The following is a 55,427-nucleotide window of genomic DNA, read 5'->3' on the forward strand; positions in this document are numbered from 1 at the left end:
ACGGGCTACTGGCGCCCACCAGGCTGCAGACCAAGGTCGGCAGCCCGGCTTGTATCGTGTTCTCGCGCTAGCGCGAGCCGAGGGTCAGCCTTCCTCCTGGAAGGCTTCCTCGCGGGCTTTCTTGATACTCGGCAGAGCCATCAGGATCAGCAACAGGCCAGTCGTGATGAGCAGGCCAAGGCTGATCGGCCGTTCCAGGAAGACCATGGCGTCGCCGCGCGAGAGCAGCATGGCGCGCCGGAAGTATTCCTCCATCTGCGGTCCCAGCACGAGGCCCAGAAGGAACGGTGCTCCTTCGCAGCCCAGCTTGACGAAGACGTAGCCGAGCACGCCGAACATCGCGACCTGCATGACGTGGAACGTACTGTTCTGAAGGCTGTACGCGCCGATGCAGCAGAAGAGCAGGATGGCCGGTGCCAGGAAGCGGTACGGCACTGTCAGGAGCTTCACCCACATGCCGATCATCGGCAGGTTGATGATGACCAGCATGGCGTTGCCGATCCACATCGACACGATCATGCCCCAGAACAGGTCCGGCTTCTTGGTCATGACCTCAGGACCCGGCTGGATGCCCTGGATGATCATCGCGCCGACCATCAGCGCCATGACGGCGTTGGACGGGATGCCAAGCGTGAGCATCGGGATGAACGAGGTCTGGGCGGCGGCATTGTTGGCCGCTTCGGGCGCCGCGACGCCTTCGACCGCACCCTTGCCGAACTCACCGGGAGTCTTGGAGAGCTTCTTCTCCAGCGTATAGGCCGAGAAGGCGCCGAGGGTCGGACCACCGCCCGGGAGCACGCCGAGCAGCGAGCCCAGCAGCGTTCCGCGCAGGATGGCCGGGATCGAGCGCCGGATCTCTTCGCGGGTTGGCCATAGCGATCCGACTTTGATCGCTCCCCCGCGTTCTAAGTGTTTCTCCAGGTTCACGACGATTTCGGCGATGCCGAATAGGCCCATCGCGATCGGCGCGAAGTCGATGCCGTCGCTCAGTTCCGGAACGTCGAAGGTAAAGCGCTGGGCGCCGGTGTTCACGTCGGTGCCGATCAGGCCGAACAGCAGGCCGAGGAACACCATCGCGATCGCCTTGGTGATCGAGCCGCTGGCCAGCACGACCGCCGCCACAAGGCCCAGGGCCATCAGCGAGCAGTAGTCGGCGGGGCCGAACTTCTGCGCCATGCGCGTCAGCGGTTCGGCGAAGATGACGATAATGATCGTACCGACCGTGCCGGCGAAGAACGAACCGACCGCCGAGATGGATAGCGCGGCACCCGCGCGTCCCCTCCTTGCCATCTGGTAGCCGTCCAGACAGGTCACGACCGAGGACGCTTCACCCGGCAGGTTCACCAGGATCGACGTCGTCGAGCCGCCGTACTGTGCGCCGTAATAGATGCCGGCCAGCATGATCAGCGAGGCCGTGGGCGGCAGGTGGAAGGTGATGGGCAGCAGCATGGCGATGGTCGCCACGGGGCCGATGCCCGGAAGAACGCCGATCAACGTGCCGACCATGCAGCCCAGCAGGGCGTAGGTCAGGTTCTGGAACGTGAAGGCGACGCTCAGGCCTAATGCAAGGTTGCCAAGGAGATCCATGTTACCAAATCCCCTGCACGACAGAGATGTTCATTCCGAGTCCGACTTTGAAGACGACCGTGCAGAGGATGGACAGCACGATGATGTTGCCGATCACTTCCAGGAGCTTGAATTCCTCGCCGGCCAGCGACGAGATCATGACCAGCACGATCAGGGCGGGGATCAGGCCCGCGCGCTCGAACAGCAACGCGAAGCAGACGATACCGAGGGTCACCAGCGTGATGGGCTTCCACTTCGGCCGCTCGACCGGCTCGCTGCCGCTCACCAGCGCCACGATGCAAACCAGCACACCGAGCGCCAGCAGGATCAGGGAGAGCATCCGCGGCACGTAGCCCGGTCCCATGCGGACAGGAGTACCCACGGCGAGATGCTGGCCGAAATAGAGAGCCGCCAGACCAAAGGCGACAAACATCAACCCGGACAAGAAGTCCTTGGTTAGAAACCGTTGCACGGTGTTTCGCTCCCTAAACATTTACGCTGTGCTGCGACGGCAGTAATCGCGAAACACAGCAAATGACCGTATCGCCCGATGCTTACGCCAAGCTGACATCGCATCGGCCACCCCCGCTCTCCGGAATGCGACATAGGCTCTGCAAAGTCTGTGCGGTAGTTCACACAAGGCGCGCCGCGATGTGCGCCGATATTGGGGTTTGTTGTCTGGATTCGCCTGTAAACTGGGGCAAACGTGCGCATTTGCGTAGCGTCTGAATAAAATCAGCAAATGTGGACAGAGTGAAAGTTCGAGCAGGCCAGCCCCTTCCTCTCCACCTTGGGGACACCTTTCGGTCGCACCTGCGTTGCGCGACGCGAAACTTCCGCCGCGCTGTAAATCATCGTTCGTCGTTTGACGTAATTGTCCGTTGATGGGCGGAATGAAGCTGTAAACGTCTGTTCAGCCAGAAGAACAGGCGCTGTGTATTCGTTCGAGGGAGAGCTTCGTGAGCGACAAGACATACGGTTTCGAAACACTGTCGCTGCATGCCGGCGCTGCGCCCGATCCCACGACCGGCGCACGCGCCCTGCCGATCTACCAGACCACGGCCTATGTCTTCGACGATGCCGATCACGCCGCAGCGCTCTTCAACCTGCAGACCGTGGGCTTCATCTATTCGCGGCTGACCAATCCGACCAATGCCGCGCTCGAAACACGCCTCGCGACTCTCGAAGGCGGCCGCGGCTGCACCGTCGCTTCATCGGGCCACGCCGCGCAGGTCCTCGCCCTCTTCTCATTGATGGGCCCCGGCGCCGAGATCGTTGCCGCATCGCGCCTCTACGGCGGTTCGCTGCAGCAGATGAAGAACACCTATCCGAAGTTTGGCTGGACGGCGAACATCGTCGACGCCGACACGCCGGACAATTTCAAGCGCGCCGTCACCGACAAGACCAAGGCCTTCTTCATCGAGAGCCTCGCCAATCCGGGCGGCGTGATCAGCGACATCGAAGCGATCGCGCGGATCGCCGAGGATGCCGGCGTCCCGCTGCTGGTCGACAACACGCTGGCGACGCCGTGGCTTTGCAAGCCGATCGAGTACGGCGCGACGCTGGTCGTGCATTCGACGACCAAGTTCCTGAGCGGCACCGGCACCTCGATGGGCGGCGCGGTCGTCGACTCCGGCAAGTTCGACTGGTCCAAGGGCGGCAAATTCCCGAGTCTTGCCGGCCCGGAGCCTGCCTATCACGGCCTCAATTTCTACGAGACGTTCGGCGACATGGCCTACACGTTCCATAGTCACGCGGTCGGCCTGCGCGACCTCGGTCCGACGCAGGCGCCGTTCAACGCCTGGCTCACCATGCTCGGCATGGAGACGCTCGGCCTGCGCATGGAGCGTCACTGCGCCAATGCGCTGGCGGTCGCGCAGCATCTCGAGAAGCATCCGGCGGTGGCCTGGGTGAATTACGCCGGCCTGCCGTCGAACAAGTACCATGCACTTGCGAAGAAATACCTGCCCAAGGGCGCGGGCTCGATCTTCACCTTCGGTGTGAAGGGCGGCTACGACGTCGGCATGAAGATGGTCGACAGCGTCGAACTTTTCTCACACCTCGCCAACATCGGCGACGCCAAGAGCCTGATCATCCACCCCGCCTCGACCACGCATCGCCAGCTCTCCGAAGAGCAGCGCGTCGCGGCCGGCGCCGGCCCGGACGTGCTGCGTCTCTCCATCGGCATCGAAACGGTTGCAGACATCATCGCCGATCTGGATCAGGCTCTGGAGAAAGCGACGCGCCCCTAGCCCGTCGCCCCTACGCCGGGAACACGGCGAGGCAGGAGGATGGAATGCTCAGCAAGGCGGACAACGAGTTCCTGACCCGTGCCGGCAAGGGCACGCCGATGGGCGAGATGCTGCGGCGGTTCTGGATGCCGGCGCTGCTCTCCGAGGAATTGCCCGAACGCGACGGGCCGCCGAAGAAAATTCGCCTGCTCGGCGAGGACCTTTTAGCCTTCCGCCAGACCGACGGGCGGGTCGGCATTGTCGAGCCGCACTGCCCGCATCGCGGCGCCAACCTCTATTACGGACGCAACGAGAATTGCGGACTGCGTTGCTCCTTCCACGGCTGGAAGTTCGACGCCGACGGCAACTGCGTCGACCTGCCGACCTCGCCGCCCGAGTCGGCCTACAAGGACACGATCAAGCTCGTCGCCTACCCAACGCGCGAATGGGCCGACATGATCTGGGTCTACATGGGCCCGCGCGAGACGATGCCCGAGCTGCCGCAGCTCGAACTGGGACTCGTCCCCGCCGCCTCGCGCTTCGTCACCAAGAAGTGGCAGGACTGCAACTGGGTGCAGAGCCTCGAAGGCGCCATCGACACGTCGCACTTCTCCTTCCTGCACAAGGTGCTGGCGACGGACGACGAGGCCGCACGCCGCGCCATGAGCCGCGCCGCGCTCAGCGACCAGGCCAAGCCCGACGATCGCGTGCGCTGGGTGCAGAACGATCCGCGGCCAAAGTTCAGCGTGCTGGGGCACGACACCGGTCTGGTGATCGCCGGCGGCCGCAAGACCGACGGTCCCGACCTCTACTGGCGCATCGCGCAGTTCCTGATGCCAAACCACGCTTACACACCGGCCGCCTTCCCCGGCGAGATCTACTACGGGCAATCGTGGGTCCCGGTCGATGACGTGAACTGCTGGATCTACACCTACTGTTGGCAGCCCGACCGGCCGCTGAGCAACTCCGAGCGCGCCAAGTATCGCGGCGGCTTCAACGTCCATTCCGAGGTCGATGCCGACTACAAGCCGCTGCGCAACAAGGACAACGATTACCTGCGCGACCGCAGCGTCCAGCTCACCGAGAACTTCACCGGCATCACCGGCGTTTCAGAACAGGACGCCGCCATCCAGGACAGCCAGGGTCCGATCCAGGATCGCACGAAGGAGCATCTCGGCCCGACCGACATCGGCATCGTCGAGTTCCGCAAGCTGGTGATGGGCACGGCCCGTCGTCTTGCCGGTGGCGAAGCGCCCATCATCCCACACAAGGCGCATCGCTATGCCGTGCGCTCCGGCGGTTGGATCGCCGCGCCGGACAAGGATCTCGCCACCGTGATGGCCGAGCGCTTCGGCCACGATCGCGGCTATATCGGCAACCAGTACGGATTGGGTGACTGATGCTCTCTCCCGCCGACAACGCCTTCCTGACACAGAGCAGCCCCGGCACGCCGATGGGCGACCTGCTGCGCCGCTTCTGGATGCCCGCCCTCCTCTCGGAGGAACTGCCCGAGCGCGACGGGCCGCCGAAGAAGATCCGCGTCATGGGCGAGGACCTTCTTGCCTTCCGGCAGAGCGACGGACGGGTCGGCATCGTAGAACCGCACTGCCCGCATCGCGGCGCCAATCTCTATTTCGGCCGCAACGAAGACTGTGGCCTGCGCTGCGCCTTCCACGGCTGGAAGTTCGACATCGACGGCAACTGCGTCGACCTGCCGACCTCGCCACCGGAGTCGACCTACAAGGACACGATCAAGCTCCTGTCCTATCCGGTGCGCGAATGGGCCGACATGGTCTGGGTCTATATGGGTCCGCGCGAGACGATGCCCGAGCTGCCGCAACTCGAGCTGGGGCTCGTGCCGGCAGGACATCGCTTCGTCTCGAAGAAGTGGCAGGACTGCAACTGGGTGCAGAGCCTCGAGGGTGCGATCGACACCGCGCACTTCTCCTTCCTGCACGCGATCCCGACCAAGGACGAAGGTGCCCGGCTCGACATCCTGCGCAAGACCTCGGCGATCGGACAGGAAGGCGGCCTCGCCGACCGCAGCCGCTGGGTGACCGACGATCCACGGCCGAAGTTCAGGATCCAGAGTCATGACGCGGGCCTGGTGATCGCCGCCGGCCGCAAGACCGACACGACCGATCTCTACTGGCGCATCGCGCAGTATCTCGCGCCCAACCATGCGCTGGTGCCGGTCGCCTTCCCCGGCGAGGTCTATCATGGCCAGACCTGGGTGCCGGTCGATGACACGAGCTGCTGGATCTACACCTACAGCTGGGTGCCTGATCGGCCGCTCACCAACGCCGAGCGTGCCAAATATGCGTCGGGCCTCAGCCTCCATGCCGAGATCGACGAGCACTACGTGCCGAAGCGCAACATGCGGAACGACTACATGATCGACCGCGAACTGCAGAAGACGCTGAGCTTCACCGGCATCAGCGGCGTGTCGGATCAGGACGCCGCGATCCAGGACAGCCAGGGCGCCGTGCAGGACCGCACCCGCGAGCATCTCGGCCCGACCGACGTCGGCATCGTCGAGTTCCGCAAGCTCGTGGTCGCCGCCGCGCGGGCGCTCCAGCAGGGCGAGCCGCCGCGCGCGGCCGCCTCGTCGCCACGCTATGCGGTCCGGGCCGGCGGCTGGATCGCCGCGCCGGAGAAGGATCTCGCAACGGTCATGATCGAGCGTTTCGGCCACCGCCACGGCTATGTCGGCGGCGAATACGGCCTCTCCGAATAGAGGTTAGACCGCCGCGATGCGCTGCATTATCGTCGCTGCCTGTATCGGGTTTGGGGAGAGACTGTAACGTGACCATCAAGATTTACGGGCCGACGGCCTCGCGCGCCGCGCGCGCCCTCTGGATCGCGCATGAACTCGGCATTCCGTACGAGCACATCGCCGTCGAGATGAAGGATCTCAAGAATCCTGACTATCTCAAGGTCAATCCGAACGGCAAGGTGCCGGCACTGGTCGACGGCGACTTCAAGCTGTTCGAGTCGATGTCGATCAACCTCTATCTCGCGGAAAAGCACGGCAAGGACGGCTTCATGCCGGCGAGCGCCGAAGATCGCGCGCTGTGCAACCAGTGGAGCTTCTGGGGCATGACCGAGCTCGAGAAGTCGCTGCTCACGATCCTGATCGACATGTTCATGACCGCACCGGACAAGCGCAAGCCGGAAGCCGTCGCCGAGGCGCAGAAGGCACTGCCCAAGCCGCTCGCGGTGCTGAACGGTGCCCTCGAGGGCCGTGACTATCTGCTGGGCTCGACCTTCACGGTGGCCGACCTCAACCTGGCCTCGATCATGAGCTGGGCCAAGCCGATCAAGGTCGACTTCACCCCGTTCCCGAACGTCAGCGCCTGGCTCGACCGCTGCCTGTCGCGTCCGACCTACAAGGCGGCACGCGGCGCCAAGTAGCCGCTACTCCGCGGGCGCGACCTGCGGCGCCGGCAACGAGACATCGCGTTCGTTGCCGGGCAGCAGCAGCGCCACCAGGGTGATCACGACCGAGACGGCGGCAAGGCCGAGGAACAGCAGTTCGAGGCTTCCCGTCGTCTCGCGCACCCAGGCGATCAGCAGGATCGCCAGCGGCCCCGCGCCGAACGCCACGACGAACTTCGCGCCGAAGCCCAGCCCGTGATAGCGGCTGGGCGTGTAGCGCGCGATCAGGATGTTCTCGATCGGGCCCGCAGCCGAGCTCAGCACTGCCGAGCCGATGGCGCCCAGCAGCGCGACGTAGCCGTTGCCCATGGCCAACGCCAGCATGGCGATCACCTGCAGCGCCGAGGCCGCGACATAGGTCGCCTTCAGCGGATAGCGGTCGATGATGCGCCGGCCCATCGCGTACTGCGCGACACCGGAGACGACGTAGATCATCGACGTGGCGAGACCGACCCACAGCACGATCTGGGTGGCGACGCCCCATGAGGCGAGCCCGTCGCGCAGCGCCGAAATCTCGGGCGCGAGCTTCACCTCGAACACCATCGCCGCGCCGAACATCACCGCCTGCCAGATGACGCCTTCCAGTGCCATGGTGACGGAGAGCACGGAGAAGACGCGCCAGAAGTCGCGGCGGCCGACTTGTGTGCCGGCGGTCTGCGGCATCGGCCGGTCGCCCACCTTGCCCTGACGGATCTGCACCCAGAGGACGACGCCGACGATGAGGCAGACGATGCCGGGCACGATGAACGCCGCGCGCCATGAGGCCAGAGAGATCAGCACGCCAGGTACAATGCCGTAGAGCGCGAGGCCGGCGCTGCCCCACAGCCCGTTCACACCCATCGCATGCCCCTGCTCCCTGGCCGTGCGGATCACCCAGCCGATGCCGACCGAATGATAGAAGGCGCCGAACGCACCGATGCCGCACAGGGTGAGCGACAGCGCCAGCGTATCACCGGTCGGCACGAGGCCGCAGGCGATCGACGACAGGCCGAGCCCGAGGAACATCACGACCATCATGGCCGGTGCGCCGAACTTGTCCGAGGCCCAGCCCGCGGGCAGCGACACGATGCCGAGCAGGATGGTGGCCGGCGCATAGAGACGCAGCAGATCCTCGGCCGGCAGGTTCCAGGAAACCGCCAGGGTGAGCACGATCACGGCGTAGAACGCCGTCATCATGTGCATCAGCGCGTGGCCGATGGAGGAAAAGAGCAGGACGCGGTTGCCGGAATCGATCATGGCGCCTGTATCCTTTGTCACCCGGAACAGCGCAAGCGCAGCTTGCGGCAACGCTGCCATTCGCGCTAAAGCCCCCGTGCCGCGGGCCGGACCGGCCGGCGGCACCGGTCGGGGCGTAGCGCAGCCTGGTAGCGCATCAGTCTGGGGGACTGGGGGTCGCAGGTTCAAATCCTGTCGCCCCGACCAATTAATCCTTTGAAATATCGGGCTTTTGAGCCCCACCCGTTTCCCCACGCGGGAAACGGCTTGCATGACCGACGATCTTGTCGTCGGCATTCAGCGGCAGGCGAGCGGGCCGGTGCCCTTCGTCCGCCACTCCTTCACGCAGTCGCTGTCGTCCTTCATCACGATCGGGATGAAGTAGAGCGGCACCAGGCCACCAATGAGCTGCTGCTGGTTGATCCAGGTGCCCGGCGCCGGCACGCGGGTCCGGTAGCGCACGGCATCCTCGCCCGCTTGAGCGGTGAGGGTCGGCGTCTCGACGATCGGTTCCGGCCCGTAGATCGCCGCCGCCGTCATGTCGCCGGCGCGACGTCCGCCGCTCACCACCCAGAGCTGGTTTTGCTTGGCCGACGCGTAGGGAAAATAATCTGCGCGGCCCGTGGGCGGATTGCTCACGGCGAACAGCTTGGCGTCGATCTGCACCTTGAGCGCTTCGGGGCGTCCCGCGGGTGCCGCCAGGATGTCGGCCCGCAGAACACCATAGAGACCGCCCAGTTCCGGCACGGGCAGTTCCTCGGCGAGAGCGAGGCCCACGCGGCCGAGCGGCGTGTCGATCACGACCGGCGTGTCACCGGCACTCGCCCAAGCCGCCGTCGCGGCCGAGAGATGCGTCGCGCGATAGCGGCCAAGCACGGTGCCCTCTGGGCCGGCCAGCACGACGGTATGATAGACCTTGTCGCCGTCGCGCTCGGGATAGCTGCCGACCACGTAGCCAGCGCCGGCCTTGGCGGCCGCGCCCAGCGCCTTCTCGAAATCGCCACCGCGCACTTCCGCGCGGTTCTTGATCTCGGCCGCCGCGATGCCCGAGGCGAGACCCGACAGTGCGGGCAATACCAGGAGTTCGCCCGCGCCGGGGCGCGCCTGCGAGAGCAGCGAGGGTCCTTCGGGCCACTGCGCCGCCGCGAGCGAGACCGAGCGCGGCGTCACGGTGGCGTTGCCATCGGTCGGGCTGCGATGCAGCGCGAGCAGCGGCGAGTAGAGATCGGGGCGGCGGCGCGCCAGCACCGAGTTGCGCTCGGTGTCAGCGTCGGCCGGCGTGATCGTGGTCGCGTAGACGCCAGCAAGGCCCGGCGGCAGGTTTTCCGGCGGCACCACCGGCGCCTGCACCAGCTTCTCGCCCTTGGGCGACCAGATGCTCGAGCCGCCATTGTAGTAGAGCTTGCCGCCGGTGATCGGATTGGTTTCGACGCCGGTGCGCGTGGCGCCAACGACCCAGACGCCGTTCTGCGCGCTCATGTACTGGACGCTGGAAACCGTGGAGTGGTTGCCGGTCGCCTCGGCCGGCGGCGTGCCGGGCATCACGCGATCGGACACCGAATGCCAGCCGATGATCTGCGCACCGCGCAGCGCCGCGAGGCGGGCATACTGCCAGTAGGTGTCGTCGTAGCAGATCAGCAGCGCGATGCGGCCGAGCGGCGTGTCGAACACCTCGACACCCGTGGTGCCCGGCGCGAACACCTTCTGGTCCTGCGGGTTCAGGCCGTTCTTGCGATACTTGCCGATGATGCCATTCGGTCCCATCAGCACGGCGGTGTTGTAGACGAGGCCGGTCGCCGCATCGCGCTCGGCAATGCCGACGCTCATGTGCATGCCGGTGCGCTGAAGGATCGGCAGCACGGCGGCCGTCGCCTTGCCCGGGATCGTGTCGACGAAAGGCGCGAGCTGCTGCGGGCCGGTGAACAGGTAACCGCTGACCGCCGTCTCCGGGAACACCGCATACTCGACGCCCTGCTTCGCCACCTCTTCCGCCGCCTTCGCGAGACGCGAGACATTGCCGTCGAGATCGCCCCAGGCGGGAACGAAGTCGACCGCCGCGACCTTCACCTGCTTCTTGGCGCCGGCGGTCTGCGCACCGGCCGGAACGACCGCCGCCATCAGCGCAAGCGCGCTGACGAGCCCGATCGACACCATGGACTTGAACGACATGAAGCTACTCCCCCGAAATACACTCGCAACATACTGCTTCGATGCTGCAATTTTAAATAACACACTGTCTTTGTGCATAGATGCATAGCCGGCGACACAGGCGCGTTCTTCCGTCTTCACTTTGATGTCGGTTCGTGACGGATGAACCGCTAAACCGAATCCAATGAACACACGCCGTGCCCTCGCCTTCATCTTCTGCACCGTGGCGCTCGACGTGCTGGCGCTCGGTGTCATGATCCCGGTCCTGCCGAAGATCGTGCTGGGCTTCATGGGCGGCGACACCGCCGGCGCCGCCGAGATGTTCGGCGTGTTCGCGACGGTCTGGGCCTTGATGCAGTTCCTGTGCTCGCCCCTGCTGGGCGCGCTGTCGGACCGTTATGGCCGCCGGCCGGTCATCCTGATCTCCTGCCTGGGTCTCGGTCTCGACTACATCTTCATGGCGCTGGCGCCGTCACTCCTTCTCTTGCTGATCGGCCGCGTGGTCTCCGGCGTCACCTCGGCGACGATCGGCACCTCCTTCGCCTACATCGCCGACGTGACGAAACCCGAGGAACGGGCCAAGGCCTTCGGCCTGGTCGGCATGGCCTTCGGGCTGGGCTTCGTCGTCGGTCCGGCGATCGGCGGGTTGCTGGGCGGCGTCGATCCGCGCCTGCCGTTCTGGGTGTCGGCGGCGGCCTGCCTCGCCAACGCGGCGTTCGGCTGGTTCGTGCTCCCCGAATCGCTCCCGCCGGAAAAGCGCATGGCCTTCGCCTGGAAGCGCGCCAACCCGGTCGGATCCCTGAAACTTCTATCCTCACACCGGCAGCTTCTTGGCCTCGCGGCGGTCGATTTCCTGGGCAACTTCGCCCACCAGGTGCTGCCGGCCGTGTTCGTCCTCTATGCCGGCTATCGCTACGGTTGGGGCGAGATGACGGTCGGCCTCACGCTCGCCTTCGTCGGCATCTGTACCGCCATCGTGCAGGGGCTGATGATCGGACCGATCGTGAAGCGACTGGGATCGCGACTCGCCGTGCTCCTCGGCCTGCTGGCCGGCGCCCTGGGCATGTCGATCTATGGCCTGGCCGAGACGGGTCCGTGGTTCTGGGCGGGCGTACCGGTGATGGCGTTCTGGGGCATGGCCGGTCCCGCCGTGCAGGACATGATGACCCGGCGGGTCAGCGCTTCCGAACAGGGCCAGCTCCAGGGCGCGAACTCGGCGTCGCGCAGCATCGCCGGCCTGGTCGCGCCGGGCATCTTTGCCGTCCTGTTTGCATCGACCATCGACACACTGCCGGGCGCCGCGTTCCTGCTGGCAGGTGGGCTGCTCGCCGCAGCGGCGGCCGTGACGTGGATCGTTACGACTGGGAGGCGACCTGCCGCCCCAGCTCCGTGAGTTTGCAGACAAGCCAATCCGGCTTCAGCGGATTCTTGAACCACGGCTGCGCCCAGCCCCGGCTGAGGCACTGCTTTACAATGTCAATATCGACATCCTGCCCGTCAAGATCGAACAGAGGCAGCTTGCCGCCCGGCTGCGTCAGTCCGCGGCGCAAGTAGAGCAGTTCGGAGATCGTGGGAAGAACGACCTCTAACCCATTGTCATTTAAAGAAGATAAATCAAATGAACGCGCGTGATGACGCGCAAAATCGCGATTAACCAGCACGGTCACGTCCCCCTTTGACGATACCGTTGAAGACCCCTCACCGGGCACGATACGCCAGCCCGGCAAAAAACCAAATTAAATCAGAGACTTGATACACTTTCTTACAGAAGCCACCCGATCTGGTGGCTCTGCGGCGCCGGACCTGCAAGCCCTTGAAAGCCGCCCCCCGGCGGCTTTCCGGGCCGAAGCCCCTAGTTGTGCGCCTTCAGCGTGCTGCGCAGCTGCGTCAGCGCCTGCTCGAGGTCTTCCAGCACCGACTCGATCTCACGGCGCTTGTGGAGGTCGAGAACCGCCGCGCGCGGCGTGGTGGTCGAGGGCTGCGGGCCGGTGCGCGGCAGCGGCTGGCGGTTGCCGCTGGCCATCGCCTCGGCGCGCGCCGACACGATGCGCAGGCTCTCCAGCGCGCTTTCCGCGGCGAGGTCAAGGCGCTGCGCCGGCAGGCGGCCGCGGCCTTCCTTCAGGAGGCGCTGCACGCCCTTGATCGTGTAGCCGTCATCGTAGAGCAGCGTCCGGATGCGGCGCAGGAGGTCGATATCCTCCGGCCGGTAATAGCGACGCCCACCGCCCCGCTTCAGCGGACGGACCTGGGTGAACTTGCTTTCCCAGAACCGCAGCACATGCTGCGGCACGTCGAGCTCGGTCGCGACCTCGCTGATCGTTCGAAAAGCCTGCGCCGATTTCTCAACCCGTCTTTCGACGGTCTGAACCGAAACGGCCATGTCTTACCCCTCGTGTCCCCATCAGCCCTTGTTCTCGTCGGGCGCCCCGTTGATCAGTGACTTCAGGACATTCGACGCTCGAAAGACGAGGACTCGCCGCGGCAGGATGGGAACCTCCTGCCCGGTTTTCGGATTACGGCCGACCCTTTGCCCCTTGTCGCGAACCGTGAAACTCCCAAACGAGGAGATCTTCACCGATTCGCCGCGCGCCAACGCCTCCACCACCTCGCCGAGGATCGTCTCGACAAGATCGCTGGATTCATTGCGAGACAGGCCCACTTCCTGGAACACTGACTCGCTCAGATCGGCACGCGTGATAGTCCGGCCGTCCACTCCGGTACCCCTTCTTCCCCCACTTAATCCTTACTCTAAGGTGGGAAAGCGGTCAATATCAGTGGGATAGCGGCTGGACTTGAATCGGCGTCTGTTCACGTTCCGTTACGGAAAATTCGCGCATTACCAGCGAACGAGGCTTGCGCCCCACGACAGACCGCCACCGATACCCTCCATCAGCAGCAGGTCGCCCTTCTTGATGCGGCCATCCTTGACCGCAACGTCGAGCGCCAGCGGGATGGATGCGGCGGAGGTGTTGGCATGCTTGTCGACCGTCACCACGACCCGCTCGGGCGGCAGGCCGAGCTTGCGGCCGGTGCCATCGATGATGCGCTTGTTGGCCTGGTGCGGGACCAACCAGTCGATGTCCTTGGCCTCGAGGCCCGCCTTCTCCAGCACCTCGCCCACGACGGCGGCCATGTTCACCACCGCGTGCTTGAAGACTTCCTTGCCTTCCATGCGGAGGAAACCGGTCGTCTTGGTCGAGGAAGGTCCACCGTCGACATAGAGGATGTCGTGCTGGCGGCCGTCGGAGTGCAGCGCGTTGGCGAGGATGCCGCGATCGGCCGAAGTGCCGGCCCCCTGCTCGCCCTTGAGCACGATCGCGCCGGCGCCATCGCCGAACAGCACGCAGGTGCCGCGATCGTCCCAGTCGAGGATGCGCGAGAAGGTCTCCGCGCCGATCACCAGCGCCGTCGAGGCGAGACCGTTCTTGATCAGGCTGTCGGCGACCGAAACGCCATAGACGAAGCCGGCGCACACCGCCTGGACATCGAACGCAGCGCCCCGGGTCATGCCGAGCTCGGCCTGCACCTTGGTCGCCGTGGCCGGGAATGTCTGGTCGGGTGTCGCCGTCGCCAGCACGATCAAATCGAGATCAGAGGCCTTGAGGCCGGCGTGATCCAGCGCGCGTTGCGACGCCTTGAGCGCGAGATGCGAGGTGAATTCGCCGTCCGCTGCGATGTGGCGCTGGCGGATGCCAGTGCGCTGCTGGATCCACTCGTCGGTGGTGTCGACGGTTTTCGACAGCTCTTCGTTGGTGACCAGACGTTCCGGCAGATACGAACCACAGCCCTGGACGACAGAACGGATCACGCAGTTCCTCCAGTGGCCTGCAGGGACGCAGCCGATGCTTCAGCCGCCGAGGTGATCTCGTGCAGCCGCGCCAGGCCTTCTACCAGCTTGCTCTTATATTCGTAACGGACGAGATCGACGGCCACGCCGATCGCATAGGCGAAGCCCAGCGCGTCCGTGCCGCCGTGGCTCTTCACGCAGACGCCGTCCAGTCCCAGGAACACGCCGCCATTGTAACGGCGCGGGTCGACGCGCAGGCGCAGCTTCGACCAGGCGCCCGAGGCGAACAGATAACCGAGCTTGGCAAACGTCGAGGTCCGGAACGCGTCGCGGACGAACTGGGTGTAGAGTTTGGCCGTGCCTTCGATCGCCTTCAGGGCGACGTTGCCGGTGAAGCCGTCGGTGACGATGACGTCGGTCACGCCGGCGCCGATGTCATTGCCTTCGACGAAGCCGTGAAAGGAGACAGGCGACCCCTCGCGGCGCAGCCAGGCAGCGGCCTGGCGCAGCTCTTCGTGGCCCTTCAGCTCTTCAGAGCCGACGTTCAGCAGGCCGACCTTCGGCTTGTCGAGGCCGAGCAGGATCTGGGCGAAGACGCTGCCCATAACGGCGAACTGGACGAGATTGTCGGCATCGCATTCGATGTTCGCGCCGAGATCGAGCATCACGCTCTCGCCGCGCGAAGTCGGCAGGAACGAAGCCAGCGCCGGACGATGCGCGCCTTCGAGCATGCGCATCGCGACCATGGAAATGGCGAGGAGCGCGCCGGTGTTACCGGCCGACACGACCGTGTCGGCACGGCCCTGGGCCGCCGCCTCGACGGCCATCCACATGCTCGACTTGCGGCGACGGCGCAGCGCGAAGGACGGCTTGTCCTCGGCCAACACCGCGTCTTCCGACGGCACGATCTCGAGCACCTGCGCGAGACCCTTGCGCTTGTCGACAAGGGCCTTCAGGCGCGCCTCGTCGCCAAACAACAGGAAGGACGTTCCGGGATAGCGCTCGCGGGCGATATCGGCGCCATTCACGATGACATCGGGAGCGTGATCGCCGCCCATGCCGTCGAGGGCGAGTACGATCTTGCCCGTACTCACCGTCACGCTCCGCCTGTCGAATGCCAGCGCATTGCCGGCGGCGTGCTACGGACTACTTCTCGGCCGACGCGGCGTCGGCCAGGACGGGCATGTCCTCGCGGTAGTAGCCGCAATGCGAGCAAACCATGTGCGGGCGCTTAAGCTCGCCACAGTTCTTGCATTCCATGAATGCCATGGTCGGCAGCGCGTGATGCGAGCGACGCATGTTGCGGCGGGACTTCGATACCTTTTTCTTGGGAACTGCCATGACGATCTCCAGGACGAGGGCCGCACCCGCTTTCGCAAGCAGGGCATGCCCCCAAAAAAGCTGCAGCCGCGCTCTATAGGCGCGGCGGGCGGCATTCTCTAGCCAAATCGTTTCACCGCCGCAACAGTTTAGCGACCACCCCGGGGCTTGTCCCTCAGGGCCGCCAGACCGGCGAACGGATGACGGCGCTGCTCCGGCGCAGCGCGGCGGGCGCCGCCCTTGGGCTTCGGAAGCACGTCCTCCAGCTTTATCCCCGGACGCCGCGGATAAGGGTCCGCCGTCAGCGACAACTGCTCGGCGGCGATTTCGCCGACATCGAGCATATTCCCGGTCAGGGGCTCCGGTGCGTCGCCCTGGGCGTTCAGCAGTGCCTCGCCGCTCTCGGGATCCTTGTCCTCGTCGACGTTTTCGGCAAAGACCAGCCGGAAGGCATCGTCCAGATCCTGGGTCACTGGATCGAGGCTCAGGATGCAGGCCTGGACGATCCGGCCCTTGAGACGGCCCTCGACCACCACCTGCCCGCCCGGCTTACGATCCACCGTCACGCGCGCGGAGAAGGCCGGCAGGCCCAGGAAGCCGAACCGCTTCGCCAGCGCAGCACGCTCGGCCTCGGTCGTGGAAATCTCGAGGGCTGTGCCGTTGTTGCCCAGCTTTTCGAGGTCGACCATCCTTTCAATCTCTGATTTTATCGTATTATCAGTATCTTGTGACATTTTCTTAATTCACTTTATCAAGTCGTTGCGGGCCGTTGCGCCGAGCTTGCGCACATAATCCCGGACATGGGCTTCGAGGCGAACGACCGACTGTGGGTCCTCCGGCGACCTACCGCCATAGGCGTTGCGCCGCAAGACCTCGCCAAGGGGCGTCGGGCCGTCGTTCAGCGCCTCGCGATAGGCCAGCCCTCGCCCGTGCAGCCCCTCCGCCATGATCTTGATGCGGCGGCCCACGCCCAGGTCCTGGATGCCGATCTCGCGCAGCGCGAGATCGAGATGACGGAACATGGCGTCGAAGAAGGCCTGCGCCAAGGCCTCGCCATCCGGCTCACGCCGCAGCCGGTCGATCATCAGCGCGGCATGAAGCGCCAGCGCATCGAAGCGGCCATCCAGCGTGTCGGGGATCCCGCACGCCTCGAACAGCTCGGGCGCGCGCGCCTGCTCGCCCACGCTCTTGTAGATGGCGGCGGCGAAATCGTCCTCGGGCTTGCGACGGCGGAACACAGACAACTCCCCTCCCCAACTGATCACGGGCAACCGGTTGACCCGGCCCCCTCATCGCGACATCTTGCAGCCCCTCTTCCCGCAAAGCCAAGAAGCAGTCCATGCGTCGCACCGCCCCGCTCGCCCTTGTTGGCGTCCTTGCCGTTTCCGCCGCCGCCCTGCTGGGTGGCTGCGACAATACCGTCGATCAACGCGGCTTCACCGCCACTCCCGGTTCGGTCGAGAAGCTCGAAGTCGGCGCGCAGAGCCGAGAGGACGTGGTCCGACTGATCGGATCGCCCTCGGCCGTCGCCACCTTCAATCCTAACGTCTGGTACTACATCAGCGAGACTCAGGTTTACTGGGCCTACACGAAGCCCCGGATCACCGACCAGAAGGTGATGCAGGTGACGTTCAACGACTCGGGCCGCATCGAGGCCATCAAGAACTACGATCTGAAGGACGCGCAGGACATCCAGATGGTCGCGCGCATCACTCCGACCTCGGGCAAGGAGCTCACGATCCTCGAGCAGGTCCTGGGCAATGTCGGCCGCTTCAGCGGGCCGAAGCAGGAAAGCAATCCGGGCGCCCCGACCAGCGGCAGCGGCATCTGACGCAACGGCTGCCGCCGCCCTCCGCGAACCTTTCGCGGACAGTCCCGCCAAAGAAAAAGCCCCGGTCTTTCGACCGGGGCTTTTCCGTTTGAGGTGTGATCCCGCTCAGTGCGCCAGGACGGCGAGGAGCAGGAGCGCCACGATGTTGGCGATCTTGATCATCGGATTGACCGCGGGGCCCGACGTGTCCTTGTACGGGTCGCCGACGGTGTCACCGGTCACCGCCGCCTTGTGGGCGTCGGATCCCTTGCCACCGAAATGGCCTTCCTCGATGTACTTCTTGGCGTTGTCCCAGGCACCGCCGCCCGCCGTCATCGAGATGGCGACGAAGATGCCGGTGACGATCACGCCGAGCAGCATGGCGCCGACCGCCGCGAAGGCATCGGAGCGTCCGGCGATGGCCGCGATCACGAAGAACAGTACGATCGGCGACAGCACCGGCAGCAGCGACGGGATCATCATCTCCTTGATCGCCGACTTGGTGAGCATGTCGACGGCGCGGCCGTAATCCGGCCGATCCGTGCCCGCCATGATGCCGGGCTTTTCCTTGAACTGCCGGCGGACTTCCTCGACCACCGACTGGGCGGCGCGGCCGACGGCCAGCATCGACATGCCGCCGAACAGGTACGGCAGCAGGCCACCGACCAGCAGGCCGACCACGACGTACGGGTTCTTCAGCGAGAAATCGACCGACTTAACGCCCAGCTTGCCCTGCGCGATGAAGTAGTCGAGGTCCGAGGTGTAGGCCGCGAATAGCACCAGCGCACCGAGGCCGGCCGAGGCGATGGCGTAGCCCTTGGTGACGGCCTTGGTGGTGTTGCCGACCGCGTCGAGCGCGTCGGTGTTCTTGCGCACTTCCTTCGGCAGACCGGCCATTTCGGCAATGCCACCGGCATTGTCGGTGACCGGGCCGTAGGCATCGAGGGCGACGATCATGCCCGCGAGCGCCAGCATGGCCGTCGTGGCGATGGCGATGCCGAACAGGCCGGCCAGGATGTAGCAGGTCACGATGCCGGCGCAGATCAGCAGCGCCGGACCGGCCGTGGCTTCCATCGACATCGCGAGACCGGCGATGACGTTGGTGCCGTGGCCGGTGACCGAGGCCTGCGCCACGGCCTTCACCGGGCGATAGTCGGTGCCGGTGTAGTATTCGGTGACCCAGACGATCAGGCCGGTGATGGCCAGACCGACCAGCGAGCACCAGAACAGCGACATGCCGGTGAACGAGCGATCGCCCACCGTCATCACCGTGCCCATGCCGACCAGGCGATCTGTGGCGAAGTAGATCGCCGGGACCGACAGCACGGCGGCCACGATCACGCCCTTGTACATCGCCCACATGATGTTGCCGTCCGAGCCGAGGCGGACGAAGTAGGTGCCGATGATCGAGGTGATGATGCAGGCGCCGCCGATGACCAGCGGATAGGCCATCAGCTTCGCAACGAGCATCGGATCGGCCGCGAAGAAGATCGAGGCCAGGACCATCGTGGCGACGGTCGTCACCGCATAGGTCTCGAACAGGTCGGCGGCCATGCCGGCGCAGTCGCCGACATTGTCGCCCACGTTGTCGGCAATGGTGGCCGGGTTACGGGGGTCATCTTCGGGAATTCCCGCCTCTACCTTGCCGACCATGTCGCCGCCGACGTCCGCACCCTTGGTGAAGATGCCGCCGCCGAGACGGGCGAAGATCGAGATCAGCGAGGCGCCGAAGCCGAGCGAGACGAGCGCATCGATCATCGTACGGCTGCCGCCGGGGATGCCCATGTTGAGCAGGACCGCGTAGTAGCCGCCGACGCCGATCAGGGCGAGGCCGGCCACCAGCATGCCGGTCACCGCGCCGGCCTTGAAGGCGAGGTCGAGACCCGAGGCCAGGCTCTTCTGGGCAGCCACCGCGGTGCGCACGTTGGCGCGGACCGAGACGTTCATGCCGATGAAGCCGGTGGCTCCCGACAGGACGGCGCCGATCAGGAAGCCGATGGCGGCGAACTTGCCGAGCAGGATGGCGAGGAGAACGAGGACGACGACGCCCACGATGCCGATGGTGGTGTACTGGCGGCGCAGGTAGGCAGCCGCACCTTCCTGGATGGCTTGCGCAATTTCTTGCATGCGCGGCGTGCCGGCGTCGGCCGCCATGACCCGCGATGCGGTAATGACGCCATACAGCACGGCAATCAAGCCGCAGCCGATGACGCCCCAAAGAATGGTGGACATATTTCCTAACCTATTGTTTTTTCAGCGCTTTTTCGCGCATCGCAGCCTGAAGTACGAGAACTCCCCCCGGCGCGAGGCGCGCGGAAAATGACAGATGGGCCGGGGGCGCGCAACCGGAGACGAGGGAAAAGCCCCGACTCCTCAAGGGCTTGGCCTCAGGCGCGCGAGGGATTCCGCAGCCGGAAGATGCTGACGACGGCCAGGGCGACGAGCACCAGGGCGAGAGCCACGTAGTTCAGCGCTGCCCAGCCCTTAAGTTCCAGCACGACGCTGGCCATCAGGCTGGAGACGGTGGTGACACCGAACACCATGAAGTCGTTGAAAGCCTGGGCCTTGCCCCGCTCCGCCGGCCGGTAGGTAGTGGTCAACAAGGTGGTGGCGCCGACGAACAGGAAGTTCCAGCCGATGCCGTTCAGGCTGAGGGCGCCGCGGAAATGCCATTCGGTGACGCCCATCAGGGCCACCGCCACCCCCGCCACCAGCAACACGATGCCGGCTGTCATGATGTTGAAGATGCCGAAGCGCGCGATCAGGTGGCCGGTAAAGAAGGACGGGATGAACATGCCCATGACGTGAACGAAGATCGTCACCGGGGCTTCGGTCGCCTTGAGGCCGCACTGCACGATGGCCAGCGGCGAAGCCGCCATCACGAAGGACATGACGCCGAAGGCGATCATCGCACCGGCACAGGCCACCATGTAGGCCGGCTGGGTCACGATCTCGAACAGGGGGCGCTGCGGTCCGGCCGCTTCCTCCGCCCTGACCTGCGGGAACTCGATGAAGCCCAGCACCACGAAGACAAGGGCGTGGATGAAAATGACCGAAACGAAGCTCGCCTGAAAAAGCGGCAGCCAGAGATCGGGGGTGAAGCGCGCCAGGGTCGGCCCGACAATACCGGCCAGCACGCCGCCCGCCGTGACGTAGGAGATCGCCTGCGCGCGATACTGGGCGGGCGCCAGTTCGACGGCGGCGAAGCGATAGAGCTGCATGTTGGCGATGCCGTAGCCCAGGAACAGGCCGCCGATGCACATCACCGGGAAACTGCCGAGCCCGAGACCGATCGCGGCCAGCGACGAGCCGATCATGCCCATCAGCGAGCCGCTGCGGAAACCGAACTTGCGGCCGCGCCGCATCATCAGCAGCGAAGCCGGGAACACCGACAGCATGACGCCGAGATGCTGCATGGTGACCGGCAGGTTGGCCCACATGCGCATGTCCGGCGACACGATCGTCAGCACCGCCAGCGCCGACGAGGCGAACATCAGCGTGTTGCTGCTCTGCGTGAGGGCCTGGCACATCGCCAGCAAGGCGATGTTGCGCATCGACCGACGCGGCATGCGGCCGTCGGAAGAGGCGGGCGTTTCCTGTACCTTGATCGAACCGTCCATTGGGGCGGCACTCTAGTCGTGCCCCCTGCCCGCGCCATAGGGTGCCGCGCAGTGCAGCTATGAGAAGGTGCGCTTCGCTAGAAGTGCACGTAGCCCTTTCGCGGGGCTGCGACGGGCTCGCCGCCTGCGGTCAACGTGACGCCCTCGCCGCGGGCAAAGCGACCGATGCGTACGACCCGCACGCCAGCGGTACGTGCCGCGGCCTGCAGCGCCGCGCTCCGGCGCGTCGACACTGCAATCACCAGTTCGTAATCGTCGCCGCCGCCCAGCACGTTCGCCCACAGTCTCGGATCGGCCATCACTGCCGCCCGGCCGGCCGGCGACAGAGGCACGTCATCGCGTTCGACGCTCACCGCCAGGCCCGATGCCTGCCCGATATGACCGGCGTCGGCCAACAACCCGTCGGAAACGTCGGCCGTCGCGGACGCGATGCCCGCCAGTCTTTGTCCAAGGGAACTGCGCGGCCGCGGCAGGCGATAGCGGTCTTCCAGGAACGCGCGCTGGCGTGCCGTCAGGTCCACCAATCCACCTCGCGCCACCATCAGTCCAAGCGCGCCGTCACCGATCGTGCCGCTGACCCAAAGTTCGTCCCCAGCCCGTGCACCGCCACGGCCGATGCCCTTGCCGCGTGCGACACGACCGAAGGCGGTAATCGTCACGGTGAGGGGTCCTGGCGTCACCACTGTGTCGCCGCCGCACAGGACGATGCCGTACCGGCGCTGATCGGCGGCGAGCCCTTTCGCGAACGAAGTAAGCCAGGCTTCCGTCCAGTTCGACGGCAAGGCGAGCGAGAGCTGGTAGACGAACGGCGTAGCGCCGCCGGCCGCGAGATCGGAGAGACAGACGCGCAGCGCCTTGGCAGCGATCCGCTGCGGCAGCTCGTCGGCCAGGAAATGAACGCCCGCGACGATCGTGTCCGTCTTCACGACGAGGTCGCGGCGCGGATCGGCCGGCAGGAAGGCGTTGTCGCTCTGGAGGCCGCCCGCGCCCTTGAAGCTGCGGGCGAGCGGCGCGAAGTAGCGGGCGATCAGTTCGAACTCGCCGACCCGCTTCGGCCGCGCCATGACGGGCTACTTCTGGTCGGCCGGCCGCGCCTGACGTGCCACGCGGTCGAGGACGGAGTTGATGAAGCTCGGCTCGCCCTTGTCGTAGAAGGCGTGGGCGATCTCGACATACTCGTTGATGACGACGCGCAACGGCACGTCACCCCGGTGCACGAGCTCGTAGGCTCCGGCCAGCAGGATGGCCCGCACCAGACGATCGACACGCGCCCAGGTCCAGTCCTGCGCCAGCGAAGCCGTCACGATCGCCTCGAGCGCATCCCGGTTGGTCGTCGTGCCCTCGACGACGTCCTTGAACAGCGGCTTGTCGGCGTCGCGGCGCATGCCGCCCTCGCCCGCCTCGCCCGTGCGCACTTTCAGGAACTGCTCGATGATATCGGCCGGGGCGTCCTGGCCCTCCTGCCACTGATAGAGCGCCTGCACTGCCGCCAGCCGCGCGGCCTGGCGACGGCTGGGCCCGGCCGGCTTGGCGTCGCTCACGATTTCTTCCAGCGACGGCCGAGAGCCACCATGGCGAGACAGGCATGGGCGGCGTCGCCACCCTTGTCGCCGCGATCGGTGAAGGCGCGCGCCCGCGCCTGTTCGACGTTCTCGACCGTGACGATGCCGTAGCCGATCGCGAGCTTCTTCTGGACCGCGAGATCCATCAGGCCGCGCGCGCTCTCGCCGCAGACATAGTCGTAATGGGTGGTCTCGCCGCGGATCACGCAGCCCAGAGCCACGTAGCCGTCGTAACGCTTGCCCTTCTTCTCTGCCGCCATCGCAATCGCGCCCGGGATCTCGAAAGCGCCCGGAACGACGACGCGCTCCGCCTTTGCACCGTTCTTGGTGATCTCGGCCTCGGCGCCCTTGATCAGCGCGTCGGCGATGTCGGCGTAGTAGCGCGACTCGACGATCAGGATGCGCGCGCCCTTGACGCCAGCGACAGCCGGGCGGGCCGTCGGGTTTTCCGTCCGTGTCGACATGATCAGACCTTCGTCGCGCGGCCGGGAACCGGCTTCTGGGCCACGATCTTGAGGCCGAAGCCCTCGAGACCGACCACGCTCTTCTGCGAGTTGCTGAGCAGCACCATTTCCTTCACGCCGAGGTCGATCAGGATCTGGGCGCCGACGCCGTAGTCGCGCAGCTCCTGCCCGGCGGGCTCGATCTGTTCGCCGGCACGGCGGCGCTGCTCGGCCAGAACGACGGTGAGCGGCTCGCGGATCAGCACGATCACGCCCCGTCCTTCATTGGCGATCTCGCGCATGGAAGCTTCGATCTCGCCACCGCGGCCGCCGCTGCGCTGGCCCAGCGTATCGGTGAAGAGATTGACGGCGTGCATGCGCACCATGACCGGACCACCCGTCGCCGGATCGCCCTTCACCAGCGCGACGTGCTGCGCCATCGTCACCTTGTTCACGTAGACGACGCACCGGAAGTCGCCGCCCCAGGTGCTGTCGAGCTTGGTCTCGCTGATGCGCTTCACGATCGAATCGTAGCGGCGGCGATAGGCGATCAGGTCGGCGATGGTGCCGATCTTGAGCGCATGGCGCTGAGCGAAGGTGATGAGGTCGTTGCGACGGGCCATCGTGCCATCGTCGTTCATGATCTCGCAGATCACGCCGGCCGGGTTGAGACCCGCCAGGCGCGCGAGATCCACCGCGGCTTCGGTGTGCCCAGTACGCTCCAGCGTGCCGCCGTCGCGCGCGACCAGCGGGAAGACGTGTCCCGGCGTCACAATGTCATGCGGTCCGCACGACGGGTCGATCGCCACGGAGACGGTGCGCGCGCGGTCGGCGGCGGAGATGCCGGTCGTCACGCCTTCGCGCGCTTCGATCGAAACGGTGAAGGCCGTCGAGTGACGCGTGCGGTTGTTCTGCGACATCAGCGGCAGGCCGAGCTGCTCGACCCGCTCGCGGGTGAGCGCCAGGCAGATCAGGCCGCGCGCATGCTTGGCCATGAAGTTGATGGCCTCGGGCGTCGCCCACTGGGCCGGGATCACCAGGTCGCCCTCGTTCTCGCGGTCCTCGTCGTCGACGAGGATGAACATCCGGCCCTTGCGGGCTTCCTCGATGATGTCCTCGGCGGCGGCCTTCACCTCGCTGAAGGTGATCCGCCAAGCGTCCTTTTCGAGCGCACTCATGATTTCTGATGCTCCAACAGTCGCGCAACGTAACGCGCGAGCATATCCACCTCAAGGTTGACCCTCTGGCCGACCTTTGCCTGTCCCAGAGTGGTAACCGCCTGGGTGTGTGAAATCACATTCACGCCAAAGCGATTGCCGTCCACTTCATTGACCGTGAGCGAAATGCCGTCGATCGCGACCGAGCCCTTGGCGGCGACGAAGCGCGCCAGTTCGGGCGGCGCTTCGAACACGAAGCGCACGCTGCCGCCTTCTGGCGTCATGGAGGCGATCTTTCCGACGCCATCGACATGGCCATAGACGAGATGGCCGCCCAGCTCGTCGCCGAGCTTCAGCGACAATTCGAGGTTGAGGCGGCTGCCGACCGTCCAGTCGGCGAGGTGCGTCTTGTCGAGACTCTCCGCCGAGACCTCGACCGCGAACCGGCCGGCACTCTTCTCGACCACGGTGAGGCAGCAGCCCGAGCAGGCGATCGACGCGCCGATGGCGATCGGCGTCATGTCATGCTTGGTGGCGATGACGAAACGGCGGTCGCCGGCCTTGCCGCCCGGGTCGACCGAGACGATTTCGCCGATGTCGGAGACGATGCCTGTAAACATGGTCGCTACTTAGGCCTCCCGTCGCCAGGTTTCCAGCGTGTCGCCTTGCAGTTGCCGCGCCGAAACCAGCCGGAACCGGGGCGCGGAACCGAGCCGTGCAAATTCCAGTCCGCCGACCGCAGAGCGGCTGTCGCCGCCCAGAATTAGGCCAGCCCGGTAGCTCGAAATGCCGTCGATCTGACCCGCTTTCAGGAAGGACGCGGCCACCTGCCCGCCGCCTTCGACGAGGACCCGTGTCAGCCCGCGCGTACCAAGCGCCTGCGCGGCCGCCGTAACGTCGATGCGCCCGTCCGGGCCGCCCTCGACTTCGACGATCTCTACGCCGAGGGCTGCGAGTGCGTCCCGCCGCTCGGCCGGCGCCGCCTTCGTACACACCAGCCACACCGGCGTCACGCGTGCCGAAGTCGCAAGCTTCGACACGGTCGACAGACGCGCCTGCGAATCGAGCACGATGCGCACCGGCGAGTGCACGGCGAGCCCCGGCAGCCGACAGGTGAGATCGGGATCGTCGGCGGCGGCCGTCGCCGCGCCGATCAGGATCGCGTCATGAATGGCGCGCAGGCGATGGCCATCCTGCCGTGCCGCCGGGCCGGTGATCCACTTGCTCTCGCCCGAGGCGGTCGCAATGCGCCCGTCGAGCGAGCCCGCCATCTTGAGATGGAAGAGCGGCCGTCCTTCGCGAACGCGCAGCAGGAAACCGGCGTTGATCTCTGCCGCCTCCGCAACCCCATCGCCGACTTCGACCGCAATGCCGGCCGCCTTCAGACGCGCATGCCCCTGCCCCTTCACCCGCGGATCTGGATCCTCGAGCGCCGATACGACCCGGGAGACACCCGATGCCACCAGTGCATCGGCGCAGGGCGGCGTGCGGCCATGATGCGAGCAAGGCTCCAGCGTGACGTAGGCGGTGGCGCCCTTCAGCGACTGGCCATCACGGGCAGCTTCGGCGATCGCATCGGCTTCCGCATGGGGCCGGCCGCCATCGCGCGTGCGGCCACGCGCGATAACGAGTCCGTCGCGCACGATCACGCAGCCGACGGCTGGATTGGGCCAGGTGCGCCCGAGCGATCGGCGCGCCAGCGCCAGCGCCGCGCGCATCATCGCCTTTAGTCCTTGAAGGTGGCCGTATCGGCGAGGTCGGAGATGAATTCCTCGAAGTCCCGGGCCTCGCGGAAGTTGCGATAGACCGAGGCGAACCGCACATAGGCCACCGGATCGAGCGCGCGCAGCGCGTCCATCACCAGCTCGCCGATCTGCGTCGAGGGAATCTCGCTTTCGCCCGAGCTCTCGAGACGGCGTACGATGCCGTTCACCACGCGCTCCGTGCGCTCCGGATCGACCGGCCGCTTGCGGCAGGCGACCTGTATGGAACGCGCCAGCTTGTCGCGATCGAACTGCACACGCTGTCCGTTCTTCTTCACCACCGTCAACTCGCGCAGCTGCACGCGCTCGAAGGTCGTGAAGCGCGAGCCGCACGACGGGCAATAGCGCCGCCGGCGGATCGCCGAATTGTCGTCGGTCGGCCGCGAGTCCTTAACTTGTGTGTCCTCGTGGCCGCAGAATGGACAGCGCATCTAGTTCCCCTGTTTCTTTTTCGGCTTTGCGCCTTGTCAGTCGCGGTAGATCGGGAAGCGCGCGCACAGGGCGTGGACCTTGGCGCGAACCTGGGCCTCAACCTGGGCGTCGCCGTCCGGGCCATTCTTGGCGATGCCATCGAGCACGTCGGCGATCAGATGGCCGATCTGCTGGAACTCGGCGACCCCGAAGCCGCGCGACGTTCCCGCCGGCGAGCCGAGACGTACGCCAGACGTGACCGTGAACTTCTCCGGGTCGCCCGGGATGCTGTTCTTGTTGGTCGTGATGCCGGCGCGGTCGAGCACCTTCTCCGCCGACACGCCGGTTGCCTTCTTCGGGCGCAGGTCGACCAGCATGACGTGGCTGTCGGTGCCGCCCGAGACGATCTTGAGGCCGCGCTCGGTCAGGGTCGCGGCCAGGGCGCGCGCATTGTCGATCACCTGCTGGGCGTAGACCTTGAAGTCGGGCTTCAGCGCCTCGCCGAAGGCCACCGCCTTGGCAGCGATGATGTGCATCAGGGGGCCGCCCTGCAGGCCCGGGAACACCGCCGAATTGATCTTCTTACCAAGCTCGGCATCGTTCGACAGGATCATGCCGCCGCGCGGGCCGCGCAGCGTCTTGTGGGTCGTCGTCGTCGTGACGTGGGCATGCGGCACCGGGCTCGGATAGACGCCGGCCGCGACCAGGCCGGCGTAATGGGCCATGTCGACCATGAAGTAGGCGCCGATCTCGTCGGCGATCTTGCGGAAGCGCGCCCAATCGATGTGGCGCGAATAGGCCGAGGCGCCCGCGATGATCAGCTTGGGCTTCTCGCTGCGGGCGACGGCTTCCATCTGCTCGTAGTCGATCAGATGCGTGTCGGGCTTCACGCCGTAGGACGTAACCTTGAACCACTTGCCCGACTGGTTGGCGGGCGAACCGTGGGTGAGATGGCCGCCTTCGGACAGCGACATGCCGAGAAACGTGTCACCCGGCTGCAGCAGCGCCATGAACACTGCCTGATTGGCCTGCGCGCCCGAGTGCGGCTGCACATTGGCGAAGCTGCAGTTGAACAGCTTCTTGGCGCGCTCGATCGCCAGATCCTCGGCCTTGTCGACTTCCTCGCAGCCACCGTAGTAGCGGCGGCGCGGGTAGCCCTCGGCATACTTGTTGGTCAGCACCGAGCCCGCGGCCTCGAGCACGGCGCGCGAGACGATGTTCTCCGAAGCGATCAGCTCGATCTGCTCCTGCTGGCGATGCAGTTCGCCCTTGAGCACCGCGTCGATCGCCGGATCGGCTTCGGCAACACCCGTCGTGAACATCGGCAGCGGAGAAGCACTCATCTTGGCAGCAACCTGACTCATCTCGTTCAACCCTTTGAAAGCTTGTCGACGCGGCCGGCGTGGCGGCCACCTTCGAATTTGGTGCTGAGGAAGACCTTCATGGCCTCGCGGGCCACCTCGACGCCGATCAGGCGCTGCCCGAAGGCGATGACGTTAGCGTCGTTGTGCTCGCGCGACAGCCGCGCGGAGGTCACATCATGCGCGAGGACTGCGCGAACCTTGGGATTGCGATTGGCGGCGATCGAGATGCCGATGCCGCTGCCGCAGACCAGCACGCCGCGCTCGGCCTTGCCTGAGGCAATGGCTTCGCCCATGGCCTTGCCGAAGTCGGGATAGTCGACGGAAGCGGTCGAATTCGTGCCAAGATCCAGCACGTCGTGACCCGCTTCTTGCAGCTCGCGCTTCAGAATTTCCTTAAGGTCGAAGCCGGCATGATCCGACGCGACCGCGATGGCGCCCCCCGGCATATCGACGATCGATCCCCTCTAGCTGTTGAGCCTCCCGATACCATATCCGGGGCCGCGATGTCACCGTTCCGCAAAATCGTGGAAAGCGACCCACAAGGCCCTGAAATGGCTCAAGAAAATCGTCGCCCTGACGTGATGATCGCCGCTGCGAGGGCCTGGACAGCCGCCGCCACGAGAAATGACACAAGATAGGTGCCCGTCGAATCCCGCAACGTACCGAATATGGCCGGTGCAAAAGCAAAGACCGCCTGATTGATGGCCGTCACGAGAGCGACCACGGTCCCGACGTCGGCAGGCCGGAATTCGCGCTGGGCGATCAGCGGCGGCAGCGACACCAGATTACCAACTCCCAATCCGAACAGGACACAGCCCGCCGTCAGCAGGACACCGCCCTCACCCAGTGCCAGCAGCAGCGAGCCGACAGTCTGCATCAGCAGGCTGGCCGCCGCGGCGAGCCTGCGATCATGCTCGCCCAGAAATCGCCCCAGCAAGGTACGTCCCATGACGGCGCAAATCGTGATCAGGCTGACGGCGCCCGCCGCAAGCCCTGGCCCGAACTCAGGCTCCAGCCTTGAGATCAAATGCGAGATGAGTCCGATCTGCGCAAACAGGCCCAGGGCGAAGGCCAGCGAAATCGTCAGGAAGCGCGGCTGACGGAGAAGCGTGAGGCGCGGTAGCGGCGGCGCGGCGGGAGTCACGACCGTGGGCTGCCGCCGGAGGAATCCATAAGCCAGCGGGCACACGATCGCGATCATGGCGGCGCTCACGAAGATTGCCGCAGAGAGCAAGCCGAAGCCCTTAACCAGCGTCATCCAGAGCGGCACGAACAGGATGCCGCCGACGCTCGCGCCATTGAACGCCATGCTGAGGGCTTTGGGTCGGTCGCGTTCAAACCATGGCGACACCATCGCGTTGAGTGCTGCCGCGCTCATTGCAGCCCATCCCGCGCCGCTCAGGATCAGAGCCGGCACGAGTTGCCATGTCTGCTGGGCACTCGCCCACGCAATCGTACCCGCGGCGGCCAACAGCGTGCCGCCAAGCGTGACGCGCGCTACGCCGAAGCGGCGATAGACATCCGGCAAGCCGACGACCAGCACGGCACTTACGAGATAATGCATCGTGATCGCGGCGGAGATGGTCGAGATCGACCAGTCATGCGTCTGGTGCAATATTGGCAGATAGACGGCGGGTCCGTAGAAGCCTACGCCCCAGCCGAACACGGCCACGACGAAAGCGGTCCAGACGACACGTGCCCCGTGATGTCCGTCCGCTTCGTTCATTTGGGCCGGCGCCATAGAATCATGAGTTCGCGCCGGATTTCGAAGCCCAGGTGACGATAGAGATCGATCGCCGACTTGTTGTCCGGGCGCACGTGCAGGAACGGCACTTCGCCGTTCTCGAAGGCCAGCCGCATCAGCCGCCGCACGAGCCGGGCTGCGTACCCCTGCCCCCGGGCTTCCGGATGGACGCAGATGGCGCTCAGCTCGACATGGCCAGGCACGCGAAGCCTCTCGCCCGCCATGGCGACGAGCCGATCGTCGCTCCGAACACCGAGGTACCGGCCCAGCAGCGGCGTCCGCCGGCCGAACGGTCCGGGCTGGGCCAGCGCGACGAGGTCCAGCATGGCCGGCGAATCGTCCGGTAAAACCACGAAGGCGCCACTGTCTTCTCCATCGGGTATTCGCGTCGCCACCATCTGCAGCATGGGGAAGCGACCTGCGTCGTCCCAACTGGACGGCAACGGCTCGTCGGTCGGGCGGAACAAGCGCACCTCTGTCCCGGACGGAAGATCGGCAGCCAGGTCGGCGTAGGCCTGATCGGTCGGTTCGCGAATCGCGGAGAACGGCGCGATGTCGCGTGGATAGTGGCGTGCGGCTCCATCGCCGATCGCATGAAGTCGGTGCGGCCCTGCAAGCGCGTGCCACACAGGATTGTCGAGAAGGTTGATCGTCATACCGCGCGGCGTAACATGGGCGATGAAAGCCTACTCGCCGGAATCGGACTCCATCGTCATGCTCGACCACGATGTCTGTGAACGTGCCCGCGTCGGCCGCGACCGTCGCTACGACGGCCACTTCTTCTCCGGCGTGCGCACCACCCGCATCTACTGCCGGCCGGTCTGTCCGGTGCGGCCTGCTCAGGGGAAGAACGTCCGGTTCTATCCGACCGCCGCCGCGGCCGAGGTCGCCGGATTCCGGCCCTGCCTGCGTTGTCGTCCCGAAACCGCCCCCTTCTCGCCCGCGTGGCTGGGCTCACGCACCACGGTGCACCGCGCCCTGCGGCTGATCCGTGACGGGGCGCTCGATCGCGGAGGCGTCGAGGATCTTGCCGAACGGCTTGGTATTGGTTCGCGCCATCTCGACCGACTGTTCCAACGCCATATCGGCGCCACTCCGCTGCAGGTCGCGCGGACACTGCGGGTGCAGCGCGCCAAGCGTCTGCTCGACCGGACGAAGCTACCGATGCTGGAGGTCGCCGAGCGTGCCGGCTTCGCCAGCCTGCGTCGCTTCAATGCCGTCTTCGTCGAAGTCTACAAGCGGACACCGACGGAGATCCGGCGCCTCAGATTCAACTCCATCTGATCCAAAGAAAAAGGCCCGGCGGGTGCCGGGCCTTCTCGTCGAACGGAAGGTTCGACTACTTTTTGATCGGCGCCGACTTGCCGTCCTTCCAGACGTAGATGTCGTAGACCGCATCCTTGATGTCGCCCTTGGCGTCGAACTCGAGCACGCCGACGGCGGAGTCGTACTTGCCGGTGCGGAGCTGCTTGGCGACCACCGCGGCATCGGTCGACTTCGCCTTGTTGGCGGCATCGGCCCAGGCCTTCACGGCGGCGTAGCTGAACAGCGTGTAGCCTTCCGGATTGTACTTGGCGTCGCGGAACTTCTTCACGAGCGCGGCATTCTTCGGGTCGTCCTCGGCCTTCGGCGGGAACGACATCATCACGCCGTTGGTCGCCGCGCCGCCCAGCTGGGCGAACTCGGCGGTCTCGAGGGCGTCGAAGCCCATCATGTTGGCTGCGAGGCCCTGCTCACGCGCCTGCTTGATGATCAGCGCGCCCGCGGTGTGATAGCCGCCCAGCACGATGATATCGATCTTCGCCTGCTTCATCTTGTTGATCAGCGCGGCGAAGTCCTTGTCGGTGTCGTTGTAGGCCTCGTACATGGCCTCGCGCAGGCCGCCCTTGTTCAGGGCCTTCTTGGTCTCGTCGGCCACGCCCTTACCGTACGGCGACTTGTCGTGAAGGATCGCGACCTTGGCGGTCTTGTTGTTCTTCAGGATGTAGTTGCCGACCGTCGTGCCCTGCACGTCGTCACGGCCGCAAGTGCGGAACACCGTGGTGTTGCCCTTAGAGGCAGCATCGTCCGTCAGCTTCGGATTGGTCGAGGCCGGCGTGATCTGCAGGATCTTGCCTTCCTTGTAGATGTCCGAAGCCGGGATCGACGAGCCCGAGCAGAAATGCCCGGCCACGAACACGACCTTGTCCGACACCATCTTGTTGGCGACCGCGGTCGCCTGCTTGGGGTCGCAGGCGTCGTCGCCGATCACCAGTTGCAGCTTCTGGCCGTTGACGCCGCCGGCGGCGTTGATGTCCTCGACCGCCATCTCGGCGCCGCGCCGCAGCTGTTCACCGAACGCCGCGTTCGAGCCGGTCATCGGACCAGCCGAGCCGATCTTGATCTGGGCGAACGCGGGCGTCGCCATCAAGGCAACGGCTGCGACGGCCAGCGTGCCGTACATCTTCTTCATCCGGGTCTCCCTTGTTGATTGAGCCTCCCCGCAAGCGCGGAGCATGGCGGTTACCTTAGTGCCGCTCGTCCCAGCCCAGCAAGCCTTTGCGCCGGTAGAGCCAGGGATATTGGCGCACCATCTGGCGCGCCCGCGTCAACCTGTAGGCGAAGGCCGCAATCGCCAGCTGCACCGCCCAGCCAAGCCCGAAGCCCGCCGCCGACACCAATTCGCCGCCGGCCAACGCGTAGTCCAGGAACCGCAGCGTCGCCGACAAGAGCGCCGTGTAGAACACGATCTGTGGCCACGGCCGCCAGGTGAGCGCCACGGCGTGCCCGGCCGCGAACGAGGCCGGGCCGATCACCACGAGGTTGAACAGCAGCACGTTGAACAGCGTGTCGCCGAACCAGTCGAACATGAAGGTGTCGAGCGGGCTCACGCGTGGCCGCCTTCGAGATAGGCCGCGCGGACTTCCTGATTGGCCAGAAGCTCCTTGCCGCTGCCGCTGAGGCGGACGCGCCCGTTGGCCAGCACGTAGCCGCGATCGGCGAGGCGCAGCGCGTGGAAGGCGTTCTGTTCGACGAGGAAGATAGTGACGCCCTCTTCCCTTGCGATGCGGCCGATCGAATCGAAGATCTGACGCACGATCAGCGGTGCCAGCCCCAGGGACGGCTCGTCGAGCAGGAGGATGCGCGGCCGGCTCATCAGCGCGCGGCCGATCGCCAGCATCTGCTGCTCGCCGCCCGACAGGGTGCCACCGCGCTGGTCGCGCCGCTCGGCCAGCCGCGGGAACATCGCAAAAACGCGGTCGAGGTCGCTCTTGAAGTTGGCCGGGTCGGCCAGGATCGCGCCCATCTGCAGGTTCTCGTAGACGCTCATGCGCGCGAAGATGCGCCGCCCCTCCGGCACCTGCGCCACGCCGCGCCGCACGATCTGGAAGGTCGGCAGCGCCGTGATGTCCTCGCCGTCGAGCAGGATCTTGCCGCTGCGCGCGCGGGGATTGCCGCAGATGGTCATCAGCAGGGTCGACTTGCCAGCACCGTTGGCGCCAATCAGCGTCACGATCTCGCCGCGCGCCACTTCGAGGTCGACGCCGTGTAGCGCCTGGATGGCGCCGTAGAAGGTCTCGATGCCCTTCACCGAGAGGATCGACGGTTCAGCCATCGATCGCCTCCTCGTCGGTGCCGAGATAGGCGCGGATCACCGCCGGATCGTTGCGCACGGCCTGAGGATCACCCTCGGCGATCTTGCGGCCATAGTCGAGCACGACGATGTGGTCGGAGATGTTCATCACGACGCTCATGTCGTGCTCGATCAGCAGCACGCCGATGCCGTCGCGGTCGCGGATCGAGACCAGGAGCTGATTGAGTTCCGCCGATTCGCGCGGGTTGAGGCCAGCGGCCGGCTCGTCGAGGCAGAGCAGCACCGGCTCGGTGCACATGGCGCGGGCGATCTCGAGTCGCCGCTGCGCGCCATAGGGCAGTTCGCCGGCCGGCCGGTCGGCATCCGCCACGAGGCCGATACGCTCCAGCCACAGCCGCGCCAATTCGACCGCCGCCGCCTCGGCGCGCTGGAAGCTCGCGACGCCGAGCAGTCCCAGGATGCTCCAGCCCGACGCGCGCATCAGCTTGTTGTGCTGCGCCACCATCAGGTTCTCCAGCACGGTCATGGCGGGGAACAGGCGGATGTTCTGGAAGGTGCGTGCCACCCTGGCCTTCTGGCCGATCTCGTGGCCGCGCATGCGTTCGAGCAAGAACTGAGCCCCGGCGCTGCGCAGGGTCAGGCGTCCGATCGTCGGCTTGTAGAAGCCGGTGATGCAGTTGAAGACCGTCGTCTTGCCCGCGCCGTTGGGCCCGATGACGGCGGTGATCGCCTTCGGATGGGCGGTGAAGGACACGTCGTCGATCGCGAGCAGCCCGCCGAAGCGCATGGTGAGGTGTTCGACCTCGATCAGCGGAGCGGTCATCCTCCGCCTCCTGACCCGGCGGGATGCAATCGGATCGACGGCTCGCGATGGGAGATAAGGCCGCGCGGCTTGAACACCATGATCAGCACCATGGCCAAACCGAAGGCCAGCATGCGGTAGCTGCCGAGGTCGCGGAACCATTCGGGCAGGCCGATCAGCAGCACCGCCGCCAGCACGACGCCGATCTGGCTGCCCATGCCGCCCAGCACGACAATGGCGAGGATGATCGCCGACTCGATGAAGACGAAGCTCTCGGGACTGATGAAACGCTGCTTGGCGGCGAAGAAGGAGCCCGCGAAGCCCGCGAACATGGCGCCGATGGCGAAGGCCGTAAGCTTGGTGTTGGTCGGATTGATGCCGAGCGCCTGGCAGGCCGTCTCGTCCTCGCGCAGCGCCTCCCAGGCGCGGCCTACGGGGAGGCGCCGCATGCGCTGGGTGAAGACGTTGGTGATCAGCGCGAGGCCGAGGATGATGTAATAGAGGAAGATCAGCCGGTGATTGCCGTTGAAGGCGATGCCGAGCATCTCCGACACAGTCTGCTTGCCCTCGGGCGGCGTCTCGGCGAACACGGCGCCGAACAGGGTCGGTCCGGGGATGGATCCGATGCCGGCTGGTCCGTTGGTCAGGTCGAACCAGTTCAGCAGGACCAGGCGGATGATCTCGCCGAAGCCCAGGGTCACGATGGCGAGATAGTCGCCGCGCAGGCGCAGGACCGGGAAGCCCAGCATGATGCCGAACAGCGCCGCCATCATCCCGGCGAGCGGCAGCACCGTCCAGAAGCCCAGACCATACTGGGTGCTGAGCAGCGCATAGGCGTAGGCGCCCACTGCGTAGAAAGCGACGTAGCCGAGGTCGAGCAGGCCCGCGAGGCCGACCACGATGTTGAGGCCCCAGCCCAGCATCACGTAGGTCAGGATCAGCACGCCAAGGTCCATCGTCTTCTGGTCGGCAAACGGCATGGCCGGCAGCAGCACGGCGCCGGCCAGCAGCAGCCAGCCGAACCATTTGGAACCGGCTTTGCTGAGCGCCGTACCTGACGGTGTCTTTGCCGCCGCTCCCATCGCATCATTGGCCCACGGCCAGATGGCGCGGATGACCAGCAGCACGCCACCCAGCGCCACGAACCAGTGCAGGAAGCCCGAGGGCAACTTCATCGGCGAGGCCCCGGCCACGATCATCGCGACGCCGAGCACGATGGCGGGCCAGCGCAGGCCGTTCGCCGCCATCGAGAGACCAAGCCGGCCAACGAAGATCGCGACAACCGCCACGGCAAGGTCGACCAGGTGATAGTCGAAACCCAGCCCCTTGCCGCCGCCCATATCGACGGTCCGGAAACCCACGACGAAGATGCCGAGCGCCGCAGCGACGAAGGCGGTGAGCCCCGCATCCTTCAGCATGAGAGGGAGACGCTGACGCATGCGCTCAGACCTTCTCGATCTCCGGTTTGCCCAAAAGTCCGCTCGGCCGGAAGATCAGCACCAGCACCAGGATCGCAAAGGCCGCGACGTCCTTGTACTCGCTGGAAAAGTAGCCGGCCCAGAAGACCTCGATCAGGCCGATCAGCAACCCGCCCAGCATGGCGCCCGGCAGCGAGCCGATGCCACCCAGCACGGCCGCGGTGAAGGCCTTGATGCCGGCCAGGAAGCCGATGAAGAAATCGATGACGCCGTAGTACATCAGGAAGAGCATGCCGGCGACGGCGGCCAGCGCGGCGCCGAGCACGAAGGTGAGCGATATGGTGCGGTCGACGTTCACGCCGAGCAGTGCCGCCATCTTCATGTCCTGCTCGCAGGCGCGCTGCTGACGGCCCAGCGACGTCCGGGCGATCACCCAGGTGAACCCCGACATCAGCACGACCGTGACCAGCACGATGATGATCTGCAGCCAGGTCACGCGGACGTCGAAGCCGTCGGCGGTGAAGAGGTTGAAGCCGCCGGAAACGATCTGCCCACCCGGTTTGGGCCGCGCGCCCTGAGCGAGCTGGACGTAGTTCTGGAGCGCGATCGACACGCCGATGGCGGAGATCAGCGGGGCCAGCCGGAACGAGCCTCGCAAGGGTCTATAGGCCGTTCGTTCTATCGCCCAGCCGTAGACGGCAGAGAACGACATGGCCAATAGCAGCACGAGGACGATGGCGATGGGCGCCGAGCTGATGCCCAGGCTGCCGCAGATGATGAAGCCGATCAGCGAGATGAAGGCACCGATCATGAAGACTTCGCCATGCGCGAAGTTGATCATCCCGATGATCCCGTAGACCATCGTGTATCCGATGGCGATCAGCCCGTAGATGGCGCCCAGCGTGATTGCATTGATCAGCTGCTGCGTAAAATACGCCATGCTTTGTTTCTGTCTCCCTGCCCTTTCGACCTACGATCTTTTCGCGGGCACTGGCAAGCTCAAGATGAGCCGCCTGCAAATCGCGGACCATAAGGCCGAAACAGGCAAGCCCGGCCTCTGTGAAGCCCGGGCCGGGCGGCCGAAATGCCTCTTGCACTCCGGCGCTCAAGTGCCGATTAAATGCGCCCATGGACACCCCCTCCTACGACGTAATCGTCATCGGCGCCGGTCCTGCCGGACTGACCGCCGCCACCGACATCGCCCGCGCGGGCCTGAAGGCACTCTGCCTCGACAAGCTCGCGCCCGGCGGTGAAATCATGAACCTCGGCGAACTCCACGATTTCGACGAGATTTTCGACGGCACGCAAATGGCCTCGCGACTGACCGACGATGCCGTCGTCGCGGGCGTCGAGATCGGCTTCGGCGAAGTCTCGTCGATCTCGGGCCAGGGCCCCTTCGAAATCGAGACGACCGACGGCGAGCGGCACAGCGCCCGCTCGCTGGTCGTCGCGACCGGCATGAACAAGGGCAAGCTCGGCGTTCCGGGCGAGGAAGACTACGAGGGCCGCGGCCTTTCGCATTGCGCGAACTGCGACGGCCCGCTCTATGCCGGCCAATCCGTCATCATCGCCGGCGCCACCGGCTGGGCGCCCCACGAAGCCAAGGCGCTGGTCGGCATCGCCGGCGAAATCACCATGCTGGGCGTTCCCGACGGTGAAGTGCCCGACGGCGTCACCTCGATGCCCGGGCGCATCGTCGCCCTCGAGGGCAGCAACGGCCTCGAGACCGTGACCATCGAAAACGACGGCCAGCGAAACGCCGTTCCGACGCATGCGGTGTTTGTCTACGTCGGCCAGTCTCCCGCTGCGGAATTCCTGCCGGATTTGCTTGCGCGCGACGCCACGGGGCATATCGTTGTCGACGAAGAGGGCCGAACCGCCCTGCCGCTGGTGTTTTCCGCCGGCGACGTGCGGGCCGGCTCCAAGCAGTATCTGGCCAATGCCATCGCGGACGGCCAAACGGTCGCCAAGTCGGTGGTCGCGGCATTGAACAAGTAGCGTGGAGGAAAACAAACATGCGTATCTTCAATCCGAGCTTCGGTATGGCCGCCGCCGGCCCCGCCAAGGTGACGCTGCAGCCCGTTAACTGGGCGACCGACGCCATCGCGCTGATGTCGAATTCCAAGCCGAACGCCCGCGAGCTGCTCGAAGGCGTCCGCTCGATGCTTGGCGCGCACCGCCCGGTGGACAACATCCACTTCTACGCCAAGAACAGCGCCAGCCAGCCTGCACCGAAGGATCTGATCGCGAAGATCGCGCAGAACTACAAGGCGGCGATCCTAGCCTTAGGGGATTGAGGAAGCTGTTCATCGTGGAGTTTCCACGACAGCCTCGAACTCGAGAAGCTCGGCATCACTGCTTTCGTGGTTGCCACTGAGACTTTCAAACCGCTGGTCCTCGCCCAGGCGAAGGCCCGCAAAGTGGAACCGCGTCTGATCGTGGTGAAGCATCCTGTTGGCGGCCTGAACGCCGAAGAGCTGCGCGAGCGCATCGAAGCGGCGACCAAGGGACTGACTGAGGCGACGAGCAAATGAAGGACATCGCCGAACAGGAAGTGATCGACCTCGAGGACATGGACGTCGAGGCCTTCAACGAGTTCGCCACCGAACAGGGCTGGAGCGACGGCATGCCGCTCTACGTCCCCACCGAGGCCAAGGTGGCGAAGTTCGTCGAGACGGTCCGCGGCGACAACCGGCCCTACCCGCCGGTACCGCCGCGCCAGATCGTGCCGACGGTGCAGGCGCTGGCCGCCAACGCCGTCATGGCGGGCTGCAAGCCGGAATATTTCCCGGTCGTGACCGCCGCCCTGCGCGGCGTGCTCGAGCCCGACTACAATCTGCACGGCACGCTCGCGACGACGCATTCCTGCGCGCCGATGGTCATGGTGAGCGGCCCGATCCGGCACGAGCTCAACATCAACTGCGGCACCAACTGCTTTGGCCAGGGCCGCCAGGCCAACGCCACGATCGGCCGCGCGCTCGGGCTGATGCTGCTGAACGTCGCCGGCGCCAAGCCCGGCGAAATGGACCGCTCGACCCAGGGCAACCCCGCCAAGTTCACCTTCTGCTTCGGCGAGAACGAGGAGGAGAATCCCTGGACGCCCTATCACGTGCAGCGCGGCTTCGCGCCCACGGATTCGGTCGTGACGGTAATGTCGGGCGAAGGCCCGCATAATCTGAACGACCACGGCTCGACCACGGGCGACGGCCTGCTGACGACTTTCGCCGGCGGCATGGCCAATCCGGGCGCCAATACGATCTACGGCAAGGGCCCGATGTTCATCATCATCGGTCCGGAGCACGCCGCCACGCTCAAGCGCGACGGCTACACGCTCGACAGCATCCGCGAGGAGCTGTGGAAGCGCTCGCGCGTCCATCTCTCGCGCGTCTCGAAGGAAAACCTCGTGACGTACGAGACCACCGGCCACAAGCCGGATGGCGACTGGCTGACGATCGGCCGCGATCCGAACGACATCCACATCAGCGTGGCGGGCGGTCCGGGCAAGCACTCGGCCTTCATCCCGTCGTTCGGCGGAACCACCGTCGCCTGCACGCGCGTCGCCTGATGGGCGTCCGCCTGTGAACGAATGGTGCGGCTGGCCGGTCGTCGACGCTTCGACGACCTGGGAAAGCGCGCAGCAGATCCTGACGGAGGCCGAACTCTCGGACGGCCTCCCTCTCGTCCCTCCCACGCAAACGCGCCTCGACGCCATGATTGCCGGCGTCGCCGGTCGAGCCGAATCGTACGGCATGATGCCACCGATGTTCGGCGACATCACCCCCGAGGCCGTCGCCTACCAGTGCATGATCGCGGGTTGCGTGCCGGCAGAACTGCCGGTCGTGCTGGCGGCGGCGCAGGCCCTGCTCGAACCGGACTTCAATCTGCTCGGCATCGCCACGACCACCGGCAGCGCCGCGGTCGCGCTCTGCATCCACGGCCCGATCGCCCAGAAGCTCGGCGTCAACGCGCTGACGAACGTCATCGGCCCCGGCACGCGGGCCAATGCCTGCATCGGCCGCGCCCTGCAGCTCTGCCTGCGCAACATCGGCGGCGCACGCTCCGATACCGGCGACATGGCGACCATGGGCCAGCCGGCCAAGTTCACCCTCTGCTTTGCCGAGCGCGACGACGGTCCTTTCCCCTCGTTCACCGAGCGCCACGGTCTCGGCAAGGACGTGAGCGCGATCACGGTCATGGGGATCTCCGGCACCGCCGAGGTGCTGCCGGGCGACGGCGAAGGCGCCACGCCCGAAGCCATCCTCGACCCGATCGTTACCGGCATGCGCGCCGAGATCGTGATGTCGAGCCAGAGCCGCAAGAAGGATCGCGGCGAACAAGTCGTTCTCCTGCCGCTCGAACTGGCCGAGAAGATCGCGCGCCATGACGGCTGGGATCTCAAGCGCGTCCAGCAATACCTGTTCGACAAGGGCGGCGACGTCGCTTCGTCGCCCGAGGCGATTCATCCGATCGTGACCGGCGGCGCCGGTTACAAGATGGCCTATCTGCCGATCTGGGGTGGCGGCTCGCAGACGGTGTTGCGGAAGCTTTAGATGGACCGCGGGCCTCCAGGCCCGCTCTAGGTCATGAGCGGGTCTGGAGACCCGCGGTCCACTTGATCAGAGCTTCCAGCCCAGCCACTCGCAGAGCCCCTGGCCCATCACGCCTTCGAGGTCGCTGCCCTTCAGCCACGGCATTTCCTCGGTGAACATCGTCACGCCCTGCCGATAGGTGCAGGGCAGTCGCGACAGGTCCGTGCCCCAGAAGGTGCGCTTGGGGCCGAAGGCGTCGAACACCTTTCGGATGTACGGATGCACCGACTTGAAGGGATAGGTCTTGTCGTCGGCGTAACACGGCATGGCCGAGACCTTGGCCGCCACGTTGGGCCGCTTGGCGATCGCCAGCACGTTGCCAAGGGTCGCGAAGTTGGTGGCCTCGGTCACGCCCTTGCCGCTCTTCAGACCGAGATGGTCGAGCACCAGCCGCAGGCCGGGATAGCGCTCGGCCACCTTGTCGGCGAGATGCATGTATTCGTGGTGGAACAGCACCATCGCCGGGATGCCGTGCTTCTCCAGCTCGCCCCACACCCAGTCAAAGCGCCCGTCGAGCAGCGGCTGGCGCAGCACCTCGGTATGGAAGGTGAAGCGCACGCCCAGCATGCCGGGCTGCTTCTTCCAGTCGACGAGCTTGCCCGTCGCGCCGGGCGCCTCGGGATCGAAACGGCCCATGGTCGCAAATCGCGTGGGGTGAGCCTTCGCCGCCTTGTTAGCGAGGTCGTTGCGGTCGCCTTCCCAGGAGGGCGGCACGATGATCACGCCGTCGACGCCGGCCTTGTCCATCTCCGCCAGCAGCTCGTCCTTGCCCAGCGGGTCACGATGAGGCTCCGCACGCGCCGGCCACGGGCGCTCCGGCGTGTTGGCGCCCCAGATATGGACCTGCGCATCGACGATCTTCATTTGCCTTGTCTCCACCCTACTTCATCAGTTTTCGCGCGAGCATATAGAACAGCCACATGCCGAAGCCCCAGATCGCGTAGACGATCGGCACGACGACGACGCCCGGCAGCCGCCAGCCACCGCCCATCGGCGCGCCCTTGATCGGCAGCACGACGAGCCAGTTCACCGCCAACACCAGCGTGATCGAGAACAGGATCCAGCCCAGCGCGCCGCCGAGAGCGCCCGGCAGCCGCGTAACGATGAACGCGCCAACGATGCCCCACAGGCCGCCCCAGAAAGCCTGCGAGACGATGGTGGGCACGCCCCACGGCGGCACCGGCCGCATGCTGTAGAGATTGGACCGGCCGTAGCCCAGTTCGGCGGCGAAGTGGAAGCCGAGCTGGTGGAACACCAGCACGCTCAGCGCGCCGGCGATGAAGCCCGCGACGACCGTCCGCCAGAGATTGCCCGACATATCACTTCACCAAGGGAGGCTGCCGATCGCGCCAGGGATGCGCCTGCTCGAGCTGCGCAGCCAGTGACAACAGTGTGGTTTCGACACCGTAGCGGGCGGTGAAATGCATGCCGATCGGCAAGCCATCCTCCGTCCATTCCAGCGGCACCGACATGGCTGGCACGCCCGTGGCGTTGCAGACAGCGGTGAACGGCATCATCGGTGCAAGCCCCTCTTCGTACCGTTCGAGACTCCCGTCCATGCGCACCGTGCCGAGCGGCAGCGACGTGCGCGCGATGGTCGGTGACAGTAGCAGGTCGAACTTCTCGAAGAACGCCCCGAGCTGACGTCCGGTGCGATGGAAGGTCTGCACGGCGCGGATATAGTCGTTAGCGCTGATCTTCCCGCCCTGCTCCGCGTAGAGACGGGTCACCGGTTCGAGATCGTCCGGACCGGGCACGCGGCCGTTCGCGCGCACCTGGATGTTGGTGAAGGTGTTGGCGCACATCACCGTGCCGAACGCCTTGCCCGTCGCCACGGCGTCATAGTCGGGCGCGGCCTCCTCGACATGATGACCGAGGGCTTCCAGCCGCTTCGCCGTGCGCTCGACCGCCGCGACCAATGCAGCCTCCATCGACTCCCAGCCGACGGGCTTGCGCAGGAAGGCGATGCGCAGCCGTCCCGGCGCACGCCGTGTCGCCTCAAGGAACGAGCCTTCGCTCTCGGGCGCGCGATAGGGATCGCCCGCCTCGCCGCCGGCCAATGCGTCGAGCAGCGCTGCGCTGTCGCGTACCGAGATCGAGACGCAGAGCTGCGCCCCCGCCCCGGCCAGCGTCTCGCCGATCGGCGCCAGGCTGATGCGTCCACGCGATGGTTTCAGGCCGAACAGGCCGCACAAAGAGGCTGGAATGCGGATCGAGCCGCCACCGTCGGTCGCGTGCGCCATGGGCAAAGCGCGCGCCGCCACGACGGCCGCCGAGCCACCCGACGAGCCGCCCGGCGATAGATCGGCCCGCCACGGGTTCACCGTTGCGCCACCGAACGCCGGCTCCGTCGTCGGCGCGAGCCCGAACTCGCTGGTGTTGCTGCGGCCCACGATCACCAGCCCGGCGCGGCGCATGCGCGCCACCGCGGCACTGTCATGCGCGGCCACCGGCTGCTTCGCAAAGAAGCGCGAGCCGACAGTGGTCGGCGTGCCGGCACAGTCTGCCATGAGCTGCTTCACGACGAACGGGATGCCATGGAACGGCCCGTCACCCGCTGCGGCGACCGACTTCTCCAGTAGCTCGCCCTCGTAGAAGTCGGTGATCGCGTTCAGCCTGCCGTTGACCGCACGCAGCTTGGCGAGACTCGCGTCGAGCAGTTCACGCGCGCCAATCTTGCGGCTGCGAACCAGCTCCGCGACGGCCAACGCATCGTGCGTCGCAAACAGGTCTTCCAAAGGCTCAGTTCCGCCAGCGATCGAGGTTCGACGCCACGAAGGCGTCGTCGTGCAGCTCGGGATAGGTCGCGTAGAGCCGGTCGATGCCCTCGCTCTGGCCCGGGCTCAGCTTCTCGTGCGGATCGAGACACTCGACCGACTTGAGCAATCCCTGCCGTCGCAGGATCTCGTGGCAACCGGGAATGCATCCGGCGAAATCGTGGTCGACGTCGAACACGACGCTGTTGCAGTCCGTCACGAAGGAATCGAGCGCCAGCACTTCGGGCGAGATGGCCCCGTTCGAGACGGCGAGCTTCAGCCGCTCCAGCATCTTCACCGCACCACGCGTCCACACGCTCCAGTGGCCCAGCAGCCCGCCCTGGAAGCGCAGGGTCACCTCGCGATTACCGGTGCGCACGACCATCGGTGTGACAAGATCGGCCACGATGTGGTCGTCGTTGCCGGTGTAGAGCGTGATGCGATCCTCGGCGTGCGCGGCGGCGATACCGAAGCAGACGTCGAGTGTGCGATAGCGGTTGAACGGCGCCACCTTGATCGCCACGACATTGTCGATCGCGGCAAAGCGCGTCCAGAATTCACGCGACAGCTTGATGCCGCCCACGGCGGTCTGCAGGTAGAAGCCGATCAGCGGCATCTCCTTCGCGACCGACGAACAATGCTCGATCAGCTCGTCCTCGCTGGCGCCCTTCAGGGCCGCCAGCGACAGCAGCACCGCGTGATAGCCGAGAGCGCGCGCCGTGCGCGCCTCCTCGACGGCCTGCGCCGTCTTGCCGACGGCGCCCGCGATCATGACCAGCGGCCGGTCGGTCCAGTCGCGGGCCGTCTCGATGGCGAGTTCGAGGACGGGCCGGTAGAGGCCGACCTCGCGGATGGCGAACTGCGTGGAGTGGACGCCGACAGCCAGGCCGCCCGAACCGGCATCGAGATAGTAGCGGCTGAGTGCGCGCTGCGATTGCTTGTCGAATTGGCGCTCGGTGTCGAGCGCCAGCGGATGCGCGGGGATGACGGTACCCTGCCGCAGCAGGGACAGGACCGGCGCCGGAAGATCGCGCCAGTGAAGGGCCTTGTCGGTGCTCATGCCGCCATCCTAACCCAGTTCCGGGCCCGCGAGGGCAAAGACATGGGACGGATCGTCGAGCCCCTTCGCCGTGCCCAGGGTCATTCGCATGTAGCCTCGCGGCGAGGTGGCGCCCTGCTGTTGCAGCCAGGCGCGGACGGCCTCGTGCGCCGTCGGCACGTCGATGATGAACGGACCCGGCGCCGCCATGGCAGCCCGCGAGATCAGCGCCAGCGCGACCGCCTCGCGATCAGCGACCACCGGCCCGAGCGACGTCGCGACCCGGCCCTCGCGGCCCAGCACGAAGCCCGAAATCTTGCCGCCCACATCCTCGGCCAGCCACGCGCGGCCGGGCTGGCGTAGCGCCAGGTGCATCAGGATCGACGGCCGCTCCATGCCGGTCAGTGGCCGATCGTAGATGGCCAGCCGCGGCAGGTCGGCGGGCGTGATCGGCCGGACCGTGATGCCGGCCGGCGGAGCGATCGCTTCACCCTTCACGCCGTCGAAATGCCAGCGCGCGATCGGGTAGAGATCGCGAAAGCCCAGCGGCAGGTAGATCGGCCGCCCCTGCTCCGTCGCGTCGAGGCCGGGCACCGCATCGGCCGATCGCACTTCCTCGATACAGCGCTTCAGCAGGCCGGTGCCGACGCCGCCGCGACGACGGTCCTTGGTGACAAGCACCATGCTGATCCAGGCGAGACGCTGGCCGAGCGGCAGCACCAGCGAACTCGCCTGCCATTTTCCGTCCGCACCGGTACACCCGAAGCCGCGGCCGGCGCCCAGCATGAAGCGCCAGTCCGCGACGTTCTGGTTCCAGCCCGCCTCGATCGACAGCGGCCATACCGCGTCGCTCTGCTCCGGATCGATCGGTTTGACGTCCAGCACATCAGTACTTGCCATCGCGCACCTCGTAGTGCGTGGGCTTGTTCAGGGTGGCCATGTCGCGTTCCAGCCAGTCCGTCGTCCACTCGATCATCCTCGAGAGCGGCACGCTGGGCGGGCCGAATTCCTTTTCCATTCGGCTCGCATTGTTCAGCCAGCCGGTCGGCGCTTCCTTCCCCGTGAGCGTCGGGGTCTTGCCTAGAAGCTTGCCGAACTCGGCGGCCAGTTTGCGGATCTCGATGGTTTCGAGGCCCGTGACGTTGATCGGCGTCGTGGGCGTCGTGGCGCGCGCGAGGCAGCGCAGCGCCACCGAATTGGCATCGCCCTGCCAGATCACGTTCACATGCCCCATCGACAGGTCGATCGGCTCGCCGTCGCGCACCTTGCGGCCGACGTCGTGCAGGACGCCGTAGCGCATGTCGATCGCGTAGTTCAGGCGGAACAGCCGGCCCGGCGTGCCATGGCGCGCCGAGAAATACTCGAACATGCGCTCGCGCCCGACGCAGGAGTTGGCGTAGTCGCCGGACGGCGGTACCGGCGGCATCTCTTCGGTCGAGCCGCCGCTGTCGACCGGCACGAACGGATAGACGCATCCCGTCGAGAAAGCGACGATGCGCGACTCCTTGAATACTTCGGCGACCATCGCCGGCACCTGCACGTTCATCGCCCAGGTGAGCGGCACGTCGCCTGTCGCGCCGAACTTGCGCCCAGCCATGAACACGACGTTGGCTGCCTTGGGTAACTTCTCCAGCGCCGCCCGATCCAGCAGATCGGCCGAAATCGGCTCCACACCCGCCTTCTCCAGCGCCTCCTTGACGCCGGGCTCGCTGAAACGCGCGACGCCCATGACCTTCTTGGCCGGCGCCGCACGTTTGGCCATCCGAGCCAGTGTCGGGCCCATCTTGCCGCCGACGCCCAGCACCAGAATGTCGCCCGGCGTCGCCGCGAGATCGGCCACCAGCTCGGCCGACGGTGCGGTCATGAAATCCTCGACCGCCTCGACGCTTTCGAAGCGCGCGGGAAGGTTGGCGCTCATTTCTTGCCTCCCGGATGGGCTGGCACGAGCTTCTCGTGCGGAGCTGCCGGCATGGAGCGCAGCGCTGCGAAATCGAGATCGACGCCGACGGCAAAACCCGGGCAGCCCAGCGATCCCAGCGCCAAGGTGCCGTTGGTCACCTTGAGACGCGCTGGCTTGCCCGGCTGGCGCTCATAAAGATCGGGATGCGCGGTCACAAAGGCGTTCTGCTCGGCCTCGGAAGCCGACGACATGCCATCGATGAAATGGTGCGCGTTGCGCTCGACATGGGTGAGACCCAGCAGCGAGACCAGCGCCAGGTCCTGCTGGACGCTGACACCGGGCTGCGTCGTGAGGTCCTCGGCCGACATGAAGTAGCCCGGCCCCAGCTTCGCGACACGCGCGGCATTCAGGATCGACTTGTAGAAGCCCTTGCAGTTCTTGGTCGAAACGCCGGCGTAGCCGAGCTTGAGCGCTTCGGGGAACGTCGACAGTTCGCCGTCGGACTCGTCGATGATGACGGGCCGGTACTTCGCAAGCGCCGTCACCGCCCGGCTGAGCGCCGCCTGCCGCTTGATCGGTTGCTCGATGAACAATGTCGCCTGCACCATCTTTGCCAGCGCCGGCGTCTCCTCGACCTTGCGCCACAACTCGACGATGCCGTCGACATCGTCGTACTGCTCGTTGCCGTCGAACGTGACCTTGTAGTCGCCGGCGGCCGCATCGAGCACCGAGGCGATGCGCGTCAGCCGGTCGAGATCGGCCTTGATGTCGCCACCGACCTTCAGCTTGTAATAACGACCACGATAATAGGAGACGACCTCTTCCAGCGTCTCCGGCAAGCCGTCGTTCACACGTTCCGACTCCGGCCGCTCAGCCTTGGTCAGCGGATCGACCAGACCCACCGTGTGGCGCAGGTCGATCGACTGGCGCGGCTTCAACCTCGCGAGAAACCCGGCGAGATGGCCCGCTTCGATATCCGGTGTCAGGTCGGTCGCCGCAATGCCTGGCACGTTGGCCGCGATGATCTGGGCGAAGGACTGTCCGGTCGCCTTGCCGAGCGCGTCGATGACGGCGCGATCGAGCAGGGCCGGTCCATATGAGGCGACCAGCGGATTGAGCCCGAGTTCGGCGCCGCGCGCGATCTGGTGCCGGTAGCTGCCGGCATAGAGCCCGAACGGCGTGTCGAAGCCGCGCGCCATGTAGCTGTCGATGGCAAGCTGCAGCGCCTGCCGAAGCTGGTCGAGATTCTGCGCGTCGGAGAAATCCGGACTCTTCTCGAACCACTTGGCGCCCAGCGCCTCGGCGGCGACGCCTTCGCTGGTGCGGCCATCCTCCAGCTTGAGGCGCACCCGGATGATCGCCTGGATGCCTTGCGTCACCGTGATGACGCCGAAGCGGAACGGCAAGCGCAGACGATGGTCGCGTTCGAAGCGGTCGACCGCCTCCACTTTCACTTTCATGCGCTTTGCTCCAGCAGGCCCTGCACGTAGCCGATCATGCGTGCAGCACAAGTCGGGCCATCGGGCTCGTAGACGAAAGGTTCCATCGCGACCCAGCCTTCATAGCCGGTGTCGCGCAGCGCCTGAACGACGGGAGCGAACTTGTCGTTCCCCTCGCCCGGCCCGCGCTTGTTGCGGTCGTTGAACTGGATGTGGGCCATCAGCCCGGTCGGCATCCAGCGCCGGATCGCATCGGCGACCGGCTCCTTCTCCTCCAGGCTGGAAGCCAGTGTGTCGATCATCAGCCTGAAAGCCGGACTGCCGATCCGCTTCATGACGGCTTCGGCCTCGGCGAGCGTGTTGACGAAGTGGCAATCCGGCCGGGCGAGCGGCTCCAGGCAATAGATCACGCCGGCCTTTTCCGCGGCCGCCGCTGCGGCCGCCCAGGCCTCCTCGACGCGCTTGGCATCATCGGGGCTGACGACGCGGCGCTGGCCGGGCGAGCCGTGGACGAGATAGGCGCCGCCCAGTTCAGCGCAGAGTTCGACGGATGACACCAGCACGTCGACGCTGCGCTGCCAGACGGCGCGGTCGTCGGTCGCGATCGACAGGCCGGCCGGTGCCGCGAGCAGCCAGTGCAGGCCGCTCACCTCGATCCCGGCATCGGCGCAGGCGCGGCGAACCTCGGCGCGCTGCGAGGCTGGCATGCGCCATGCATCGTCGCCGAAGGTAAAGGGCGCGACTTCCAGCCCCTTGTAGCCGAGGCCTGCCGCCAGGGCGCACTGGCGCTCGAAGGACAACTCGCGGATGACTTCGTTGCACAGGGAAAGCTTCACGGACGAACCTCGCCTTGACGGGCAAATCCGTGTTCGCCAGTCTCATCGCATGGGGGCACATGATATCAGGGGCGCGAAAGCGATGAACAGGTTCATCGCATCGAACGCATGACGAAATTCGGTGCCCTCGGCCGTCAATACTGGCCGACCCTCGTTCTCTTCGCCTTCCTGCTGGCGAGCTGGCAGGCCGCCGTCACCTTCGGCGGCATCCGCGAATATCTCCTCCCTGCCCCCCTGTCGGTCTGGAATGCGCTGTGGCACGGCGAGATCGCCTGGGGCCAGCATCTCTGGACCACGACCGTCGAGATCATTGGCGCCTTCCTGCTGGCGGCGGTCGTCGGCGTGGCGCTGGGCGTCGCCATCGCCTGGTCGCCCCTGCTCGCCAATGCGCTGGTGCCATTCCTGGTTTTCGTGAACACGCTGCCGAAGGTCGCCGTGGCGCCGCTGTTCCTGATCTGGATGGGCTACGGCATCTTCCCCAACATGCTGATGGGCGCGCTGATCGGCTTCTTCCCGGTCGTCATCAACACCGCCGTCGGCCTCTCCCAGGTCGAGCCCGACATGCTCGACCTCGGTCGCGTGTTCAACGCGCCGAAGTGGAAGATCTTCGTGAAAATCCGCATTCCCAACGCGCTCCCCTATATCCTGAGCTCGCTGAAGATCACCGCGACAGCCGCAGTCGTCGGCGCCATCGTCGGCGAGTTCGTCGCCTCGCAGCGCGGCCTTGGCTACGTCATTGTCGCCACGCAGAGCAGCATGAACACCTCCGTGGCGTTCGCCGCCCTGATCTGGATTTCCGCTGTGGGCCTCGTGCTCTACGGCGCCGTCGTGTTGCTGGCGCATCTCTGGGCCCCGTGGGCCGAGGGCGTCGACTGAGTTCGGGGATGGGGAAAGGGAGACCGTGATGAATCGTACACTGTCGCTTGCACTGGCCGCGTTGCTGGCCACCTCCGGCGCCGCGTCGGCCCAGGAGAAGTTCACCTTCGCGCTCAACTGGTTCCCGGTCGGCGATCACGCCGCCTACTGGGTCGCGCTCGACAAGGGCTACTACAAGGCCAAGGGCCTCGACGTGACCCTGGAGAATTCCAAGGGCTCGGGCGACGTGATCGCCAAGGTCGATACCGGCCGCGCCGATGCGGGCCTCGCCGACACCGCCGTCGTCATCGCCTCGGTAGCGCGCGGCACGACCGTGAAGACGGTCGGCATGGTATTCGACCAGACGCCGCTCAACATCTTCAGCCTGAAGAGCAAGCCGCTGCTGAAGCCCAAGGACCTCGAAGGCGCCAGCCTCGGTGCCCCTCCGGGCGACGGCCAGCGCCAGGTCTTCCCGGCCTTCGCCAAGCTGAACGGCATCGATCCCAACAAGGTGACCTGGGTCAACGTCGAGCCGTCCGCCAAGATCGCCGCCGTCGCCGAGAAGCGCATGGACGGCGTCGGTGACTACACGACCGGCCTGCCGCTCTATGAGAAGGCCGCCGGCAAGGGCAACGTCGTCATGATGAAGTGGTCGGACTTCGGCTTCGATCTCTACTCCATGTCGATCATCGCCAGCGCCAAGACGATGAAGGACCGCCCCAAGGCGCTGAAGGACTTCCTCGAAGCCTCCTACATGGGCTGGCGCGACGTGATGAACGATCCGAAGGGCGCGATGGAGATCTTCAAGAAGCGCGTCCCGGAGATCGACCAGGAGGCGCTCAGCGAGAACATGCTGATCGGCCTCGAACTCACCAAGACCGACCGTTATGCCAAGAATGGCATCGGCTGGATCGAAGACAAGAAGATGTGCGACTCGGTCGATCTCGTGAACACCTACATGGGCCTGCCCAAGAAGGTCGACTGCAAGGACGTCTACACGATGGACTTCTTCACCAAGGTGGAGCGTCCGAAGTTCTGATCCAGCGATTGTCACGGGCGTGAACAAGGCACTGATCGACCTCGACAAGGTCGGCATGACGTATCAGGCGGCGAGCGGCCCAGTGGAGGCGCTCGCCGACATTTCCGCGTCCATCGGCGCCGGCGAGTTCGTCTCGCTGGTGGGCCCGAGCGGCTGCGGGAAGTCGACGCTGCTGCGCATCGTGGCCGGGCTGCGGCCGGCCACGCGGGGCACCATCACGGTCGCCGGACGAAAGGTCACGCAGCCGATCCCCGACATCGGCATGGTGTTCCAGGCGCCCATTCTCCTGAAGTGGCGCTCCATTCTGGAGAACGTGCTGCTGCCGGCCGAGCTCGCCGGCAAGGATGCCGCGGCGTTGCGGCCGCGCGCCGAACAGCTTCTCGAAATGGCCGGTCTCGCCGGTTTCGGCCCCAAGCTGCCACGTGAACTTTCCGGCGGCATGCAGCAACGCGCCGCGCTCTGCCGCGCCCTGCTGCTCGACCCGCCGCTCCTGCTGATGGACGAGCCCTTTGGGGCGCTCGACGCCATGACTCGCGATGACATGGCGCTCGAGCTGCTGCGCATCTGGGGCGAGAAAGACCTCGCCCGGGATGCTCGCAAGACCGTGCTTTTCGTCACCCACTCGATCCCCGAGGCGGTGTTCCTGTCCGACCGCGTGATCGTCATGTCGGCCCGCCCGGGCCGCATAGCGGCAGACCTGCGGATCGACCTGCCGCGCCCGCGCACCGTGGAACTGCGGGCCACGGAGGCGTTCGGCAAGCTCAACCTCGAGATTTTCCGGGCCCTCACCGGCAAGACCAGCATGGGGATGGCCCTTTAGGGCGTTGGCGCGGCCTGCCCTGCCTGATAAGACGCGGGCGAAATAGCAGGAGCAGACATGGCCAACGCCGCCACCCCCATCAAGAGCGCCGCCAAGGGCATCAGCGCAGACGCCAGGCCCTTCGACTGGGAGGATCCGTTCTTCCTCGACGACCAGCTGACCGAGGAAGAAATCGCGATCCGCGACGTCGCCCGCGACTACTGCCAGGACAAGCTGATGTCGCGCGTCCTGCTGGCCAACCGCAACGAGAAGTTCGATCGCGAGATCATGAACGAGTTCGGCGCGCTGGGCCTCCTGGGTTCGACCCTGCCCGAGAAGTACGGCTGCGCCGGCGCCAACTACACGACCTACGGCCTGGTCGCCCGCGAGGTCGAGCGTGTCGACTCGGGCTACCGCTCGGCGATGAGCGTCCAGTCCTCGCTGGTCATGCATCCGATCTACGCCTACGGCAGCGAAGAGCAGCGCATGAAGTACCTGCCCAAGCTCGCCACCGGCGAATGGGTCGGCTGCTTCGGCCTGACCGAGCCCGACCACGGCTCCGATCCCGGCGGCATGAAGACCCGCGCCACGACCGTCCCCGGTGGCTACAGCCTCTCGGGTTCCAAGATGTGGATCACCAACTCGCCGATCGCCGACGTGCTGGTCATCTGGGCCAAGCTCGACGGCGGCGCGATCCGCGGCTTCATCCTGGAGCGCGGCTGGAAGGGCATCGAGACGCCGAAGATCGAGGGCAAGTTCAGCCTGCGCGCCTCGGTGACCGGCGCCATCATGCTCGAAGAGGTCTTCGTGCCGATCGAGAACATGATGCCCAACGTCGCCGGTCTCGGCGGCCCGTTCGGCTGCCTCAACAACGCCCGCTACGGCATCGCCTGGGGCGCCATGGGCGCCGCCGAGTTCTGCTGGAAGCAGGCGCGCAACTACACGATGGAGCGCAAGCAGTTCGGCCGGCCGCTCGCCGCCAACCAGCTCATCCAGAAGAAGCTCGCCGACATGCAGACCGAGATCGCGCTCGGCCTCCAGGCCTGCGTGCGGGTCGGCCGCCTCAAGGACAAGGGCCATGCCCAGCCCGAGATGATCTCGCTGATCAAGCGCAACAACTGTGGCAAGGCGCTCGACATCGCCCGCGTCGCCCGCGACATGCACGGCGGCAACGGCGTGTCGGACGAGTATCACGTGATCCGTCACGCGATGAACCTCGAGGCCGTGAACACCTACGAGGGCACGCACGACGTCCATGCGCTGATCCTCGGCCGCGCGATCACCGGCATGCAGGCGTTCAGCGCCGGAGCCTAAAGGACCGTGACCCTGCCTCCCCCCGGCGACATTGCGATCGTCGTCGCCGGGGCGCTGGCCGCGGGCTTCGTCAATGGATTGAGCGGCACCGGCTACGCGCTGGTGGCGCTGGGCTTCTGGCTGCAGGCCATGTCGCCCCTCACGGCCGCGCCCCTCACCGCCCTGTGCGGCGTCGCCGGCCACATTCAATCGCTTCCCCGGATCTGGAGTGGCGTACGCTGGCAGCGCCTGTGGCCGATGCTGGCCGCCGGCATCGTCGGCGTGCCGCTGGGCACCCTGCTCCTCGACCATGTCCGCCCCGCACCGCTCAAGATGGGCGTCGGCCTCCTGCTGATCGTCTACAGCGCCTGGATGGCTTTCGTGCGCCGTCCGCCGATCGTGACCGGCGGCGGTCGACCGGCCGATGCCGTCATTGGCCTGATCGGTGGCGTGCTGGGCGGCATGGCGAGCCTCAGCGGCCCGGCGCCCGCGATCTGGGCGCAGCTTCGCGGCTACGGCAAGGACGAGCAGCGCGGGGTCAACCAGCCGTTCAACATGAGCGTGCTGTTCCTCGCCCTCGTCTCAGCCGGCATTGCCGGTTTCCTCGACATGACTTTCCTGATCTGGGCGGTGATCACCGTGCCGACAACGCTGATCGGCGCCCGCATCGGCCTGGCTCTCTACGGCCGCATCAACGACGCCCAGTTCCGCCGCATCCTGCTCAGCCTGCTCTGCCTGTCAGGCGTGACCCTGATCCTGACCTCGCTGCGCTAGCTGGCGAGGCCCGCCAGGCAGCCGCTCCCGGCGAGCAGCGCTTCCAGTCCGGGGGCGTCCTTCGCCGCGGCAAATTTGCGGCGGATCTCGGCCAGCGAGCGCGCGTGGTACTTCTGCGGCTCCTGCGTCCACTCCGCGCCGCCCAAGGTCATCGTGAAGCTCTTGTCGCCGCGCGCGATCGCCGCTGCATTGGCCGCCGACCAGGGCAGGAACAGCGCGCTCACCTCTTGCGTCAGCAGTGGCGTCAGCGTCGGCATAAGTGTCGCCAGTGTCTCGAACCCGCCCTCGGCCTTCGGCGACACCATGCGCTGGATCCAGGCCATCACATGGGGCGCCGAGGCGCGCATGATTGCGCCAGGCGTCGGATCAGTCGCCGCCTCGTAGAGTTGGCCCCACAGGCCGAAGTCGGCCATCGCCGGCCGACCTCCCAGCAGATAGGAGCGCGACGCGAGATGCGCGTCGATCAAGCCCAGCGCCTTGGCGAACGAGGCTTCGATCAGCGGCTGGGTCCTGTCGTTGGACCCGACAAATCCCAATCGGCCCATCATGCGCTCGGCCACCGCCGCGCGCGCCTGCGCCACCGCCAGCGTGCCGTGTGCGCCCATCATCTGCTGGGCGATGCGCTCGGCCGTCGACCAGACATCCGGCTGATAGCGCCAGCGATAATGGAACATCCATTTATTGCCCCACTCGTCGCCATACTCTTCGAGGAGCGCGGAAACGAAGGCGAGCGCCGGATCGTCGGGCGTCACCGACGGTTCGGGATGCGAGGCCTCGAAACGTTCGAGGATCGGCGTCGAATCCTGGATGCCCTCGCCCTCCGGCGTCACGACCAGCGGGACCAGCGGCAGCTTGGCGTATTTCTGGAACTCGGCCTGGACCGCGGGCGACCGCGGGATCCATTCGTGCGCGATGTCCTTATAGCGAAAGAAGGACCTGACCTTCACCGAATAGGGCGACAGTTCCGAGCCGAAAATCCGGTAGGTCATGGCGATCTCAGATCCAGCGTTTGCGCTTCAACCACACGAAAATGGAACAGACGATGACGACGACCATCACCCAGAAGAAGGCGTAGCCGTACTTCCAGCCGAGCTCCGGCATGTTGCCGGTGTCGCGGTCGAAATTCATGCCGTAGATGCCGGCGAGGAAGCTGAGCGGCATGAAGAACACGGTGATGACGGCCATGGTCTTCATCACCTCGGACATCCGGTTGGATGAATCCATGAGGTAGACTTCCATCAGGCCGTTCGCCATTTCGCGGTAGCTCTCGACCAGTTCGAGCACCGCCACCGCATGGTCGAAACAGTCACGAAGGTAGGTACGCGTCTCGGGCATGATGAAGGGTACGTCGGGCCGCATCACCGCCAGCACGGTCTCGCGCTCGGCCCACTGGATGCGGTGGAACGACACCAGAGCCCGCCGCGCCTGGTGGATGTGCGCCAGCGTGTCCTGCGTGGGATGACCCAGCGCCTCGTCCTCCAGCTCCTCGAGATGGGTCGACAGCGCCTCGATCAGCGGGAACTTGCGGTCGACCACGAGATCGATCAGCGCGTAGACAAGATAGTCGATGCCGAAGGTCCTGAGCCGCGAGCCCGCGGTCTGGATGCGGTCGCGCACCGGCTTGAAGATGTCGGCCTTCAGGTCGTGGAACGAGATGACGTAGTTGTCGCCGAAGAAGATGCTGACCTGGCGGCTCTTCAGCGTGCAGTCCTCGTAAGCCGGATCGTTGAGGACGATGAAGCCCTGCCCGTCATAGAGGTCGAGCTTGCTGCGCTGGTTTGCGTGGAACACGTCCTCAAGCGCCAGCGGATGCAGGTTGAACGCCATGCCGAGGCTGCGCAGCATCTCGGAGCTCGGCCGTCCACCGACATCGATCCACGTATGGCCGGGCGTGCCGAGGTGGAAGCGGCACTGGTCCACCTCCACGCCGTGCAGGACCTCGACCTCGTCGGGCGTATATTCAACCAGGGTGAAGTCGAGCGCTTCGTCCGGCACCGGAGCGCGCCCGGCCAGAGTGCCGGGAGCCGTACCGGGCTTGGTATGGCGACGGAAAAAACCCTCCATGCGCTGACCCTGCCCCTCTAGCCGTTCAGACTTCTTCCATCACCTGGACATCGGGGCGGCCGGCGAGATAGTCGCCGAGCTTGCGGCCGAGTTCCTTGAAGTGCGGCGCGGCCCGATGAGCCTCGAGCGCCGCCTGATCCTGGTAACGCTCCAGCATGACATAGACGTTAACATCGGCCGTCTTGTGCAGCGCATAGAGCTTGTTACCCGGCTCGTCGGCATGGACCTTGGCCTGCAGGGCCTTCATGGTCGCCTCGAAGTCGGCATTGGTGCCGGGCTTGATGGTCAGTTTCGCGATTACGCCGATCATACTCTCTCCTCCTGCCGTCTATTGCGGCCGCTTCTTCACAAGATACTTGTGCTCGCCATCGCACACCAGTTCGCCCTTCTGGTTGTGGATCGTGAGCTTCAGGACGGCGACACCGGTGGTGCGGCCGGGCTTGAGCTCGGTCACTTCCAGCATCGGATAGAGCGTGTCGCCGACATAGACCGGCTTCAGGAACCGCGAGGATTGCTCCAGGAAGCCGACCAGCGATTCGCCCACGAAATGCGGGAAGATACCGCCACCCGCAGCACCCTGGATCGCCACCTGCAGTCCGTGGGCCAGCATGTCCCGGTGACCCAGTGCCTTGCAGTACTCGCGGTCGTAGTGAATCGGGTGGTTGTCGCCG

General features: G+C 66.0%; 60 protein-coding genes and 1 tRNA gene (2 of these 61 only partly in view). 18 read left to right on the forward strand and 43 right to left on the reverse strand.

Annotated elements, in window-relative coordinates; translation table 11 throughout:
• A protein-coding gene (locus AC1RP5_RS12490; RefSeq protein ID WP_493110962.1) for a lactonase family protein crosses the window boundary here: on the forward strand, positions 1–71 show its 3' portion. Its footprint begins 994 nt before the window's first position; the window shows 71 of its 1,065 coding nt (coding positions 995–1,065); the start codon falls outside the window, past its left edge; the stop codon is at positions 69–71.
• 13 nt (positions 72–84) lie between these two features.
• On the opposite strand, the gene AC1RP5_RS12495 is transcribed toward AC1RP5_RS12490, so the two are convergent.
• Together AC1RP5_RS12495 and AC1RP5_RS12500 are read right to left on the reverse strand one after the other, a co-directional pair.
• A complete protein-coding gene (locus tag AC1RP5_RS12495; RefSeq protein WP_493110963.1) occupies positions 85–1,587 on the reverse strand; it encodes a tripartite tricarboxylate transporter permease in 1,503 nt (500 codons plus the stop codon).
• Position 1,588: 1 nt separating this feature from the next.
• Entirely contained in the window at positions 1,589–2,038 is a 450-nt protein-coding gene (locus AC1RP5_RS12500) for a tripartite tricarboxylate transporter TctB family protein (protein WP_493110964.1), read from the reverse strand.
• A gap of 487 nt (positions 2,039–2,525) precedes the next feature.
• Between AC1RP5_RS12500 and AC1RP5_RS12505 the strand changes: the two genes are divergently transcribed.
• The 4 genes from AC1RP5_RS12505 (at position 2,526) to AC1RP5_RS12520 (ending at position 7,211) form a co-directional block, all read left to right on the forward strand.
• Positions 2,526–3,818, forward strand: a complete 1,293-nt coding sequence (locus AC1RP5_RS12505; protein WP_493110965.1) for an O-acetylhomoserine aminocarboxypropyltransferase — start codon at positions 2,526–2,528, stop codon at positions 3,816–3,818.
• Positions 3,819–3,862: 44 nt separating this feature from the next.
• Positions 3,863–5,197, forward strand: coding sequence for a Rieske 2Fe-2S domain-containing protein (locus tag AC1RP5_RS12510; RefSeq protein WP_493110966.1), 1,335 nt, complete (start codon positions 3,863–3,865; stop codon positions 5,195–5,197).
• Entirely contained in the window at positions 5,197–6,534 is a 1,338-nt protein-coding gene (locus tag AC1RP5_RS12515) for a Rieske 2Fe-2S domain-containing protein (RefSeq protein ID WP_493110967.1), read from the forward strand. Before AC1RP5_RS12510 ends, AC1RP5_RS12515 begins: the two co-directional genes overlap by 1 nt.
• A 68-nt stretch (positions 6,535–6,602) precedes the next feature.
• Entirely contained in the window at positions 6,603–7,211 is a 609-nt protein-coding gene (locus AC1RP5_RS12520; RefSeq protein ID WP_493110968.1) for a glutathione S-transferase family protein, read from the forward strand.
• Between the two features lie 3 nt (positions 7,212–7,214).
• Here AC1RP5_RS12520 and AC1RP5_RS12525 read toward each other — a convergent pair whose 3' ends face one another.
• Positions 7,215–8,471 (reverse strand): MFS transporter, encoded by a 1,257-nt coding sequence (locus AC1RP5_RS12525; RefSeq protein WP_493110969.1) that lies wholly within the window; start codon positions 8,469–8,471, stop codon positions 7,215–7,217.
• Positions 8,472–8,580: 109 nt separating this feature from the next.
• Here AC1RP5_RS12525 and AC1RP5_RS12530 point away from each other — a divergent pair.
• A tRNA-Pro gene (locus AC1RP5_RS12530) sits at positions 8,581–8,657 on the forward strand.
• A gap of 90 nt (positions 8,658–8,747) precedes the next feature.
• Here the strand turns inward: AC1RP5_RS12530 and AC1RP5_RS12535 are convergent.
• Entirely contained in the window at positions 8,748–10,619 is a 1,872-nt protein-coding gene (locus tag AC1RP5_RS12535; RefSeq protein WP_493110970.1) for a nitrilase-related carbon-nitrogen hydrolase, read from the reverse strand.
• Between the two features lie 163 nt (positions 10,620–10,782).
• On the opposite strand from AC1RP5_RS12535, the gene AC1RP5_RS12540 reads away from it, so the two are divergent.
• Entirely contained in the window at positions 10,783–11,991 is a 1,209-nt protein-coding gene (locus AC1RP5_RS12540; RefSeq protein WP_493110971.1) for a TCR/Tet family MFS transporter, read from the forward strand.
• Here AC1RP5_RS12540 and AC1RP5_RS12545 read toward each other — a convergent pair.
• From AC1RP5_RS12545 to AC1RP5_RS12580, 8 genes are all read right to left on the reverse strand, one after another.
• Positions 11,954–12,265, reverse strand: coding sequence for a hypothetical protein (locus tag AC1RP5_RS12545; protein ID WP_493110972.1), 312 nt, complete (start codon positions 12,263–12,265; stop codon positions 11,954–11,956). The two genes, AC1RP5_RS12540 and AC1RP5_RS12545, sit on opposite strands and share 38 nt — an antisense overlap.
• A 185-nt stretch (positions 12,266–12,450) precedes the next feature.
• Positions 12,451–12,978, reverse strand: coding sequence for a MerR family transcriptional regulator (locus tag AC1RP5_RS12550; protein ID WP_493110973.1), 528 nt, complete (start codon positions 12,976–12,978; stop codon positions 12,451–12,453).
• Between the two features lie 21 nt (positions 12,979–12,999).
• On the reverse strand, positions 13,000–13,311 hold the full coding sequence (locus tag AC1RP5_RS12555; RefSeq protein ID WP_493110974.1) for an integration host factor subunit alpha: 312 nt from the start codon (positions 13,309–13,311) through the stop codon (positions 13,000–13,002).
• A 123-nt stretch (positions 13,312–13,434) separates the two neighbouring features.
• On the reverse strand, positions 13,435–14,406 hold the full coding sequence (locus AC1RP5_RS12560) for a beta-ketoacyl-ACP synthase III (RefSeq protein WP_493110975.1): 972 nt from the start codon (positions 14,404–14,406) through the stop codon (positions 13,435–13,437).
• A complete protein-coding gene (gene plsX, locus AC1RP5_RS12565; protein WP_493110976.1) occupies positions 14,403–15,479 on the reverse strand; it encodes a phosphate acyltransferase PlsX in 1,077 nt (358 codons plus the stop codon). The genes AC1RP5_RS12560 and plsX overlap by 4 nt, the downstream gene beginning before the upstream one ends.
• A gap of 52 nt (positions 15,480–15,531) precedes the next feature.
• Entirely contained in the window at positions 15,532–15,726 is a 195-nt protein-coding gene (gene rpmF / locus AC1RP5_RS12570) for a 50S ribosomal protein L32 (RefSeq protein ID WP_295136305.1), read from the reverse strand.
• A gap of 128 nt (positions 15,727–15,854) precedes the next feature.
• Positions 15,855–16,394, reverse strand: a complete 540-nt coding sequence (locus tag AC1RP5_RS12575; RefSeq protein ID WP_493110977.1) for a YceD family protein — start codon at positions 16,392–16,394, stop codon at positions 15,855–15,857.
• Positions 16,395–16,448: 54 nt separating this feature from the next.
• Positions 16,449–16,943 carry a ubiquinol-cytochrome C chaperone family protein gene (locus AC1RP5_RS12580; RefSeq protein ID WP_493110978.1) on the reverse strand — a complete coding sequence of 165 codons (495 nt, stop codon included), beginning with the start codon at positions 16,941–16,943 and terminating at the stop codon, positions 16,449–16,451.
• A 101-nt stretch (positions 16,944–17,044) separates the two neighbouring features.
• On the opposite strand from AC1RP5_RS12580, the gene AC1RP5_RS12585 reads away from it, so the two are divergent.
• Positions 17,045–17,536, forward strand: a complete 492-nt coding sequence (locus AC1RP5_RS12585; protein ID WP_493110979.1) for an outer membrane protein assembly factor BamE — start codon at positions 17,045–17,047, stop codon at positions 17,534–17,536.
• Between the two features lie 105 nt (positions 17,537–17,641).
• On the opposite strand, the gene AC1RP5_RS12590 is transcribed toward AC1RP5_RS12585, so the two are convergent.
• The 13 genes from AC1RP5_RS12590 to AC1RP5_RS12650 form a co-directional block, all read right to left on the reverse strand.
• Positions 17,642–19,747, reverse strand: coding sequence for a sodium-translocating pyrophosphatase (locus AC1RP5_RS12590; protein ID WP_493110980.1), 2,106 nt, complete (start codon positions 19,745–19,747; stop codon positions 17,642–17,644).
• A gap of 155 nt (positions 19,748–19,902) precedes the next feature.
• On the reverse strand, positions 19,903–21,135 hold the full coding sequence (locus AC1RP5_RS12595; RefSeq protein WP_493110981.1) for an MFS transporter: 1,233 nt from the start codon (positions 21,133–21,135) through the stop codon (positions 19,903–19,905).
• A 77-nt stretch (positions 21,136–21,212) separates the two neighbouring features.
• On the reverse strand, positions 21,213–22,199 hold the full coding sequence (thiL, locus tag AC1RP5_RS12600; RefSeq protein ID WP_493110982.1) for a thiamine-phosphate kinase: 987 nt from the start codon (positions 22,197–22,199) through the stop codon (positions 21,213–21,215).
• Between the two features lie 6 nt (positions 22,200–22,205).
• Positions 22,206–22,676: a transcription antitermination factor NusB gene (gene nusB, locus AC1RP5_RS12605; protein ID WP_493110983.1), complete on the reverse strand. Its 471-nt coding sequence runs from the start codon at positions 22,674–22,676 to the stop codon at positions 22,206–22,208.
• Positions 22,673–23,164, reverse strand: a complete 492-nt coding sequence (locus AC1RP5_RS12610; RefSeq protein ID WP_493113356.1) for a 6,7-dimethyl-8-ribityllumazine synthase — start codon at positions 23,162–23,164, stop codon at positions 22,673–22,675. Before AC1RP5_RS12610 ends, nusB begins: the two co-directional genes overlap by 4 nt.
• The gene (gene ribB / locus AC1RP5_RS12615; RefSeq protein WP_493110984.1) at positions 23,164–24,318 is read right to left on the reverse strand and encodes a 3,4-dihydroxy-2-butanone-4-phosphate synthase; all 1,155 of its coding nucleotides are present in this window, start codon (positions 24,316–24,318) and stop codon (positions 23,164–23,166) included. Before ribB ends, AC1RP5_RS12610 begins: the two co-directional genes overlap by 1 nt.
• Entirely contained in the window at positions 24,315–24,917 is a 603-nt protein-coding gene (locus tag AC1RP5_RS12620) for a riboflavin synthase (protein WP_493110985.1), read from the reverse strand. Before AC1RP5_RS12620 ends, ribB begins: the two co-directional genes overlap by 4 nt.
• Before the next feature lie 9 nt (positions 24,918–24,926).
• Entirely contained in the window at positions 24,927–26,018 is a 1,092-nt protein-coding gene (ribD, locus tag AC1RP5_RS12625) for a bifunctional diaminohydroxyphosphoribosylaminopyrimidine deaminase/5-amino-6-(5-phosphoribosylamino)uracil reductase RibD (RefSeq protein WP_493110986.1), read from the reverse strand.
• 5 nt (positions 26,019–26,023) lie between these two features.
• Complete coding sequence (gene nrdR / locus AC1RP5_RS12630) at positions 26,024–26,491, reverse strand: transcriptional regulator NrdR (RefSeq protein WP_493110987.1); 468 nt, start codon at positions 26,489–26,491, stop codon at positions 26,024–26,026.
• A 36-nt stretch (positions 26,492–26,527) separates the two neighbouring features.
• Positions 26,528–27,835 carry a serine hydroxymethyltransferase gene (gene glyA, locus AC1RP5_RS12635; protein ID WP_493110988.1) on the reverse strand — a complete coding sequence of 436 codons (1,308 nt, stop codon included), beginning with the start codon at positions 27,833–27,835 and terminating at the stop codon, positions 26,528–26,530.
• A gap of 5 nt (positions 27,836–27,840) precedes the next feature.
• On the reverse strand, positions 27,841–28,281 hold the full coding sequence (rpiB, locus tag AC1RP5_RS12640) for a ribose 5-phosphate isomerase B (protein WP_493110989.1): 441 nt from the start codon (positions 28,279–28,281) through the stop codon (positions 27,841–27,843).
• A 110-nt stretch (positions 28,282–28,391) separates the two neighbouring features.
• On the reverse strand, positions 28,392–29,561 hold the full coding sequence (locus AC1RP5_RS12645; protein WP_493110990.1) for an MFS transporter: 1,170 nt from the start codon (positions 29,559–29,561) through the stop codon (positions 28,392–28,394).
• A complete protein-coding gene (locus tag AC1RP5_RS12650; protein ID WP_493110991.1) occupies positions 29,558–30,235 on the reverse strand; it encodes a GNAT family N-acetyltransferase in 678 nt (225 codons plus the stop codon). The genes AC1RP5_RS12645 and AC1RP5_RS12650 overlap by 4 nt, the downstream gene beginning before the upstream one ends.
• A 22-nt stretch (positions 30,236–30,257) precedes the next feature.
• Between AC1RP5_RS12650 and AC1RP5_RS12655 the strand changes: the two genes are divergently transcribed.
• Positions 30,258–30,863, forward strand: coding sequence for a bifunctional transcriptional activator/DNA repair enzyme AdaA (locus AC1RP5_RS12655; protein WP_493110992.1), 606 nt, complete (start codon positions 30,258–30,260; stop codon positions 30,861–30,863).
• A gap of 55 nt (positions 30,864–30,918) precedes the next feature.
• Here the strand turns inward: AC1RP5_RS12655 and AC1RP5_RS12660 are convergent, their stop codons facing one another.
• The 6 genes from AC1RP5_RS12660 to AC1RP5_RS12685 are packed head-to-tail and all read right to left on the reverse strand — an operon-like array spanning position 30,919 to position 36,313.
• On the reverse strand, positions 30,919–32,031 hold the full coding sequence (locus tag AC1RP5_RS12660) for a branched-chain amino acid ABC transporter substrate-binding protein (protein WP_493110993.1): 1,113 nt from the start codon (positions 32,029–32,031) through the stop codon (positions 30,919–30,921).
• A 55-nt stretch (positions 32,032–32,086) separates the two neighbouring features.
• Positions 32,087–32,449 (reverse strand): DUF6867 family protein, encoded by a 363-nt coding sequence (locus AC1RP5_RS12665; protein ID WP_493110995.1) that lies wholly within the window; start codon positions 32,447–32,449, stop codon positions 32,087–32,089.
• On the reverse strand, positions 32,446–33,174 hold the full coding sequence (locus AC1RP5_RS12670) for an ABC transporter ATP-binding protein (protein ID WP_493110997.1): 729 nt from the start codon (positions 33,172–33,174) through the stop codon (positions 32,446–32,448). Before AC1RP5_RS12670 ends, AC1RP5_RS12665 begins: the two co-directional genes overlap by 4 nt.
• Positions 33,167–33,976 carry an ABC transporter ATP-binding protein gene (locus tag AC1RP5_RS12675; protein WP_493110999.1) on the reverse strand — a complete coding sequence of 270 codons (810 nt, stop codon included), beginning with the start codon at positions 33,974–33,976 and terminating at the stop codon, positions 33,167–33,169. Before AC1RP5_RS12675 ends, AC1RP5_RS12670 begins: the two co-directional genes overlap by 8 nt.
• Positions 33,973–35,394, reverse strand: coding sequence for a high-affinity branched-chain amino acid ABC transporter permease LivM (gene livM, locus AC1RP5_RS12680; protein WP_493111001.1), 1,422 nt, complete (start codon positions 35,392–35,394; stop codon positions 33,973–33,975). The genes AC1RP5_RS12675 and livM overlap by 4 nt, the downstream gene beginning before the upstream one ends.
• Before the next feature lie 4 nt (positions 35,395–35,398).
• Complete coding sequence (locus AC1RP5_RS12685; RefSeq protein WP_493111003.1) at positions 35,399–36,313, reverse strand: ABC transporter permease subunit; 915 nt, start codon at positions 36,311–36,313, stop codon at positions 35,399–35,401.
• Between the two features lie 188 nt (positions 36,314–36,501).
• Between AC1RP5_RS12685 and AC1RP5_RS12690 the strand changes: the two genes are divergently transcribed.
• Genes AC1RP5_RS12690 through AC1RP5_RS12705 form a run of 4 tightly spaced genes read left to right on the forward strand, consistent with a single transcriptional unit; the run spans position 36,502 to position 39,923 of the window.
• Complete coding sequence (locus tag AC1RP5_RS12690; RefSeq protein ID WP_493111004.1) at positions 36,502–37,371, forward strand: NAD(P)/FAD-dependent oxidoreductase; 870 nt, start codon at positions 36,502–36,504, stop codon at positions 37,369–37,371.
• Positions 37,372–37,388: 17 nt separating this feature from the next.
• Positions 37,389–37,907 (forward strand): UGSC family (seleno)protein, encoded by a 519-nt coding sequence (locus AC1RP5_RS12695; RefSeq protein ID WP_493111006.1) that lies wholly within the window; start codon positions 37,389–37,391, stop codon positions 37,905–37,907.
• Positions 37,904–38,938, forward strand: a complete 1,035-nt coding sequence (locus tag AC1RP5_RS12700) for a hypothetical protein (RefSeq protein ID WP_493111008.1) — start codon at positions 37,904–37,906, stop codon at positions 38,936–38,938. Before AC1RP5_RS12695 ends, AC1RP5_RS12700 begins: the two co-directional genes overlap by 4 nt.
• A gap of 13 nt (positions 38,939–38,951) precedes the next feature.
• Positions 38,952–39,923, forward strand: coding sequence for a hypothetical protein (locus AC1RP5_RS12705; RefSeq protein WP_493111010.1), 972 nt, complete (start codon positions 38,952–38,954; stop codon positions 39,921–39,923).
• Between the two features lie 66 nt (positions 39,924–39,989).
• Here the strand turns inward: AC1RP5_RS12705 and AC1RP5_RS12710 are convergent, their stop codons facing one another.
• Genes AC1RP5_RS12710 through AC1RP5_RS12745 form a run of 8 tightly spaced genes read right to left on the reverse strand, consistent with a single transcriptional unit; the run spans position 39,990 to position 47,932 of the window.
• Positions 39,990–40,826 (reverse strand): amidohydrolase family protein, encoded by an 837-nt coding sequence (locus AC1RP5_RS12710; RefSeq protein ID WP_493111012.1) that lies wholly within the window; start codon positions 40,824–40,826, stop codon positions 39,990–39,992.
• Positions 40,827–40,842: 16 nt separating this feature from the next.
• Positions 40,843–41,280 (reverse strand): hypothetical protein, encoded by a 438-nt coding sequence (locus tag AC1RP5_RS12715; protein ID WP_493111014.1) that lies wholly within the window; start codon positions 41,278–41,280, stop codon positions 40,843–40,845.
• Position 41,281: 1 nt separating this feature from the next.
• Positions 41,282–42,700: an amidase gene (locus tag AC1RP5_RS12720; RefSeq protein ID WP_493111016.1), complete on the reverse strand. Its 1,419-nt coding sequence runs from the start codon at positions 42,698–42,700 to the stop codon at positions 41,282–41,284.
• Between the two features lie 4 nt (positions 42,701–42,704).
• Complete coding sequence (locus AC1RP5_RS12725) at positions 42,705–43,778, reverse strand: dihydrodipicolinate synthase family protein (protein WP_493111017.1); 1,074 nt, start codon at positions 43,776–43,778, stop codon at positions 42,705–42,707.
• Between the two features lie 9 nt (positions 43,779–43,787).
• A complete protein-coding gene (locus AC1RP5_RS12730) occupies positions 43,788–44,657 on the reverse strand; it encodes a hypothetical protein (protein ID WP_493111019.1) in 870 nt (289 codons plus the stop codon).
• Positions 44,644–45,675: an NAD-dependent epimerase/dehydratase family protein gene (locus tag AC1RP5_RS12735; protein WP_493111020.1), complete on the reverse strand. Its 1,032-nt coding sequence runs from the start codon at positions 45,673–45,675 to the stop codon at positions 44,644–44,646. Before AC1RP5_RS12735 ends, AC1RP5_RS12730 begins: the two co-directional genes overlap by 14 nt.
• Positions 45,672–47,117 (reverse strand): enolase-like domain-containing protein, encoded by a 1,446-nt coding sequence (locus tag AC1RP5_RS12740; RefSeq protein WP_493111022.1) that lies wholly within the window; start codon positions 47,115–47,117, stop codon positions 45,672–45,674. The genes AC1RP5_RS12735 and AC1RP5_RS12740 overlap by 4 nt, the downstream gene beginning before the upstream one ends.
• A complete protein-coding gene (locus tag AC1RP5_RS12745) occupies positions 47,114–47,932 on the reverse strand; it encodes a sugar phosphate isomerase/epimerase family protein (protein ID WP_493111023.1) in 819 nt (272 codons plus the stop codon). The genes AC1RP5_RS12740 and AC1RP5_RS12745 overlap by 4 nt, the downstream gene beginning before the upstream one ends.
• A 108-nt stretch (positions 47,933–48,040) precedes the next feature.
• On the opposite strand from AC1RP5_RS12745, the gene AC1RP5_RS12750 reads away from it, so the two are divergent.
• Genes AC1RP5_RS12750 through AC1RP5_RS12770 form a run of 5 tightly spaced genes read left to right on the forward strand, consistent with a single transcriptional unit; the run spans position 48,041 to position 52,692 of the window.
• Positions 48,041–48,808: an ABC transporter permease gene (locus AC1RP5_RS12750; RefSeq protein WP_493111024.1), complete on the forward strand. Its 768-nt coding sequence runs from the start codon at positions 48,041–48,043 to the stop codon at positions 48,806–48,808.
• Positions 48,809–48,836: 28 nt separating this feature from the next.
• The gene (locus tag AC1RP5_RS12755) at positions 48,837–49,826 is read left to right on the forward strand and encodes an ABC transporter substrate-binding protein (RefSeq protein WP_493111026.1); all 990 of its coding nucleotides are present in this window, start codon (positions 48,837–48,839) and stop codon (positions 49,824–49,826) included.
• A 19-nt stretch (positions 49,827–49,845) separates the two neighbouring features.
• Positions 49,846–50,646 (forward strand): ABC transporter ATP-binding protein, encoded by an 801-nt coding sequence (locus AC1RP5_RS12760; protein WP_493111027.1) that lies wholly within the window; start codon positions 49,846–49,848, stop codon positions 50,644–50,646.
• 57 nt (positions 50,647–50,703) lie between these two features.
• A complete protein-coding gene (locus tag AC1RP5_RS12765; protein ID WP_493111029.1) occupies positions 50,704–51,939 on the forward strand; it encodes an acyl-CoA dehydrogenase in 1,236 nt (411 codons plus the stop codon).
• Between the two features lie 6 nt (positions 51,940–51,945).
• A complete protein-coding gene (locus AC1RP5_RS12770) occupies positions 51,946–52,692 on the forward strand; it encodes a sulfite exporter TauE/SafE family protein (protein ID WP_493111030.1) in 747 nt (248 codons plus the stop codon).
• Here AC1RP5_RS12770 and AC1RP5_RS12775 read toward each other — a convergent pair.
• The 4 genes in view from AC1RP5_RS12775 to AC1RP5_RS12790 are tightly spaced (at most 25 nt apart) and all read right to left on the reverse strand, a layout consistent with a single transcriptional unit that may run on beyond the window.
• Positions 52,689–53,681, reverse strand: coding sequence for a glutathione S-transferase family protein (locus AC1RP5_RS12775; RefSeq protein ID WP_493111031.1), 993 nt, complete (start codon positions 53,679–53,681; stop codon positions 52,689–52,691). The genes AC1RP5_RS12770 and AC1RP5_RS12775 overlap by 4 nt on opposite strands.
• Before the next feature lie 7 nt (positions 53,682–53,688).
• The gene (corA, locus tag AC1RP5_RS12780) at positions 53,689–54,756 is read right to left on the reverse strand and encodes a magnesium/cobalt transporter CorA (RefSeq protein WP_493111032.1); all 1,068 of its coding nucleotides are present in this window, start codon (positions 54,754–54,756) and stop codon (positions 53,689–53,691) included.
• Between the two features lie 25 nt (positions 54,757–54,781).
• Positions 54,782–55,066 carry a putative quinol monooxygenase gene (locus AC1RP5_RS12785; RefSeq protein ID WP_422036227.1) on the reverse strand — a complete coding sequence of 95 codons (285 nt, stop codon included), beginning with the start codon at positions 55,064–55,066 and terminating at the stop codon, positions 54,782–54,784.
• 18 nt (positions 55,067–55,084) lie between these two features.
• Positions 55,085–55,427 carry the 3' portion of a MaoC family dehydratase gene (locus AC1RP5_RS12790; protein ID WP_493111034.1) on the reverse strand. 143 nt of this gene lie beyond the right edge of the window, so only the last 343 of its 486 coding nucleotides appear in the window; its start codon lies beyond the right edge, outside the window; its stop codon occupies positions 55,085–55,087.

It is taken from the genome of Reyranella sp. GW821-FHT12G01, assembly GCF_058806575.1.

Coding starts and splice junctions, on each gene's coding strand:
- AC1RP5_RS12495 (WP_493110963.1), bottom strand. CDS start 1,587: ATGGATCTCCTTGGCAACCTTGCATTAGGCCTGAGCGTCGCCTTCACG.
- AC1RP5_RS12510 (WP_493110966.1), top strand. CDS start 3,863: ATGCTCAGCAAGGCGGACAACGAGTTCCTGACCCGTGCCGGCAAGGGC.
- AC1RP5_RS12515 (WP_493110967.1), top strand. CDS start 5,197: ATGCTCTCTCCCGCCGACAACGCCTTCCTGACACAGAGCAGCCCCGGC.
- AC1RP5_RS12525 (WP_493110969.1), bottom strand. CDS start 8,471: ATGATCGATTCCGGCAACCGCGTCCTGCTCTTTTCCTCCATCGGCCAC.
- AC1RP5_RS12535 (WP_493110970.1), bottom strand. CDS start 10,619: ATGTCGTTCAAGTCCATGGTGTCGATCGGGCTCGTCAGCGCGCTTGCG.
- AC1RP5_RS12540 (WP_493110971.1), top strand. CDS start 10,783: ATGAACACACGCCGTGCCCTCGCCTTCATCTTCTGCACCGTGGCGCTC.
- AC1RP5_RS12550 (WP_493110973.1), bottom strand. CDS start 12,978: ATGGCCGTTTCGGTTCAGACCGTCGAAAGACGGGTTGAGAAATCGGCG.
- rpmF (WP_295136305.1), bottom strand. CDS start 15,726: ATGGCAGTTCCCAAGAAAAAGGTATCGAAGTCCCGCCGCAACATGCGT.
- AC1RP5_RS12575 (WP_493110977.1), bottom strand. CDS start 16,394: ATGGTCGACCTCGAAAAGCTGGGCAACAACGGCACAGCCCTCGAGATT.
- AC1RP5_RS12585 (WP_493110979.1), top strand. CDS start 17,045: ATGCGTCGCACCGCCCCGCTCGCCCTTGTTGGCGTCCTTGCCGTTTCC.
- AC1RP5_RS12590 (WP_493110980.1), bottom strand. CDS start 19,747: ATGTCCACCATTCTTTGGGGCGTCATCGGCTGCGGCTTGATTGCCGTG.
- AC1RP5_RS12595 (WP_493110981.1), bottom strand. CDS start 21,135: ATGGACGGTTCGATCAAGGTACAGGAAACGCCCGCCTCTTCCGACGGC.
- thiL (WP_493110982.1), bottom strand. CDS start 22,199: ATGGCGCGGCCGAAGCGGGTCGGCGAGTTCGAACTGATCGCCCGCTAC.
- ribB (WP_493110984.1), bottom strand. CDS start 24,318: ATGAGTGCGCTCGAAAAGGACGCTTGGCGGATCACCTTCAGCGAGGTG.
- AC1RP5_RS12620 (WP_493110985.1), bottom strand. CDS start 24,917: ATGTTTACAGGCATCGTCTCCGACATCGGCGAAATCGTCTCGGTCGAC.
- ribD (WP_493110986.1), bottom strand. CDS start 26,018: ATGATGCGCGCGGCGCTGGCGCTGGCGCGCCGATCGCTCGGGCGCACC.
- nrdR (WP_493110987.1), bottom strand. CDS start 26,491: ATGCGCTGTCCATTCTGCGGCCACGAGGACACACAAGTTAAGGACTCG.
- glyA (WP_493110988.1), bottom strand. CDS start 27,835: ATGAGTCAGGTTGCTGCCAAGATGAGTGCTTCTCCGCTGCCGATGTTC.
- rpiB (WP_493110989.1), bottom strand. CDS start 28,281: ATGCCGGGGGGCGCCATCGCGGTCGCGTCGGATCATGCCGGCTTCGAC.
- AC1RP5_RS12645 (WP_493110990.1), bottom strand. CDS start 29,561: ATGAACGAAGCGGACGGACATCACGGGGCACGTGTCGTCTGGACCGCT.
- AC1RP5_RS12650 (WP_493110991.1), bottom strand. CDS start 30,235: ATGACGATCAACCTTCTCGACAATCCTGTGTGGCACGCGCTTGCAGGG.
- AC1RP5_RS12655 (WP_493110992.1), top strand. CDS start 30,258: ATGAAAGCCTACTCGCCGGAATCGGACTCCATCGTCATGCTCGACCAC.
- AC1RP5_RS12660 (WP_493110993.1), bottom strand. CDS start 32,031: ATGAAGAAGATGTACGGCACGCTGGCCGTCGCAGCCGTTGCCTTGATG.
- AC1RP5_RS12670 (WP_493110997.1), bottom strand. CDS start 33,174: ATGGCTGAACCGTCGATCCTCTCGGTGAAGGGCATCGAGACCTTCTAC.
- AC1RP5_RS12675 (WP_493110999.1), bottom strand. CDS start 33,976: ATGACCGCTCCGCTGATCGAGGTCGAACACCTCACCATGCGCTTCGGC.
- livM (WP_493111001.1), bottom strand. CDS start 35,394: ATGCGTCAGCGTCTCCCTCTCATGCTGAAGGATGCGGGGCTCACCGCC.
- AC1RP5_RS12685 (WP_493111003.1), bottom strand. CDS start 36,313: ATGGCGTATTTTACGCAGCAGCTGATCAATGCAATCACGCTGGGCGCC.
- AC1RP5_RS12690 (WP_493111004.1), top strand. CDS start 36,502: ATGGACACCCCCTCCTACGACGTAATCGTCATCGGCGCCGGTCCTGCC.
- AC1RP5_RS12700 (WP_493111008.1), top strand. CDS start 37,904: ATGAAGGACATCGCCGAACAGGAAGTGATCGACCTCGAGGACATGGAC.
- AC1RP5_RS12710 (WP_493111012.1), bottom strand. CDS start 40,826: ATGAAGATCGTCGATGCGCAGGTCCATATCTGGGGCGCCAACACGCCG.
- AC1RP5_RS12715 (WP_493111014.1), bottom strand. CDS start 41,280: ATGTCGGGCAATCTCTGGCGGACGGTCGTCGCGGGCTTCATCGCCGGC.
- AC1RP5_RS12725 (WP_493111017.1), bottom strand. CDS start 43,778: ATGAGCACCGACAAGGCCCTTCACTGGCGCGATCTTCCGGCGCCGGTC.
- AC1RP5_RS12730 (WP_493111019.1), bottom strand. CDS start 44,657: ATGGCAAGTACTGATGTGCTGGACGTCAAACCGATCGATCCGGAGCAG.
- AC1RP5_RS12735 (WP_493111020.1), bottom strand. CDS start 45,675: ATGAGCGCCAACCTTCCCGCGCGCTTCGAAAGCGTCGAGGCGGTCGAG.
- AC1RP5_RS12740 (WP_493111022.1), bottom strand. CDS start 47,117: ATGAAAGTGAAAGTGGAGGCGGTCGACCGCTTCGAACGCGACCATCGT.
- AC1RP5_RS12750 (WP_493111024.1), top strand. CDS start 48,041: ATGACGAAATTCGGTGCCCTCGGCCGTCAATACTGGCCGACCCTCGTT.
- AC1RP5_RS12755 (WP_493111026.1), top strand. CDS start 48,837: ATGAATCGTACACTGTCGCTTGCACTGGCCGCGTTGCTGGCCACCTCC.
- AC1RP5_RS12765 (WP_493111029.1), top strand. CDS start 50,704: ATGGCCAACGCCGCCACCCCCATCAAGAGCGCCGCCAAGGGCATCAGC.
- AC1RP5_RS12775 (WP_493111031.1), bottom strand. CDS start 53,681: ATGACCTACCGGATTTTCGGCTCGGAACTGTCGCCCTATTCGGTGAAG.
- corA (WP_493111032.1), bottom strand. CDS start 54,756: ATGGAGGGTTTTTTCCGTCGCCATACCAAGCCCGGTACGGCTCCCGGC.
- AC1RP5_RS12785 (WP_422036227.1), bottom strand. CDS start 55,066: ATGATCGGCGTAATCGCGAAACTGACCATCAAGCCCGGCACCAATGCC.